47 protein-coding genes and 1 tRNA gene are annotated in these 55,938 nt (G+C 65.7%); 30 read left to right on the top strand and 18 right to left on the bottom strand.

Going from position 1 to position 55,938, the window contains the following annotated elements:
- Positions 1–467 precede the first annotated feature (467 nt).
- Complete coding sequence (gene hisC / locus BM436_RS31965) at positions 468–1,538, top strand: histidinol-phosphate transaminase (RefSeq protein ID WP_093560479.1); 1,071 nt, start codon at positions 468–470, stop codon at positions 1,536–1,538.
- Here the strand turns inward: hisC and BM436_RS31970 are convergent, their stop codons facing one another.
- Positions 1,539–2,315 carry an enoyl-CoA hydratase gene (locus BM436_RS31970; RefSeq protein ID WP_093560554.1) on the bottom strand — a complete coding sequence of 259 codons (777 nt, stop codon included), beginning with the start codon at positions 2,313–2,315 and terminating at the stop codon, positions 1,539–1,541.
- Between the two features lie 76 nt (positions 2,316–2,391).
- On the opposite strand from BM436_RS31970, the gene BM436_RS31975 reads away from it, so the two are divergent.
- Both BM436_RS31975 and BM436_RS31980 read left to right on the top strand, forming a co-directional pair.
- Positions 2,392–3,666: an MFS transporter gene (locus tag BM436_RS31975; protein ID WP_093560480.1), complete on the top strand. Its 1,275-nt coding sequence runs from the start codon at positions 2,392–2,394 to the stop codon at positions 3,664–3,666.
- A 50-nt stretch (positions 3,667–3,716) separates the two neighbouring features.
- Entirely contained in the window at positions 3,717–4,160 is a 444-nt protein-coding gene (locus tag BM436_RS31980; RefSeq protein WP_093560483.1) for a universal stress protein, read from the top strand.
- A 16-nt stretch (positions 4,161–4,176) separates the two neighbouring features.
- Here the strand turns inward: BM436_RS31980 and mltA are convergent, their stop codons facing one another.
- On the bottom strand, positions 4,177–5,433 hold the full coding sequence (mltA, locus tag BM436_RS31985) for a murein transglycosylase A (protein ID WP_229490923.1): 1,257 nt from the start codon (positions 5,431–5,433) through the stop codon (positions 4,177–4,179).
- 24 nt (positions 5,434–5,457) lie between these two features.
- Between mltA and BM436_RS38375 the strand changes: the two genes are divergently transcribed.
- Positions 5,458–5,589 carry a hypothetical protein gene (locus BM436_RS38375; RefSeq protein ID WP_259741450.1) on the top strand — a complete coding sequence of 44 codons (132 nt, stop codon included), beginning with the start codon at positions 5,458–5,460 and terminating at the stop codon, positions 5,587–5,589.
- Between the two features lie 21 nt (positions 5,590–5,610).
- On the opposite strand, the gene apaG is transcribed toward BM436_RS38375, so the two are convergent.
- Entirely contained in the window at positions 5,611–5,985 is a 375-nt protein-coding gene (gene apaG, locus BM436_RS31990) for a Co2+/Mg2+ efflux facilitator ApaG/CorD (RefSeq protein ID WP_093560487.1), read from the bottom strand.
- A 120-nt stretch (positions 5,986–6,105) separates the two neighbouring features.
- Between apaG and rpe the strand changes: the two genes are divergently transcribed.
- From rpe to BM436_RS32030, 8 genes are all read left to right on the top strand, one after another.
- Positions 6,106–6,771 carry a ribulose-phosphate 3-epimerase gene (gene rpe, locus BM436_RS31995; RefSeq protein ID WP_093560489.1) on the top strand — a complete coding sequence of 222 codons (666 nt, stop codon included), beginning with the start codon at positions 6,106–6,108 and terminating at the stop codon, positions 6,769–6,771.
- 2 nt (positions 6,772–6,773) lie between these two features.
- Positions 6,774–7,556 (top strand): phosphoglycolate phosphatase, encoded by a 783-nt coding sequence (gph, locus tag BM436_RS32000; RefSeq protein WP_093560491.1) that lies wholly within the window; start codon positions 6,774–6,776, stop codon positions 7,554–7,556.
- 203 nt (positions 7,557–7,759) lie between these two features.
- Positions 7,760–9,256 carry an anthranilate synthase component I gene (gene trpE, locus BM436_RS32005; RefSeq protein WP_093560492.1) on the top strand — a complete coding sequence of 499 codons (1,497 nt, stop codon included), beginning with the start codon at positions 7,760–7,762 and terminating at the stop codon, positions 9,254–9,256.
- A 1-nt stretch (position 9,257) separates the two neighbouring features.
- Entirely contained in the window at positions 9,258–9,824 is a 567-nt protein-coding gene (locus BM436_RS32010; protein ID WP_093560494.1) for an anthranilate synthase component II, read from the top strand.
- A gap of 85 nt (positions 9,825–9,909) precedes the next feature.
- Positions 9,910–10,968, top strand: coding sequence for an anthranilate phosphoribosyltransferase (gene trpD / locus BM436_RS32015; RefSeq protein ID WP_093560496.1), 1,059 nt, complete (start codon positions 9,910–9,912; stop codon positions 10,966–10,968).
- Positions 10,969–10,978: 10 nt separating this feature from the next.
- Positions 10,979–11,674, top strand: coding sequence for a LysE family translocator (locus BM436_RS32020; protein WP_093560498.1), 696 nt, complete (start codon positions 10,979–10,981; stop codon positions 11,672–11,674).
- Between the two features lie 10 nt (positions 11,675–11,684).
- Entirely contained in the window at positions 11,685–12,485 is an 801-nt protein-coding gene (gene trpC / locus BM436_RS32025; protein WP_093560499.1) for an indole-3-glycerol phosphate synthase TrpC, read from the top strand.
- 26 nt (positions 12,486–12,511) lie between these two features.
- Positions 12,512–13,003, top strand: a complete 492-nt coding sequence (locus BM436_RS32030) for a hypothetical protein (protein WP_093560501.1) — start codon at positions 12,512–12,514, stop codon at positions 13,001–13,003.
- On the opposite strand, the gene BM436_RS32035 is transcribed toward BM436_RS32030, so the two are convergent.
- From BM436_RS32035 to BM436_RS32065, 7 genes are all read right to left on the bottom strand, one after another.
- Positions 12,954–14,129 carry a GGDEF domain-containing protein gene (locus tag BM436_RS32035; RefSeq protein ID WP_093560556.1) on the bottom strand — a complete coding sequence of 392 codons (1,176 nt, stop codon included), beginning with the start codon at positions 14,127–14,129 and terminating at the stop codon, positions 12,954–12,956. The two genes, BM436_RS32030 and BM436_RS32035, sit on opposite strands and share 50 nt — an antisense overlap.
- 29 nt (positions 14,130–14,158) lie before the next feature.
- On the bottom strand, positions 14,159–15,976 hold the full coding sequence (locus BM436_RS32040) for a M61 family metallopeptidase (protein ID WP_093560503.1): 1,818 nt from the start codon (positions 15,974–15,976) through the stop codon (positions 14,159–14,161).
- A 2-nt stretch (positions 15,977–15,978) separates the two neighbouring features.
- The gene (locus BM436_RS32045; protein ID WP_093560505.1) at positions 15,979–16,554 is read right to left on the bottom strand and encodes a nucleotidyltransferase family protein; all 576 of its coding nucleotides are present in this window, start codon (positions 16,552–16,554) and stop codon (positions 15,979–15,981) included.
- Between the two features lie 4 nt (positions 16,555–16,558).
- Entirely contained in the window at positions 16,559–18,775 is a 2,217-nt protein-coding gene (locus BM436_RS32050) for a xanthine dehydrogenase family protein molybdopterin-binding subunit (RefSeq protein ID WP_093560507.1), read from the bottom strand.
- Between the two features lie 9 nt (positions 18,776–18,784).
- The gene (locus BM436_RS32055) at positions 18,785–19,243 is read right to left on the bottom strand and encodes a (2Fe-2S)-binding protein (protein ID WP_093560509.1); all 459 of its coding nucleotides are present in this window, start codon (positions 19,241–19,243) and stop codon (positions 18,785–18,787) included.
- Between the two features lie 86 nt (positions 19,244–19,329).
- Positions 19,330–20,055 (bottom strand): DsbC family protein, encoded by a 726-nt coding sequence (locus tag BM436_RS32060; RefSeq protein ID WP_093560511.1) that lies wholly within the window; start codon positions 20,053–20,055, stop codon positions 19,330–19,332.
- Positions 20,056–20,070: 15 nt separating this feature from the next.
- Entirely contained in the window at positions 20,071–21,297 is a 1,227-nt protein-coding gene (locus tag BM436_RS32065) for an FAD-dependent monooxygenase (protein ID WP_093560513.1), read from the bottom strand.
- 492 nt (positions 21,298–21,789) lie between these two features.
- On the opposite strand from BM436_RS32065, the gene BM436_RS32070 reads away from it, so the two are divergent.
- The 8 genes from BM436_RS32070 to BM436_RS32105 all read left to right on the top strand — a co-directional run bounded on the left by BM436_RS32070 (position 21,790) and on the right by BM436_RS32105 (position 32,066).
- Positions 21,790–22,347 (top strand): PDC sensor domain-containing protein, encoded by a 558-nt coding sequence (locus tag BM436_RS32070; RefSeq protein WP_093560515.1) that lies wholly within the window; start codon positions 21,790–21,792, stop codon positions 22,345–22,347.
- Positions 22,348–22,422: 75 nt separating this feature from the next.
- Complete coding sequence (locus BM436_RS38600) at positions 22,423–24,120, top strand: methyl-accepting chemotaxis protein (RefSeq protein WP_093560558.1); 1,698 nt, start codon at positions 22,423–22,425, stop codon at positions 24,118–24,120.
- Between the two features lie 381 nt (positions 24,121–24,501).
- A complete protein-coding gene (locus tag BM436_RS32080) occupies positions 24,502–26,196 on the top strand; it encodes a methyl-accepting chemotaxis protein (RefSeq protein ID WP_307666806.1) in 1,695 nt (564 codons plus the stop codon).
- A gap of 112 nt (positions 26,197–26,308) precedes the next feature.
- Positions 26,309–26,959 (top strand): adenylyl-sulfate kinase, encoded by a 651-nt coding sequence (cysC, locus tag BM436_RS32085; protein ID WP_093560517.1) that lies wholly within the window; start codon positions 26,309–26,311, stop codon positions 26,957–26,959.
- 36 nt (positions 26,960–26,995) lie between these two features.
- Entirely contained in the window at positions 26,996–28,186 is a 1,191-nt protein-coding gene (gene chrA, locus BM436_RS32090; RefSeq protein WP_093560519.1) for a chromate efflux transporter, read from the top strand.
- Between the two features lie 38 nt (positions 28,187–28,224).
- The gene (locus BM436_RS32095; protein ID WP_093560521.1) at positions 28,225–29,307 is read left to right on the top strand and encodes a sulfotransferase family protein; all 1,083 of its coding nucleotides are present in this window, start codon (positions 28,225–28,227) and stop codon (positions 29,305–29,307) included.
- Between the two features lie 60 nt (positions 29,308–29,367).
- A tRNA-Phe gene (locus tag BM436_RS32100) sits at positions 29,368–29,443 on the top strand.
- A 484-nt stretch (positions 29,444–29,927) separates the two neighbouring features.
- Entirely contained in the window at positions 29,928–32,066 is a 2,139-nt protein-coding gene (locus BM436_RS32105; protein WP_093560525.1) for a methyl-accepting chemotaxis protein, read from the top strand.
- Between the two features lie 131 nt (positions 32,067–32,197).
- On the opposite strand, the gene BM436_RS32110 is transcribed toward BM436_RS32105, so the two are convergent.
- The 5 genes from BM436_RS32110 to BM436_RS32130 all read right to left on the bottom strand — a co-directional run bounded on the left by BM436_RS32110 (position 32,198) and on the right by BM436_RS32130 (position 40,320).
- Complete coding sequence (locus BM436_RS32110) at positions 32,198–32,704, bottom strand: type II toxin-antitoxin system YhaV family toxin (RefSeq protein ID WP_093560527.1); 507 nt, start codon at positions 32,702–32,704, stop codon at positions 32,198–32,200.
- Entirely contained in the window at positions 32,701–33,030 is a 330-nt protein-coding gene (locus BM436_RS32115) for a type II toxin-antitoxin system PrlF family antitoxin (RefSeq protein WP_093560529.1), read from the bottom strand. Before BM436_RS32115 ends, BM436_RS32110 begins: the two co-directional genes overlap by 4 nt.
- 84 nt (positions 33,031–33,114) lie before the next feature.
- On the bottom strand, positions 33,115–38,268 hold the full coding sequence (locus BM436_RS32120) for a RecQ family ATP-dependent DNA helicase (RefSeq protein ID WP_093560530.1): 5,154 nt from the start codon (positions 38,266–38,268) through the stop codon (positions 33,115–33,117).
- A gap of 54 nt (positions 38,269–38,322) precedes the next feature.
- A complete protein-coding gene (locus BM436_RS32125) occupies positions 38,323–39,276 on the bottom strand; it encodes an MYG1 family protein (RefSeq protein WP_093560531.1) in 954 nt (317 codons plus the stop codon).
- A gap of 81 nt (positions 39,277–39,357) precedes the next feature.
- Positions 39,358–40,320, bottom strand: a complete 963-nt coding sequence (locus tag BM436_RS32130; RefSeq protein WP_093560532.1) for a GlxA family transcriptional regulator — start codon at positions 40,318–40,320, stop codon at positions 39,358–39,360.
- Between the two features lie 93 nt (positions 40,321–40,413).
- Between BM436_RS32130 and BM436_RS32135 the strand changes: the two genes are divergently transcribed.
- Positions 40,414–41,112, top strand: coding sequence for a glutathione S-transferase family protein (locus BM436_RS32135; RefSeq protein WP_093560533.1), 699 nt, complete (start codon positions 40,414–40,416; stop codon positions 41,110–41,112).
- A gap of 85 nt (positions 41,113–41,197) precedes the next feature.
- Positions 41,198–42,220 (top strand): alpha/beta fold hydrolase, encoded by a 1,023-nt coding sequence (locus BM436_RS32140; protein WP_218164973.1) that lies wholly within the window; start codon positions 41,198–41,200, stop codon positions 42,218–42,220.
- Between the two features lie 17 nt (positions 42,221–42,237).
- Here the strand turns inward: BM436_RS32140 and BM436_RS32145 are convergent, their stop codons facing one another.
- Genes BM436_RS32145 through BM436_RS32155 form a run of 3 tightly spaced genes read right to left on the bottom strand, consistent with a single transcriptional unit; the run spans position 42,238 to position 45,534 of the window.
- Positions 42,238–43,035: a transglutaminase domain-containing protein gene (locus BM436_RS32145; protein ID WP_093560534.1), complete on the bottom strand. Its 798-nt coding sequence runs from the start codon at positions 43,033–43,035 to the stop codon at positions 42,238–42,240.
- Between the two features lie 56 nt (positions 43,036–43,091).
- Positions 43,092–44,120: an alpha-E domain-containing protein gene (locus tag BM436_RS32150; protein WP_093560535.1), complete on the bottom strand. Its 1,029-nt coding sequence runs from the start codon at positions 44,118–44,120 to the stop codon at positions 43,092–43,094.
- Between the two features lies 1 nt (position 44,121).
- On the bottom strand, positions 44,122–45,534 hold the full coding sequence (locus tag BM436_RS32155; RefSeq protein WP_093560537.1) for a circularly permuted type 2 ATP-grasp protein: 1,413 nt from the start codon (positions 45,532–45,534) through the stop codon (positions 44,122–44,124).
- Positions 45,535–45,672: 138 nt separating this feature from the next.
- Between BM436_RS32155 and BM436_RS32160 the strand changes: the two genes are divergently transcribed.
- From BM436_RS32160 to BM436_RS36600, 8 genes are all read left to right on the top strand, one after another.
- On the top strand, positions 45,673–49,011 hold the full coding sequence (locus BM436_RS32160) for a transglutaminase family protein (protein WP_093560539.1): 3,339 nt from the start codon (positions 45,673–45,675) through the stop codon (positions 49,009–49,011).
- A gap of 44 nt (positions 49,012–49,055) precedes the next feature.
- Positions 49,056–51,647 (top strand): circularly permuted type 2 ATP-grasp protein, encoded by a 2,592-nt coding sequence (locus BM436_RS32165; RefSeq protein WP_093560541.1) that lies wholly within the window; start codon positions 49,056–49,058, stop codon positions 51,645–51,647.
- On the top strand, positions 51,644–52,582 hold the full coding sequence (locus BM436_RS32170) for a transglutaminase family protein (protein ID WP_093560543.1): 939 nt from the start codon (positions 51,644–51,646) through the stop codon (positions 52,580–52,582). The genes BM436_RS32165 and BM436_RS32170 overlap by 4 nt, the downstream gene beginning before the upstream one ends.
- Positions 52,583–53,099: 517 nt before the next feature.
- Positions 53,100–53,573, top strand: coding sequence for a hypothetical protein (locus BM436_RS32175; protein ID WP_143133405.1), 474 nt, complete (start codon positions 53,100–53,102; stop codon positions 53,571–53,573).
- 61 nt (positions 53,574–53,634) lie between these two features.
- Entirely contained in the window at positions 53,635–53,820 is a 186-nt protein-coding gene (locus BM436_RS36595) for a hypothetical protein (protein ID WP_143133406.1), read from the top strand.
- An 855-nt stretch (positions 53,821–54,675) separates the two neighbouring features.
- Positions 54,676–54,921 carry a DUF5071 domain-containing protein gene (locus tag BM436_RS38755; protein ID WP_177307696.1) on the top strand — a complete coding sequence of 82 codons (246 nt, stop codon included), beginning with the start codon at positions 54,676–54,678 and terminating at the stop codon, positions 54,919–54,921.
- Between the two features lie 182 nt (positions 54,922–55,103).
- A complete protein-coding gene (locus tag BM436_RS32190) occupies positions 55,104–55,448 on the top strand; it encodes a low molecular weight protein tyrosine phosphatase family protein (RefSeq protein WP_093560552.1) in 345 nt (114 codons plus the stop codon).
- Positions 55,449–55,547: 99 nt separating this feature from the next.
- A complete protein-coding gene (locus tag BM436_RS36600) occupies positions 55,548–55,763 on the top strand; it encodes a hypothetical protein (RefSeq protein WP_143133407.1) in 216 nt (71 codons plus the stop codon).
- Positions 55,764–55,938: the final 175 nt, after the last annotated feature.

Below are 55,938 nucleotides of genomic sequence, written 5' to 3' on the forward strand. Positions count from 1 at the left end.
ATGTGTAAAGCATGCCGCCAGCGTTCAATCTGAGCCAGGATCAAACTCTTCAGTTCAATCTCTGTTTAAAGTCATTTCTGACTTGGTCGCTCACTCAAAATACTGACGATTCCTTCTTTCGAAGGTCACGTTTAATATATTGTGCGAGCGTTTAATAATTTGAGCTAAGAGGCTTGCGCCTCCGGCATCATCATCAAACGCCCACACTTATCGACTGTTAATTTTTAAAGAACCTGTCTGCATTTTTCGACGAAGCGTTTTGTCCGTCAGCAGAGAAGCGAGATTATGAGGCGTTTGATTTACTTCGTCAAGCCCGTTCTGAATTGCACTGCAATTCATCACTTTTTCACTTCCTTTTCCGCTCTGCGTATGCTCAGCAGCGCGGGGACAGAACTATAGCAAAGCCCCGCCAACCTTGCAAGGCCATTTGTGGCATGCTTGCTGGAATATCTACAACTGGAAAGCACATGAGCAATTTATGGAGTCCCCGCATCCGGGACCTGGCGCCATATGTGCCGGGCGAACAGCCCCGCATCGCCAATCTGGTCAAACTGAATAGCAACGAGAATCCCTACGGCCCCTCGCCAGCGGTATTGGCGGCGATCCAGCGGGAAGCGGGCGACCAGTTGCGCTTGTATCCCGCGCCGGACGCGGCGCAACTGAGGGAGGCGCTCGCCACATACTATAAGGTGGCGGCAAGCGAGGTATTCGTCGGCAATAGCTCGGACGAAGTGCTGGCGCACGCCTTCCAAGCCTTCTTCGCGCAAGAGCGCCCGCTGCTGATGCCGGATCTCACCTACAGTTTTTATCCGGTGTACTGCCGCCTGTTCGGCATTGAATATGAGACGGTCCCACTCGATCACGCCAAAGGCATCCAGGCGTCCGACTACGACCGGCCTTGCGGCGGCGTGGTGTTTGCGAATCCGAATGCGCCCACCGGCCTGCCGCTGGCGATCGCGGAAGTGGAGCGCATCGTGCGCGCCCACCCGGACTGCGTGGTGCTGGTCGACGAGGCCTATGTGGATTTCGGCGGCGAGTCCGCCATTCCGCTGGTGAAGAAGTACCCCAACCTGCTGGTGGTGCACACCTTCTCGAAATCGCGTTCGCTGGCGGGGTTGCGGGTCGGGTATGCGATCGGCCACCCGGATTTGATCTCCGGGCTGATGCGGGTGAAGAACAGTTTCAACGCGTTCCCGCTGGGCCAGCTGGCCATCGCCGGCGCCGTGGCGTCGCTGGAGGACGAGGCTTACTTCCAGGAAAAACGCGCGCTGCTGATCGCCTCGCGCGAAAGGCTGGCGGCGCAGCTGGTGGAGCTGGGCTTCGATGTGACGCCTTCCGCCACCAATTTCCTCTTCGTGCAACACCCGAAAATCGAAGCGGGGGCGCTGGCCGCCGCGCTGCTGGAACGCGCCGTTCTGGTCCGGCACCTGAAGCAGCCGGGCGCGGAACGGCACTTGCGCATCAGCATAGGCTTGCCGGAGGAATGCGAGGCCTTGCACACGGCGCTGCGCGAGATCCTCGGCAGCGCCCCGGACTGATTACAGTCCCTCGAACTTCGCGGGACGTTTTTCCAGGAAGGCGTGCATGCCTTCGCGCTGGGCCGGCGTGCCGAAGGCGGCCTGGAACAGGCGGCGCTCGTAGTTCACGCCCTCGGTCAGCGTGGTTTCGAAGGCGCGGTTGACGGCGTCCTTGATCTGCATGGCCACCGAGCTCGACATCGAGGCGATCTGCGTCGCGGCGTCCAGCGTTTCCTCGATCAGCTTGTCGGCGGGAACCACGCGCGACACCAGGCCGATGCGCTCCGCCTCGGCCGCGTCGATGGTGCGCGCGGTCAGCAGCAGGTCCATGGCCTTGGCCTTGCCGATGGCGCGCGGCAGGCGCTGCGTGCCGCCCGCGCCCGGCGTGACGCCGACCTTGATTTCCGGCTGGCCGAACTTGGCGTTGTCCGCCGCGATCAGGAAGTCGCACATCATGGCCAGTTCACAGCCGCCGCCCAGCGCGTAGCCGGCCACGGCGCCCACCACCGGCTTGCGCACGCGCAGGATGTGCTCCCAATTGCGGGTGATGTAGTTGTCGCGGTAGGTGTCCTGGTAGGTGTAATCGGCCATGGCGGCGATGTCGGCGCCGGCCGCGAACGCTTTTTCGCTGCCGGTCAGCACGATGCAACCAATGGCGGGATCGGCGTCGAACTTGTACAGGGCTTCGCCCAGCTCGTTCATCATGTTGTCGTTCAGGGCGTTCAGCGCCTTGGGACGGTTCAGGCGGATCAGGGCGACTCGGCCATGGGTTTCTACGATCAGGTCTTCGTATTGCACGGACATCTCCTTGGTAGTGAAAAGCGTATCGATTGATTGTAGCGGTTCTCGCAATAGCGCTGCTATTATTCGCTCGATGCGCACCGCCTTACGACGTTATCTCACCGACAAGCTTGACAGCGACCCGCTGTTGCGCAACGCCGACTTCCTGCGCTACTGGTTCAGCAGCGTGCTCAATGGCTTCGGCTCCCATATCAGCACCCTCGCCGTTCCCCTCTGCTCCATCCTGCTGCTGAAAGCGACGCCCGGCCAGATGGGCATCGTCTCCGCGTGCCAGACGCTGCCGGTCGCGCTGCTGGCCCTGCCCGCCGGCGTCTGGCTGGACCGCCGCCGCAAGCTGCCCGTGGTGCTGTGGAGCCAGGCGATCCAGGGACTGACGCTGGCCAGCATCGCGCTGGCCTGGTGGCTGGGCCTGCTGTCGATGCCGTGGATGTACATAGTGGCCTTCGTGTTCGGCGTGTGCGGCGTGGTGGGCGGCGGCGCGGAACAGGTCTTCTTCACCCAGCTGGTGGGCCGCGACCGCATGATGGACGCGCAATCCAAGTTCGTGTTCAGCGACTCCGTGTCGCGCCTGGTGGCACCGGGCGTGGCGGGCGTGCTGATCCAGTGGCTCACGGCGCCGTTCGCCGTGCTGTTCAACGCCTGCGGCTTTTTCGTGTCGGTGTGGAACCTGCGGCGCACGCGCTTCCAGGAGGCGCCGCCGGCGCCGTCGGACAAGCATCCGCTGCGCGACATCAAGGAGGGCCTGGTCTTCATCGCCACCGAACCGCTGCTGCGCACCCTGGCCTGGGGCGCCGCCTGCTGGCATTTGCTGTTCTACGGCTACACCGCGCTGGTGCTGCTAATGGCCACGCGGGAACTGGGCATGACACCGGGCATGCTGGGCGCGGTGCAGATCGTGGGCGGGCTGGGCGTGTTCGCCAGCGCCGTGCTGATCAAGCCGCTGAACCGGCGCTTCGGCGCGGGCAAGACCATGCTGGCCGGCATCTTCGCCACCACGGCCGGCTTTGTGCTGGTGCCCCTGCTGCCGGCGGCGCTGTTCGGCAGCAAGCTGGCCACGGCCGCCGCCTACGCCGGCGCCACCTTCGTGTTCGACTGCGGCGTGATGCTGTTCTTCATGGCGTACTCGGCGCTGCGCGTGACAGTGACGCCGGACGCGCTGATGGGCAGGATGATGTCCACCATGCGCTTCCTCACCGTGGCGATCGCGCCGCTGGGCGCGCTGACGGCCGGCTACGCGGGCGAACACCTGGGATTGCGCGAGGGCATGGGCTGCGTCGGGGCCGGCGCGGTGCTGCTGGCGGCGGCGTTGGCGATGTCGCGCCCGGTCCGTAGCGTGCGCCCCGGCTGATGTCATAGCGTCTACACTGGGCCATCGAATTCCATGCTCAGGAGATGGTCATGTTCAAGAATATCCTCTTCCCGACGGACGGCTCGGAGCTGTCCGTCAAGGCCACCGCCAGCGTCATCGAGCTGGCCAAGCTGCACGGCGCGCGGCTGGTTTCCGTCAGCGTGGTGCAGCCCTTCCCCTTCATGCCCGTGGGCGACAGCGGCATGACGATCACGCCTGAACCGGCCGTGTATGAAACGCAAATGCGGAACATCGCGCAGGACAATGTGAACAAGGTGGCGGCGGCGGCCAGCGCGGCCGGCGTGCCCTTCGAGGGTGTGACCGGCGTGACCGCCAGCCCCTACGAGTCCATCGTGGAGACCGCCGAGAAGCATGGCTGCGACCTCATCGTGATGGCCTCGCATGGGCGCAAGGGCTTGAACAAGCTGTTCCTGGGCAGCGAAACCCAGAAAGTGCTGGCGCACACCAAGCTGCCGGTGCTGGTGCTGCGCTAGCGGCCCCCGCCCGAATTCACCGCGCGGCGGCGGCCGGCGGCATGGACTTCGGCATCAACACCCACACATTGCCCTTCTGCTTCATGCGGCCGGCGTTTTCCGCCGCCTCGGTGCCGAAGCCGAAGAAGAAGTCGACCCGGATCGCGCCCCGGATGGCGCCGCCCGTGTCCTGCGCCATCACCAGCCGCTGCAGCGGCAAGTCGCTGTTGGCGTGGGTGGTGGACAGGTACACCGGCGCGCCCAGCGGCAGCTGGGTGGCGTCCACCGCGATCGAGCGCTGCGGCGTGAGCGGCACGCCCAGCGAGCCTTTCGGGCCCACTTTCGGGTCCGGCAGCTTTTCCTCCCGGAAGAACACATAGGACGGATTGGCGTTGAACAGCTCCGCCTGGCGCGTCGGGTGGCCGGCGATCCAGGCCTTGATGCCCTGCGCCGACGCCTGGTCCGCCGTCAGCTCGCCCTTGTCCACCAGCCAGCGGCCGATGGACTTGTAGGGATGGCCGTTCTGGTCGGCGTAGGCCACGCGCACGGTTTCGAGGCTGTCGGTCAGCTGCACGCGGCCGGAGCCCTGCACCTGCAGGAAGAAGGCCTCCACCGGGTCGTCCACCCACAGCAGCTCCTTGCCGGTGAAATCGGCGCGGTCGATCTCGGCGCGGGTCGAATACGGCACCAGCTTCTTGCCGGACAGCCGGCCGCGCAGGCGCATGCCTTTCAACTCAGGGTAGACGCCGGCCAGGTCGACGGTGATCAGGTCGTCCGGCACCTTGTAGAGGGGAGTCTGGTAGGGGCCGCCCTTCTTGCGGGCGCCGCGCAGCAGCGGCTCGTAGTAGCCGGTGACCAGGCCAGTGTCCGTCCCGTCCGGGGCGATCACCTGGCGCGGCTCGAAGAAACTCTCGAAGAACAGGCGTATCGCCTTGTCGTCGGCGGCGTTGACCTGTTTGGCGATGCCGCAGGCCTCCTTCCACTCGGCGCGCTTGCCCAGCACCGAGCAGGACGACATGAAGGCGGGCCAGGCGGCGCGCAGGTCGTCCTTGTCCCAGCCCGGCAGCGCGGCGAAGGTGGAGGGCACGAACTGGATGGCGGCCGGTTTGGGCGGCTGGGCCGGCTGCTGGGGCTGGACCGGCGGCACCTGCGCCGGCGGCACGGGGGGCTGCGGCTGGGCCGGCGGAACGGGTGGCCGAGGCTGGGCCGGTTGCGGCATCGGCGAGGTGCAGCCGGCGAGGGCCAGCGCGACGGCGCACAGGGAAACGATTACACTACTGCGTGCGAATGACATGAGGGCTTGCGTATGTGGATATTGATGTTAGAGGCGTTTGTGGCGCTGTTCCTGTTGGTGTTCATCGTCTGGTGGACGCTGCCGTCCAAGAAGAAACCGGCCGCGAAACCGCGGCCGGAACAGAAACCAGAGCTGGAACAACCCCGCAAGGAATAAATACAGCCTGGCGTATCGGGCCTAGTGCAGCGTGCGCGGCAGCGACAGCACGAACTCCGGGATTTTCGCCTCGAACTGGTGGCCGTCCTCGGCCACGCAGAAGTATTCGCCCACCATCGAGCCCTGCGGCGTGCTCAGCGCGGTGCCGCTGGTGTACTCGAACTGCTCGCCCGGCTGCAGCAGGGGCTGGTGCCCCACCACGCCCAGGCCGCGCACCTCCTCGATGTGGTTGTTGGCGTCGGTGATCACCCAATGACGCGAAATCAGCTGCGCCGCCACCGTCCCCGTGTTCTTGATCGTGATCGAATAGGTGAACACGAAATTGGTGCGTTCGGGGTCGGACTGCTCCGGCAGGTACTGGGTCCTGACCGAAACAGTGAATTCATAAGAGGCCATTGGGGTTTCCTAACTCAAAATGCTGTCAACATGATCACGTATCTGACATTGCACCGCAAATCCGGCGAGCATGCAAGGGTAAGCGTAAAATAGCGCATCTTTTTTATTGCAGGCCCATCCATGACCACCTTCCGTATCGCCCCCAGCATCCTGTCCGCCGATTTCGCCCGCCTGGGCGAAGAAGTGCGCAACGTCGTCTCCGCCGGCGCCGACATCATCCACTTCGACGTGATGGACAACCACTACGTGCCCAACCTGACCATCGGCCCGCTGGTGTGCCAGGCCATCCGTCCGCACGTGGACGTGCCGATCGACGTGCACCTGATGGTCAAGCCGGTGGACCGCATCATCCCCGACTTCGCCAAGGCCGGCGCCAACATCATCACCTTCCACCCCGAGGCGTCGGACCACATCGACCGCTCGCTGCAGCTGATCCGCGACCACGGCTGCAAGGCCGGCCTGGTGTTCAACCCGGCCACCCCGCTGAGCTACCTGGAACACGTGATGGACAAGATCGACATGATCCTCATCATGTCCGTCAACCCCGGCTTCGGCGGCCAGTCCTTCATTCCGCAGGCGCTGAAGAAGATCGCCGAGGCGCGCCGCCTGATCAACGAATCCGGCCGCGACATCATGCTGGAGGTGGACGGCGGCATCAAGATCGACAACATCGCGGCCGCCGCCAAGGCCGGCGCGGACACCTTCGTCGCCGGTTCGGCCATCTTCGGCCAGCCCGACTACAAGGCCGTGATCGACGCGATGCGCACCCAGCTGGCGGGGCTGTAAGCATGACGGCGGCCACGAACACCCCACTGAGCGGCGTCCGGGCCGCCATCATCGACCTGGACGGCACCATGCTGGACACGGTGCCCGACTTCCACGTCGCCATCAACCGCATGCGCGCCGAACTGCAAAAAAGGGGTCAGGTTCAATTTCCCAGAGAGGCAGCAGAACCGGGGCAAGCGGGAAAAGCGAACCTGACCCCTTTTTCGCCGCTGTCGGCCGAGCGCATCAAGCTCATGGTGGGCAAGGGTTCCGAGAACCTGATCCGCTCCGTGCTGGCCCTCGATTACGATGAGGCCGGCGTGGAACTGCATTTCGAGGCCGCCATGGATGCCTACCAGCGCCATTACCTGGACATCAACGGCGACCACAGCGCCCTGTATCCGGACGTGGCGGCCGGGCTGGAGGCGCTCAAGGCGCACGGCCTGCGCCTGGCCTGCGTGACCAACAAGCCGATCGCCTTCGCCGCGCCGCTGCTGGAGCAAAAGGGACTGGCCGGCTATTTCGAGGTGGTCTACGGCGGCGATTCGCTGGAAAAGAAGAAGCCGCACCCCATGCCGCTGCTGCGGGTGTGCAGCGATTTCGCGCTGCGGCCGGCCCAGGTGGTCGCAATCGGCGATTCCTCCAACGACGCGCAGGCCGCGCGGGCGGCCGGTTGCCCGGTGTTGACGGTGCCTTACGGTTACAATCACGGCGAGTCTATACACGACACGGATTCCGATGGTATAGTTGACACGCTGCTACACGCGGCCCATCTGATTCGCCTGCACAACCCGATCGCAAACTGAAGCAAAAACACAGCATGTTTCTCAACAAAAGACACAATGTCACTCACCAGGGCTCGATTGAGGCCTGGCTATGGCGACGCTGGCAATCCTGGGCTAACTGATCCCGCTTGATTGCTGTCGCTGCACATCTGTAGTCGACAGGTTTTTTGAACCTCACCGCCACAACCCTATCTATAGCTATGCCTGGCGGCATGGAGAGAAGCATGACTGAACTCGAATTCAAATCGTTGGCCACGCAAGGCTACAACCGTATTCCCCTGATCGCGGAAGCCTTCGCCGATCTCGAAACCCCGCTCACCCTGTACCTGAAACTGGCGCAGACGCAGAACGCCGGCAAGAACACCTTCCTGCTGGAGTCCGTCGTGGGCGGCGAGCGTTTCGGCCGCTACTCCTTCATCGGCCTGCCGGCCACCACGGTGCTGCGCAACCACGGCACCCGCACCGAGATCGTCAAGAACGGCGTGGTGATCGAGACGCACGAGGGCAATCCGCTCGAATTCATCGAGGCCTACCAGTCCCGCTTCAAGGTCGCCCTGCGCCCCGGCATGCCGCGCTTTTGCGGCGGCCTGGCCGGCTACTTCGGCTACGACTCGGTGCGCCACATCGAAAAGACGCTGGCCCACACCCAGCCCAAGGACGACCTGAATCTGCCGGAGATCCAGCTGATGGTGACGGAGGAGCTGGCCGTGATCGACAACATCTCGGGCAAGCTGTACCTGATCGTCTACGCCGACACCAGCCAGCCGGAATCGTATTCCAAGGCCCGCCAGCGCCTGAAGGACCTGCGCGCGCTGCTGCGCCGCGGCGTCGACGCGCCGGTGACCTCGGCCTCGGTGCGTACCGAAATCATCCGCGACTTCCCCAAGGAGGAGTACCTGAAGGCGGTGGCCAAGGCCCACGAGTACGTGATGGCCGGCGACCTGATGCAGGTGCAGATCGGCCAGCGCCTGCGCAAGCCCTACGTGGATTCGCCGCTGACGCTGTACCGCGCGCTGCGTTCGCTGAACCCGTCGCCGTATATGTACTTCTACAACTTCGGCGACATGCAGATCGTCGGCGCCTCGCCCGAGATCCTGGTGCGCAACGAGACCGCCGCCGACGGCGAGAAGAAGGTCACGCTGCGCCCCATCGCCGGCACCCGCCCGCGCGGCGCCACGCCGGAGCGCGACGCCGAACTGGCCAAGGAACTGCTGGCCGACCCGAAGGAGATCGCCGAGCACGTGATGCTGATCGACCTGGCGCGCAACGACCTGGGCCGCATCTCCGACATCGGCACGGTGAAGGTCACCGACCGCATGGTCATTGAAAAGTATTCGCACGTGCAGCACATCGTCTCCAACGTGGAGGGCCGCCTGAAGGAAGGCATGTCCAACCTGGACGTGCTGCGCGCCACCTTCCCGGCCGGCACCCTGACCGGCGCGCCGAAGGTGCGCGCGATGGAGGTCATCGACGAGCTGGAGATCTCCAAGCGCGGCATCTACGGGGGCGCCTGCGGCTACCTGTCCTTCGGCGGCGAGATGGACGTGGCGATCGCCATCCGCACCGGCGTGATCAAGGACGGCATGCTGTACGTGCAGGCCGCCGCCGGCATCGTGGCGGACTCGATACCGGAAATGGAATGGCTCGAGACTGAAAACAAGGCGCGCGCCGTGCTGCGCGCGGCCGAACAAGTGCAAGACGGCCTGGATGGGGAGTTCTAAGATGCTGCTGATGATCGACAACTACGACTCCTTCACCTACAACATCGTGCAGTACTTCGGTGAACTGGGCGAGGACGTGCGGACCTTCCGCAACGACGAAATCACCATCGCCGAAATCGAGGCGATGAACCCGGACCGCATCTGCATCTCGCCCGGTCCGAAGGATCCGGCGCAGGCCGGCATCTCGGTCGAGGTGCTCAAGCACTTCGCGGGCAAGAAACCGATACTGGGCGTCTGCCTCGGCCACCAGGCCATCGGCGAGGCCTTCGGCGGCAAAGTGATCCGCGCCAAGCAGGTCATGCACGGCAAAACCTCCGTCATCGCGCATACGGGCGTGGGCGTCTTCAAGGACCTGCCCACCCCCTTCACGGTAATCCGCTACCACTCGCTGGCGATCGAACGCTCCTCCCTGCCTTCCTGCCTGGAAGTGACGGCGTGGACCGACGACGGCGAGATCATGGGCGTGCGCCACAAGGACTACGACATCGAGGGCGTGCAGTTCCACCCCGAGTCCATCCTGTCCGAGCACGGACACGCCCTGCTGAAGAACTTCCTGGAACGCGCCTGAGGGCAGCGGCGCCGCGCCCACGGGGCGCGCGCCCGTCCCGTCGTTCCACGTTGCCGTATAGCGCTATCTGACCCAAGGAATTGCCATGCCCGCCACTCATCCAGTTCATCAAATCACCCACCAGGAAGCCCTGCTGCGCTGCATCGAACACCGTGAGATCTTCCACGACGAGATGCTGCACCTGTTCCGCCAGATCATGTCCGGCGAAATGTCGCCCGTGATGATTTCGGCCCTGATCATGGGCCTGCGCGTGAAGAAGGAAACCATCGGCGAGATCGCCGCCGCCGCCCAGGTGATGCGCGAGTTCTCGACCAAGGTGCCGATGGCCGACACCACCAACCTGCTCGACATCGTCGGCACCGGCGGCGACGGCGCGCACACCTTCAACATCTCCACCACCGCCATGTTCGTGGCGGCGGCGGCCGGCGCGCGCGTGGCCAAGCACGGCGGACGCAGCGTGTCATCCTCGTCCGGCTCAGCCGACGTGATCGAATCGCTGGGCGCCAACATCAACCTGAAGCCCGAGCAGATCGCGCAATCCATCGCGCAGACCGGCATCGGCTTCATGTTCGCGCCCAACCACCACTCGGCCATGAAGCACGTGGCGCCGGTGCGCCGCGAACTGGGCGTGCGCTCCATCTTCAACATCCTGGGACCGCTGACCAATCCGGCCGGCGCGCCCAACATCCTGATGGGCGTGTTCCACGCCGACCTGGTCGGCATCCAGGTGCGCGTGCTGCAGCGCCTGGGCGCGCAGCACGCGGTGGTCGTGTACGGCAAGGACAATATGGACGAGGTGTCGCTGGGCGCCGCCACCATGGTGGGCGAACTGGTGAACGGCGAGATCCGCGAATACGAGATCCATCCCGAGGACTTCGGCCTGTCCATGATCGCCAGCCGCAACCTGAAGGTGGCCGACGCGGCCGAATCGAAGGCCAAGATGTTCGAGGCGCTGCGCGGCGAACCCGGCGCGGCGCACGACATCGTGGCGCTGAACGCCGGCACCGCGCTGTACGCGGCCGGCGTGGCCTCGTCCATCGAGGACGGCCTGGCCAAGGCGCGCGCGGCGATTTCGTCCGGCGCGGCGCTGGCCAAGGTGGAGCAGTTCGTCGAAGCGACGCAGCGGCTCGGCGCCGCCAACTGACGGGGGCCCTGTGTACGGCATACACGACCTGACGCTGTTCATCGTTTCCGGCCTGCTGCTGAACATCATGCCGGGGCCGGACTCGCTGCTGATCATGGCGCGCAGCGCCACCCAGGGCTGGCGCGCCGGCTGCGCGGCGGCGCTGGGCATAGGCGCCGGCACCATGGTGCACGTGACCGCCGCCGCGGTGGGCATCTCCGCCCTGCTGGCCACCTCCGCCGCCGCGTTCAGCGTGGTGAAATGGGTGGGCGCGGCGTACATCATCTACATGGGCGTCGGCATGCTGCGCGCGCGCTTGAAACCAGAGGCGGAACCTGGGGACAGACCCTCCGCGCCACACACCTCCGCAGAGTTCGGGGCTGCCGATCGCGGGTCTGTCCCCGGTTTGAAGCCGCAGGCTTACGGCCGCATCTTCGCGCAAGGCTTCCTGACCAACGTCCTGAACCCCAAGGTCGCCCTGTTTTTCCTGGCCTTCGTGCCGCAATTCATCTCGGCCGATTCCAGCAACAAGGCCGCCGCCTTCTTCATCCTGGGCTGCATCTTCAACGTCAACGGCATGTTGTGGTGCAACGGCCTGGCGCTGTTCACCGCTTTCGCCAGCGCGCGCCTGAAGGTGAAACCGCTGGTGGCGCTGTGGCTGAACCGCGTCACCGGAGGCCTGTTCCTCGCGCTCGGCGCGCGGCTGGCCCTGTCCGAACAACATTGAGAGCATCACCATGTCCGATATCCTGAACCAGATCCTGGCCACCAAGGCCGACGAAGTGGCCGCCGCCAAGAAGCACCGCGGCCTGGCCAGCCTGCGCGCCGAAGTCGAGGGCGACGCCGAACTGCGCCAGAACCTGCGCGGCTTCGAAGCCAGCCTGCGCAAGAGCATCGCCGCCGGCGCGCCCGGCGTGATCGCCGAGGTGAAGAAGGCCTCGCCGTCCAAGGGCGTGATCCGCGCCGACTTCCGCCCGGCCGACATCGCCCACAGCTACGAAACGCATGGCGCGTCCTGCCTGTCCGTGCTGACCGACGTGCACTACTTCCAGGGCAACGAGGAGTACCTGCGGCAGGCGCGCGCCGCCTGCGGCATCCCGGTGCTGCGCAAGGACTTCATGATCGACATGTACCAGATCTACGAGGCGCGCGCGATGGGCGCGGACTGCATCCTGCTGATCGTCTCCGCGTTGGACCACGGCCTGATGGCCGAGATGGAGGCCTGCGCCCACGAGCTGGGCATGGGCGTGCTGATCGAATCGCACGACGGCGACGAACTGGCCGCCGCGCTCAAGCTGAAAAGCAATCTGATCGGCATCAACAACCGCAGCCTGCGCACCTTCGAGACCTCGCTCGACACCACGCTGGGCCTGCTGGACCGCATCCCATCCGGGCGCCTCGTGATCACCGAATCCGGTATTCTCAATGGCGAGGACGTGAAACGCATGCGCGACGCGGATGTGCACGGTTTCCTGGTCGGCGAGGCCTTCATGCGCGCGCCGGACCCGGGAGCCGAACTGCGGCGCCTGTTCGGCTAAATGGTTTTTGCTTGCGGAGGCCCGCCATGGGCGCTTTCCGGTACGTTGCAGCGCTGATTCCCCTGGCCATGCTGCTGGCCTCCTGCCACAAACCTCCGCCGCGCCTGCCGGCGGCGCCGGTGACCATTCCGCGCACCCCGTTGCCCGCCGAGACCGTTCCGGCGCCGCTGCTCCCCGCCATCGACAGCGTGGACGACTACAAGCGGGTGCTGGCTGCGCAGATCATGAGGGCCAACCCGGACGCCGTGTTCAGCGGCGCCATCCCGCCGCTGCTGACCGCCATCGTGGTGCTGGAGCTGAAGGTGGACGGCGACGGCGCCATCCGCACCCTGCGCGTGGCGCGCGCGCGCGACCAGAAGGCGGCCGGCATCGCCGAGGCCATCATGCGCCAGGCCGCGCCCTACCCCAGGCCGGGCAAGCTGATGCGGCAGCACCACAAGACCTTCGACTTCTCCGAGACCTTCCTGTTCAACAAGGATTATCGCTTCCAGCTGCGGACGCTGGCGCCGGTGCAGTAGCGGGCGCGGGCGTCTCCGACACCTCCACGCGGTCGCGGCCGTTGGCCTTGGCGCGGTACAGCGCCGCGTCCGCGCGCGCCAGCAGGCCGTCCAGCGATTCCTCGTCCGAGGCGTGGCTGGCGATGCCGATGCTGACCGTGCAGGCCGGCAGCCTGTGCCCGGGACCGCCCGGCAGCGCGGCGCGGATGCGCTCCGCCGCCTGCACGGCGCTGGGCGGTTCCGCGTCCGACAGCAGCACCACGAATTCCTCGCCGCCGAAGCGCGCCACCGCGTCGATTTCGCGCAGCGCCTGGGCGATGGCGCGCGCCACGTGGATCAGCACCCGGTCGCCCATGAGGTGGCCATGCTTGTCGTTGACCAGCTTGAAGTGGTCCAGGTCGATGATCATCAGGGTCAGCGGCCGCCCGCTGCGGCGCAACAACGCGCGCTGGCGTTCGTACGCCCGCGCGAAGCCGCGCCGGTTCAGCACACCGGTCAGCGGATCGTGCGTGGAGCGGCTTTCGAGCACGGTCTGCAGCCGCCGCGTGGCCATGGTCATGAAGGCCACGGTCAGCATCAGCGCCATGAAGTTGGCCATGGCCAGGTAGAGATTGGCCACGCCGCTGTCCAGCAGCACATCGACGCTGGCGCCGCCGGACAGCAGCGCCAGGCAGCCCCGGCTCAGCACCACCGCCGACTGCAGCGTCAGCAGCGCGCCGAAGAAGCGGGTGGAGAAATGCCGCGCGCCGTGGCGCAGCACCAGCCGCACCTGCGCCGCGTAGAACACGAACGCCAGGAAGGAGAAGGTGGCGACGCGCGCCATGAAGTCCGGCGCCACCAGCAGCCACCAGCCCACGCCCAGCACGCCGGCCAGCCAGGTGCCGTGGAACAAACGCCACGACGGCGGTTGGCCGAAGAATTCCTGCGTGCCTATCATCGACAGGCCTATGCCCCAGAACAGCAGCGCGTTGGTGGCCATCAGCGCCACCTTGGGCGGCAGCGTGTCGCGCAGCATGAAGGCGACCGCCGCGCCCACCACGCACAGCAGGCCCAGGGCCCAGCGGCCCAGGCCCTTCACCTCGTCGCCGAAGCTGTTGTGGCAGGAATACATGACGATGCTCATCGCGCCACTCATCAGCGTGGTCATGAACAGCACCGTCCATGGATCGAGGGGGATCACCGCACGGCGGTGGGACGCAAGGGACCGCTGGATTTCTTGCCGGCCTCGTCCAGCGCCAGCGTCACGCCGGGCACGCGCTCGCCCTGCAGTCGCGCGCGGAAGGTCTGCAGCTCGTCGCGCCGGAAGGCGTGGATCTCGACGCTGGCGCCCACCGCGTAGCGGCCCAGCAGCGCGTCCAGGTTGGCGGGCGTGACGCGCAGGCCGTCGATGGCCACCAGCAGGTCGCCCGCCGACAGGCCGGCCTGGTGCGCGGCGCCGCCCTCGTGCACGCTGGAGAGCTTGCAGTCGGCGCCGTCGCGGCCCAGGTTGACGTCCAGGCTGGGCTTGTTCGATTTGCGCTCCTCGCTGTACTTCACGCCGAACGGCGCCAGCAGCTTGGCCAGCGGCAGGTCCTCGGTGCCGCGCACGTACTTCTCGAAGAAGGGCTTCAGCTTGGCGCCGCTGACCTCGTCCACCAGCGCCTCCACCTCGGCCGGGGTCACGCCGCGGCCGGCGCCGTTGTAGAAGTCGCGGCCATAGCGCTGCCACAGCGCCAGCATCACGTCGTCCAGCGATTTCGCGCCGACGGTCTTGGCGCGTATCGTCAAGTCCAGCGCCAGGCCCACCAGCGAACCCTTGGTGTAGTAGCTGACGATGGCGTTGGGCGCGTTCTCGTCCTGGCGGTAGTACTTGCCCCAGGCGTCGAAGCTGGAATCGGCCACGCTCTGCTTCAGGCGCCCGGCGCCGCGCAGCACGCCGCCCACGGTCTTGCCCAGCATTTTGAAATAGGCCTTCTCGGCGATCACGCCCGCGCGCACCAGCATCAGGTCGTCGTAATAACTGGTGAAGCCCTCGAACAGCCACAGCAGCGGCGTGTAGTTCTCCACCGCCAGGTCGTAGGGCGCGAACGCGGCGGGCTTGATGCGCTTGACGTTCCAGGTGTGGAAGTACTCGTGGCTGCACAGGCCCAGGAACTTCAGGTAGCCCTCGCCGATGTCCGCGCCCTTGGGCGTGGCGGTGGTGGGCAGGTCGGCGCGGGCGCAGATCAGCGCCGTCGAGGCGCGGTGTTCCAGGCCGCCGTAGCCGTCGCCCACCGCCATCGTCATGAAGACGTAGCGGTCCATCGGCGCCTTCTTCGTTTTCGGCTCGAAGAACAGGATCTGGGTTTCGCAGATGGCTTTCAGGTCCGCGCACAGGCGCGCCATGTCCAGATTGGGCACGCGGCCGGTGATGACGACGTCGTGCGGCACGCCGTGCGCCTTGAAGGTGGCGAGCGCGAAATCGCCCATCTCCACCGGGTGGTCTATCAGTTCGTCGTAGTCGGCGGCGATGTAGGTGCCGAAGCCGTAGCGCTTGGCCTTCAGCTCGGGCAGCGCGGTGGCCACGCGCCAGTTCCGCGCGGCGGGGTCGGCGGGACGCTGGATGTCCACCGTGTGCGGCGCGTCCTCCTGGCCGGCCACGCGCAGGAACACACTGGTGCCGTTGAAGAAGGCGTGGGTCTGGTCCATGTGGGCGGCGCGCACCGACAGGTCCCAGGCGTAGACCTCGTATACCACCGTCAGTTCGCCGTCGACCGGCGCGGCCTGCCAGGAGTGCTTGTCCAGCTTCGCCAGCTTGACCGCCTGGCCGCCCGCCTCGGCGCGGATGCGCACGATGTTGCGCGAGAACTCGCGGATCATGTAGCTGCCGGGGATCCAGGCCGGCAGCGCCAGCACCTGGCCCTCCGGCGCGGGATTCTGCACGCTCAGCGTGACCTGGAAGATGTGGCCGGCCAGGTCCTTGGCGGTGATGGCGTAGCTGACGCCGTTCTTTCTGCTTGGTACGGTCTTCTTCATGTTTATCCTTGTCGGTGCAGGTCCTCCGGCGTGTCGATGTCGCGCAGGATGCCGCCATCGTCCACGCCCACTTCCCGCACCGGGAATTGCCTCAATATGCCGCGCGCCCCCTGGTCGCCTTCCAGCGCCAGCAACCGCGACAGGTGCGGGCGGCCGAACCCCACCGGGTTGCCGCGCTTGCCCCGGTACACCGGCGCGGCGATGTCCGCGCCCTCTTCCAGGGCGGATTTCAGTGATTGTATTGTAGATGGCGCCACGTGGGGCATGTCGCCCAACGCGACGATCCAGCCGTCCGCGTCCGCCGCGTGGCGGATGGCGTGCATCAGGGAGGCGGCCATGCCGGTGTCGGCCAGCTCGCAGACGATGGTGTCGCAGCCCAGCGCGCGCAGCTCGGCGGCCACCGCCTCGCCGCCGGGGCGGACCACGGCGACCACGCGCGGCAGGACCGACAGCAGCGTTTGGGCGCTTGCCGCGACCACCGAGGTCTGCGTGAGCGGCTGCAGCAGCTTGTCGCGCGCGCCGGAAGGGTCGAAGCGGCTACCACGTCCGGCGGCCAGCAGGATGCCGGTGATGGCCATGCCCCTAGGCCTTCGCGGTCTTCGCCAGATCGAACGGCAGCGTGCGCAAGCGCTTGCCGGTGAGCTTGAAAATGGCGTTCGCGTACGCGGGCGCCAGCGGCGGCAGGCCGGGTTCGCCCATGCCGCTCGGCTTCTCGACGGACGGCACGATGTGCACCTCCACCGCCGGCATGTCCGGCATGCGCGCCACCGTGTAGTCGCCGAAGTTCCGCTGCTCCACCACGCCGTCCTTCAGCGTGATGGCCGCGCCGGGCAGCGTCGTGCCCAGCGCCATCAGCGCGGCGCCCTGCACCTGCGCCTCGATGGTCAGGGGATTGACCGCTGTGTTGCAATGCACCGCCGCCGTCACCGTGTGCAGCCTGGGCGCGCCGTTCTTCACGGACGCCGTCACCACGTAGGCGACCACGGTGCTGAACGACTCGTGCATCGCCACGCCCCAGGCGTGCCCTTTCGGCAGCGCCTTCTTGCCGTAGCCGGACTTGGCCACGGCCAGGTCCAGCGCGGCCAGCTCACGCGTGTGCTTGGGATCGATCAGCTTGCGGCGGTAGGCCACCGGGTCCATGCGCGCGGCATGCGCCGCCTCGTCGATCAGCGTCTCCATCACGAAGGCGGTGTGGGTGGAGCCCACCGAGCGCCACCACAGCACGGGCACGTTCTGCTTCGTGTTGTGGACGGAAAGGTTCAGCGGCACGTCGTAGGGCGCGCCCATGCCTTCGACCATGGTCGAGTCCACGCCGTCCTTCATCATCATCGACTCGAACGGCGTGCCGGTGAGGATGGACTGGCCGACGATGGTGTGGTTCCAGGCAACGATGTCGCCCTTGGCGTCCAGCCCCAGCTCCGCGCGGTGCACATGCGAGGGACGGTAGTAGCCGCCCTTGATGTCGTCCTCGCGGCTCCAGATCACCTTCAGCGGGCCGGATTTGCCGGCCGCCTTGTAGGCCAGCGCCACGTTGGCCGCCTCCACCAGGTAGTCCGCCGTCGGCACGGCGCGGCGGCCGAAGCCGCCGCCGGCCGTCTGCGTGTGCAGCGTCACCTGTTCCGGCTTGAAGCCGGTGGCGCGGGCCAGGGCCATCACGTCCAGCGTCTGGAATTGCGAACCCGCCCAGACGGTGCAGCCGTCCGCCTTCAGGTCGATCACGCAGTTCAGCGGCTCCATGGGCGCGTGCGCCAGGTAGGGGAATTCGTAGACGGCGGTGATCCTCTTCGCCGCGCCCGCCAGTTTGGAGGTGTCGGCCTTCTTCGCCGGCGTGCCGGGCTTTTGCGCCAGCGCCCTGTACTCCGCCATCTGTTTGGCGGTATCGACCTTCTCGACGCCACTGGCGTCCCAATCCAGCGCCAGCGCCTCGCGACCCTGCTTGGCGGGCCAGTAGCCGTCCGCGATCACCACCACGCCGCGGCCGCCGCCGTCGGTCGCCACTTCCAGCACGTCGATCACGCCTGGGATGGCCTTGGCCTTGGCCTTGGCCGCGTCCACTTTGGCGATCTTCGCGCCGAACACCGGAGGCCTCGCCACCACCGCCACCTTGGTCCCGGCGGGCTTGAAGTCCATGCCGAATTGCTGCGTGCCGTTGGACTTGGCGCGCGCATCCAGGCGCCTGGTCGGCTTGCCGATGATGGTGAAATCCTTGGCGTCCTTGAGCGCGACGGTGGCCGGCACCGGCTGTTTCATCGCCGCGTCGGCGAAGGAGCCGTAGGTGGCCTTCTGGCCGGCGGGGCCGAGCAGCATGCCCTTCGAGGTCTTGACCTGGTCCGCGCCCACCTTCCACTCGGCGGCGGCCGCCGCGATCAGCATCGCGCGCGCCTTGGCGCCGATTTCGCGGTACTGGATGTAGGAGTGCTTCATCGTGATGGAGCCGCCGGTCATCTGGATGCCGAAGTTCGGGTCCTTGTACTGGTCGCCGGCCGGCGCCAGCTCGCCGCGCATCTGCGACCAGTCCGCGTCCAGCTCCTCGGCGATCAGCATCGGCAGCGCGGTCTGCACGCCCTGGCCGAACTCCAGCCGGTTCACCTGCACGGTGACGGTGTTGTCCGGCGCGATGCGCATGAAGGCGTTGGGTTCGAACACCGGCTTGGCCGGCTGCTGCGCGTGCGCGAAGCGGTTGCCGCCGACGACGACGAAGCCCAGCACCAGGCCGCCGCCTGCCACCGCGCCGGCCTTCATGAAGGAACGCCGCGACATGCCCGGCTTCGCGTCCTGATTGATCCATTCGATACGCATGATGTCCCCTTAGGCGATGGTTTTGGCCGCGTCCTTGATGGCGGCGCGGATGCGTTGATAGGTGCCGCAGCGGCAGATGTTGCCGCTCATGGCGCCATCGATATCGGCGTCGGTCGGTTTCTTGTTGGTGCGCAGCAGCGCGGTGGCGCTCATCACCTGGCCGCTCTGGCAATAGCCGCATTGCGGCACGTCGTGCTTGACCCACGCGTCCTGCACCGCCTTGCCCACCTTGTCCGTTTCCATCGCCTCGATGGTGGTGATCTTCTGGCCCACGGCCGCCGAGATCGGCGTGACGCAGGAGCGGATCGCCGCCCCGCCCAGGTGCACCGTGCAGGCTCCGCACAGCGCCGCGCCGCAGCCGAACTTGGTGCCCGTCATGTTGAGGTTGTCGCGCAAGGCCCACAGGATGGGCGTGGACGGATCGGCATCGACCTGCATGTCGCGTCCATTGATGTTCAAGGTGATCATTGTTTTTTTCTCCCTGGTTTTGGTGGCACTGCGGGCGAGGCGAGGCAAGGCCCGGCGAGGCCGGGCCGGTGGCCATCCGCCTCCGCTTACTGCTTGACGGCGGCGAGCTTGGTTTCCAGCGTCTTGATGTCGATGGCGCCCGGGATGCGGCTGCCGTCGGCGAAGAAGATGTTGGGCGTGCCGTTGATCTTGAGCTTCTGGCCCAGCGCCAGCACCTTGTCGTTCGGCGTGACGCAGGCGGCGGGCGCCGCGGGGGCCGGCTTGGCGGAGATCATCCAGTCGTCCCATGCCTTGTTGCGGTCCGGCGCGCACCAGACGTTCTTGGACTTGGTGAACGAATCCGGCGACAGGATGTTGTACATGAAGGTGTAGATGGTGACGTTGTCCACTTCCTTCAGCGCCTGCTGGCGGAAGCGCTTGCAGTAGCCGCAGTTCGGGTCCTCGAACACCGCCATCACGCGCTTGCCGTTGCCCTTCACGGTCTTCAGCGCCATTTCCAGCGGCAGGTCGGAGAAGTTGATCTTGTTCAGCTCGTCGATGCGTTCCTGGGTCAGGTCCTGGGAGGTCTTCAGGTTGAACACATGGCCCACGAACAGGTAGCTGCCGGTCTTGTCGGTGTAGCGGATTTCATCGCCGATGCGCACCTCGTACAGGCCGGCGTAGGGGGTCTCTTTGACGGAGTCCACCTTCACGTTGTCGCCCAGGCGGGGCTCGATGGCTTTCTTGATACTGGCCTCGGTGGAGTTCTGGGCGCCGACACAGGCGGTCATCATGACGGACGCGAACAATAATGCGGTCTTGCTGTATTTCATAGGTGGAGGCTCCGGTTACTGCTTTCCAAGTGCGTGGGAAATCAGCCGGCGCTTCAAGCCCGGCAATTTGTCCAGCAAGTTTAATCCCAAATTGCGCGCCATGCGCACAGGCTCAAAGTCCGTTCCAAACAGGCGTTCCAGGCCATCGGTCGCCAACTGCATCAACAACACATCTTCCTTGCGCGCGCGGGCGTAGCGGCCCAGCACGCGCTCGTCGCCCATGCCGCGGTGCGGCTCGCGCTCGTTCACCGCGCGCACCAGCTCCGCCACATCGGCGAAGCCCAGGTTCATGCCGTGGCCGGCCAGCGGATGCACCACGTGCGCCGCGTCGCCCACCAGCGCCACGCGCCGCGCCACCATCGAATGGGGCCGCATCAAGCGCAGCGGGATGGCGCGCACCGTTTCCGGCAGCACCGGCGTGAGCTTGCCCAGCTTCTCCTGCGCGTACACGGCCAGCCGGTCCGCCAGCTCCCGCCCGGACTTGGCCAGCAGCGACTCGGCCAGCATGTCCGGTGCCGACCACACCAGCGACACCATCTCGCCCGGCAGCGGCAGCAGCGCGACCACGCCCTCCTCGCCCGTGAACCATTGATGCGCCGCGCCATGGTGCGGCAGTTCGCAATGGAAGTTGGCGACGATGGCGCGCTGGCCGTAGGCGCGGTAATCGAGGCCGATGTCGCACTGGCCGCGCACCCACGAATCGGCGCCGTCCGCGCCCACGATCAGCTGCGACTGGATGCGCGAGCCGTCCTCCAGCTGGATTTCCGCCTGCTCGGCGCCGCACGCCAGCGCGGCCGCGCGGCCGGTGACGGTGGTGACATTGCTGGCGAAGCGCAGCGCCGCGTCCAGCGCCTGGTTCAGGTTGCGGTCCTCGACGATCCAGGCCAGCGTGCCGGTGTGGGCGCCGAAGGCGTCGAAACCGAGGCCGCCCGCATGCGCGCCGTCGCCATGCACCTGCATCGCGTCCACCGGCGCCACGCGCGCGGCGTCCAGCGCGCCCCAGACCTTCAGGGACGACAGCAGCTTGTTCGCGGTGTGGTTGAGCGCATAGACGCGCACGTCCCAGCTGGCGTCGGCCTGCGGCTGGGCGGAAGGTGGAGGGGATGGAGGGCACAGCAACGTGACGCTCTGCCCGGCCTGGGCGAATCCGAGCGCCGCCGTCTTGGCCACCGCGCCATTGCCGACGATGCAGATGTCGGATTCGACGGCGCGCTGCCTGGAGGGGGAGGATGGACTAATCATCCGGCCATTATAGCGGCGGCGCCGCGCCCCGTGAGCCTGCGCCGCGGCAGGGGGCCGGGCGGCGGCATCCACCCGCCATTACTTTCACGTAAATAGTGATGAATTACCAATAAAACATCGCGCCATCCGGCTTTGGCGCGACGCGCCGGCGCGCGTCCCGGCGGATCGCCGCCGCCCGCCCGCGGGCCGCCAGTTCATAGCGGAGAGCGGCGTTTTGGCGCGATTCGGGCGGCGATTCGCACCGGATTTTTCCCACTCCCCGGCCGGTGCCGCCCCCTCCTTTCGCACCGCCGCGCATGGCGGATGGGCCTTGTAAGATAGTTCCTACACCGAAGTCTTTTTCCACCATATAATTTCACGTTGGAAACATTGTCGGAGCTATCCCAAAGCGGGGTCGGCGCGCCGTCGCGGCCACACCGGCAAACGAAAACGTTTTCACCACCACAGCGCCAAGCAAGTTAGCCGTTCACTACTAAAAGGACCTTAACAACCATGGTACACATCGCACAAAAATCCGTCCTCGCCACCGCACTCGCCGCATGCATGGCGTTCGCCAGCTGCTCCGCCGCCGCCGCGGAAGCCTTCTCGGCCCCGTTGCAGGCCAAGGTCGAGAAGTACAAGAAAAAGCTGGTTGAGTGGGCCGCCGACCCGGCCATCGTGGCCGCCGTCAAGGAAGCCAACAGCAAGTCCAATCCGACCGGCATGACCAACAGCAAATGGGTCGAAGTCGAGGAAAAGAGCCCGGCCGCGACCGCCTTCAGCACCAGCAAGGCCGGCGCCCTGGTGAAGAAATGGGAAGAGGACCAGAACATCAACAAGCTGGTGGTGCGCGATGAAAAAGGCAACCTGGTCGCGGCCAGCACCAAGCCGCTGCTGTTCAACAATGCCGTGCGTCCCGTGTACATCCAGGCGATCAAGGGCGAGACTTGGGCCGCCACCGCCATCGCCCCCGACCCGACCACCCAGATCAAGAGCGTGCAAGCTTCGGCCCCCGTGTTCGATGGCAAAAAGGTGATCGGCGTGATCCACGCCGGCATCACCAGCGAATAAGCGGTTTCCGCGCCCCGCGGCCGCGCGCCGTTCCCGTACACTCATCAGGAGAAACTCTTGAAATTCCTTGAAAACATGAAGGTCGGTCCGCGGCTGGCGGTCGGCTTTGGCATCGTGCTGGTGCTCATGCTGGCGTTGACCGGCGTGGCGATCAGCCGCATGGCCTTCATCCGCGCCAGTCTCGACCAGATCGTCGAACAGGACGCGGCCAAACTGCGCCTGGTCAATTCGATGCGCGACCTGGTGCGCTACCAGTCGGTGACCGTGCGCGACGTGGTCATGCAAGAAGATTTCGCTTTCAAGAAGAAGGAACTGCTGCTGGCCAAGCAGTCCAAGGAAACGTATCGCAAGGCCGCCGAGCAGCTGACCGCGCTGTTCGTCGACCCGCAGGGCAAGGCGGCCATGGCCGCCATCGCGGAGCGCGACGCCAAGGTGAGGCTGGCCATCGACCAGGCGGTCGAGCTGTCGCTGAGCGGCGCGCAGCAAGAGGCGGCCGACACCATCCGCGACAAGGTGAGGCCGGCGCAGATCGAGCTGGTCGGCGCGCTGGAGGCCCTGCTGGAGCGGGTCGAGACCGGCTCGCGGGAATCGGCCGCGCGGGCCGGCCAAACCTACGACAGCGCCGTGCTGCTGATGACGATCTTCGGCGGCCTGGCCGTGCTGGTCGGTGTCGCGGCCGCGCTGCTGATCACCCGCAGCCTGTTGACGCAGTTGGGCGGCGAGCCGGTCTACGCCGCGCGGATCGCCGACCGCATCGCCGCCGGCGACCTGGCGGTGCAGGTCGAGCTCAAGCCGCACGACCAGGGCAGCCTGCTGTTCTCGATGCGCGGCATGCGCGACGGCCTGGCCGACCTGGTCGGCCAGGTGCGGCTCAGCACCGAAACCATCGCCACCGCGTCCGGGCAGATCGCCTCCGGCAACCTGGACCTGTCCTCGCGCACCGAGGAGCAGGCCGGCACGCTGGGCGAGACGGCCTCGTCGATGGGCGCGCTGCACTCGACCGTCCAGCAAAACGCCGCCAACGCGCACCGCGCCAACGGGCTGGCGGTCTCCGCCTCCGACGTGGCGAAGAAGGGCGGCGCCGTGGTGGCGCAGGTGGTCAGCACGATGGGCTCGATCAACGATTCGGCCAGGAAGATCGTCGACATCATCGGCGTGATCGACGGCATCGCCTTCCAGACCAACATCCTGGCCTTGAACGCGGCGGTGGAGGCGGCGCGCGCCGGCGAGCAGGGCCGCGGCTTCGCCGTGGTGGCCTCGGAGGTGCGCAACCTGGCGCAGCGCTCGGCGGCGGCGGCCAAGGAAATCAAGACGCTGATCGGCGACTCGGTGGAGAAGGTCGACATCGGCGCCAAGCTGGTGGACCAGGCCGGCGCCACCATGGAGGAGATCGTCGAGAGCGTCAAGCGGGTCACCGACATCATCAGTGAAATCGCGGCCGCCAACGAGGCGCAAACCTCGGGCATCGGCCAGATCAACCAGGCCGTCAGCCAGATGGACGAGGCGACCCAGCAAAACGCGGCCCTGGTGGAAGAGGCCGCCGCCGCGGCCGACAGCCTGCGCGAACAGGCGGACCACCTGACGCAAGTCGTCAACGTGTTCAAGCTGGACGACGCCCACACCGCGGCGGCCTCCGCCCCGCCGCGCGCCTCGGCGTCGGTGCGGACGCTGGCCAGGCCGGCGCGTCCCGCCGCCGGGCCGGCCATCGCCCCGCCGGCGCGCCGGCCGGCCGCCGCGCGCACCGGCACGGACGACGACTGGGAAGAGTTCTAACCCCCTGCCCCACCCAGGCGGCCGGCGCGAGCCGGCCGCCACGTTTTACCCCATCCCCTCCCCGCCACGGCGGCGGTCAATATCCCCCATTCAGATCAGTTTTTAAAAAATTAATACCAGTCCAGCGGCGGCGGTGGTTTTAATTAAAAAAATATTAATACATGTTTCCATTTGCAAATCCCTCGGCGGAGCAAATAATTAATAGCGACATGCAAGTATCCCCGATTAAAAAAATTGATGGATGTCATAGACAAAATTTTTTTATTTATATGAGAGATTCATATATATAATAATTTCCAAGTAGTAACTAGCACGCGGCGTGAATGGCATCTATCTATTCTCCGTTGTCATTCATTGTGATTCGGTTGCAATAAGGAAGACATGAATATCATCGAAATGAAAGTCGCAACGCGACTGGGCCTGGGATTCGCGCTGGTTTCCGCCCTGTTGGCACTGATGACGGCGCTGGGCATCCGCGAGATGGCGGAATTGAAGCAGAGCGTGGACCACATCACCAAGGTCAACGCGGTGGAAGGCCGGCTGGCCGGCGCCATGTATCAAAGCATCACCGAACGCGCGCTGGCCATGCGCAACCTGATCCTGATCGAGGACCCGCGGGACGCGCAGATCGAGGTCAAACGCATCGCCGACCAGCAGAAAAACTACGCGGAGGCCGAGGAAAAGCTGGGTCGCATGTTCGCCGGCCCGTCCGGCGCCAGCGCCGAGGAGCAAGCCCTGCTGGCGCAGGTGCGCGAGCAGGCCGCCCTGGCCGCGCCGCTGACCGCCAAGGCATTGGAACTGATCCAGGCCGGCCAGAAAGCCGAGGCCTACACCGCGCTGCGCTCCGAGTTCCGGCCCGTGCAAAAGAAATGGTGGGACCTGCTGCGCGCACTGATCGAGCTGGAGGACAAGCAAAACGCCGCGGCCACGGACGCGGCCGACGCCACCTACAGCGACGCGCGCGCGCTGATGCTGACGCTGGGCGGCCTGGCCTTGCTGGCCAGCGCCGTCGCCGCCGTGCTGATCACGCGCGGCCTGGTCAGGCAGCTCGGCGGCGAACCGGCCTATGCCGTCAACATCGCCAACCGCATCGCCGCCGGCGACCTGACCGTGGCCATCGCCACCCGCGCCGGCGACCAGGACAGCCTGCTGTTCGCGATGAAGCGGATGCGCGACAGCCTGGCCGCCATCGTCGGCCAGGTGCACGCGGCCACCGACACCATCACCTCGGCCTCCGGGCAGATCGCGCACGGCAACCTCGACCTGTCCACCCGCACCGAGCAGCAAGCCAGCGCGCTCGAGGAGACCGCCTCGTCGATGGAGGAGCTGACCTCCACCGTGAAGCAGACCGCCGGCAGCGCCCGCCAGGCCAACCAGTTGGCGCAGTCGGCCTCCGAGGTGGCGGTCAAGGGCGGCGCCATGGTGAGCCAGGTGGTCGACACCATGGATTCGATCAACACCTCGTCGCGCAAGATCGTCGACATCATCGGCGTGATCGACGGCATCGCCTTCCAGACCAACATCCTGGCCTTGAACGCCGCGGTGGAGGCGGCCCGCGCCGGCGAGCAGGGCCGCGGCTTCGCGGTGGTCGCCTCCGAGGTGCGCACGCTGGCGCAACGCTCGGCCGCCGCCGCCAAGGAAATCAAGGGCTTGATCGACGCGTCGGTCGAGCAGGTCGACGTCGGCGCCAGGCTGGTCGGGCTGGCCGGCGCGACCATGCGGGAAATCGTCGACAGCGTGCACCGCGTGACCGACATCATGGCCAGCATCTCGGCGGCCGCCGACGAGCAGACCGCCGGCATCGAGCAGGTCAACCAGGCCATCGTCCAGATGGACGGCGGCACGCAGCAGAACGCCGCGCTGGTGGAGGAGGCAGCGGCGGCGGCGGCGGCGCTGCAAGACCAGGCCACCCAGCTGGCCGCCGCCGTCAGCGTGTTCCAGCTGCAGGCGGGCGCGCGCGGCCGGGACAACGTGGTGCCGCTGACGGCGCGCCCGGCCCGGGCCGCCCCGCCCAGGCTGGTCCGGCCGGACCGGCGGCGCGCCGCCGCCGGCGGCGACGACTGGGAGACGTTCTAAGCAGAGAGGCGCCGTGGTGTGCCGGAGCGCGCGTCGCGGGCGCCCGGAGGATGCTGTTCCGACTTGTTGCGCCGCCAACCCACCGGGGGGCGGGATTCGCCAGGAGAATGACATGAGCTACCCGAAGAAAAACCCCGCACCGTCCCGCCGCCGCGGCGACGCCCCTTCCAACATCTACTGGCATCCGGCCCAGGCCAAGCAGGAAATCCGCCACGCCTGCTTCGGCGCCCGCCCCGCCACGGTCTGGCTCACCGGCCTGAGCGGCGCGGGCAAATCGACCATCGCCTACGAACTGGAGCAGCTGCTGCTGCGGGAGCGCCACCCCTGCTACGTGCTGGATGGCGACAACCTGCGGCACCACCTGAACCGCGACCTCGGCTTTTCCGCCGCCGACCGCAGCGAGAACATCCGCCGCGCCGCCGAGGTGGCGCACCTGATGAACGAGGCCGGCCTGATCGTCATCACCGCCTTCATCTCGCCGCTGCGCCAGGACCGCGACATCGCGCGCGAGATCGTGCTGCCCGAACGCTTCGTCGAGGTGCACGTCAGCACGGCGCTGGCGCTGTGCGAGGAGCGCGACCCCAAGGGGCTGTACGCGCGCGCGCGCCAGGGCCAGATCCCGGAATTCACCGGCATTTCGGCGCCGTACGAGGCGCCGCTGTCGCCCACCCTCACGCTGGACACCGGCGCCGCCAGCCTGGCGCACAGCACCCGCAGGGTGTACCAGCACCTGGCGCGCCACTTCTTCGTGGAGCAGCCATGAGCGGCGCCGCCGGCCAGCCCCGCGACGGCGGCGCGCATGCGGGCTGAGCGCGCCGCCGCCCCCACGCTGGCCGACCTGGCCTGGACCTTCGTGCGCATCGCCAGCACCAGCTTCGGCGGCTACATGGCGATGATCTCGGTGATCCAGCAGGTGGTGGTGGAGCGCCGCAAGCTGCTGGCCAGCCAGGACGTGCTGGACGGCGTGGCGCTGGCCTCCGCGCTGCCCGGGCCAATCGCGCTGAACGTCGCCGCCTATGTCGGCTACCGCCTGCGCGGCGCGCGCGGCGCCGCCGTCTGCCTGGCGGCGGCCGTGCTGCCGGCCTTCGCGCTGATGGTCGCGTTCAGCGCCGCCTACGCGCGCTGGGGCCAGGCGCCGGAGGTCGGGCGCGTCTTCATGGGACTGCTGCCGGCGGTGGCCGCCGTCATGGTGTCGGCGGCCTGGCAACTGGGCGCCAAGGCGCTGCCCGGCCGGCGCGAGGCGGCGCTGGCGGCCGGCGCCGCCGTCACGCTGCTGTGCACCAACGCCTGGTACGCCACGCTGCTGCTGATCGCGGCCAGCGCCCTGCTGGGGCGCTACTGGCTGCCCGCCGGGCCCGCCGCGGCCGCCGGCGCGACCACCGAACCGGCGCGCGAGGCCGCGCCGGCGGCCGTGAAATTGCCGCTGCTGTTCTGCCCGCCGCAACTGCTGGAAGCCTGCCTGGCGCCGCCGGCCCAGCTGCTGCTGCAGCTGTTCCTCACCTTCGCCGGCATGAGCCTGTTGCTGTTCGGCGGCTCCTACGTGTTCGTGCCGCTGCTGCAGCACGCCGCCGTCGACGCCCACGGCTGGGTCAGCCGGCGCGAGTTCGCCGACGCGGTCGCGCTGGCGCAGCTCATGCCGGGGCCGGCCGTCGTCAGCGTCGCCTTCGTCGGCTACAAGGTGGCCGGCGTGGCCGGCGCCGCGGCCGCCACCGCCGGCATGCTGCTGCCGCCGGCCGTGCTGCTGGTGCTGTGCGCCGGCCTGCTGGAGCGCGTCAAGTCCTCGGCCGCCCTGGGCGCCGCGCTGCGCGGCGTGCGCGCCGGCGTGGTCGGCATGGTCGCGGCGGCGGCGGTGTACATCGGCCGCGCCGCGCCGGCCGGCGCCGCCTCGCTCCTCATTTTCGCGCTGGCCCTGGCCTGCCTGCGGCGCTACCGCAGCGACCCGATCTGGGTGGTGCCGCCCGCCGGCCTGCTCGGTCTGCTCGTGTACTGATTTCGTCGTCCCCCCCACCAACCTAGTAGGAGGCTGCCATGCATCACACTGCACCATCGCCCGCCGCACCGTCTTCCCGCCCACGTCCGGTTCTGATGATACCGCTGCGCCGGTGCGGCAGCCACGCCCTACGATTGCGCCTCAATTTCAATCCCGAGTTCTATTCGCCCTACCCGCTGCACATCGTCGACTTCATGCCGATGGTGCCGCTGTACGGCGACCTGTCCGACGACCGCGCCTATTTCAGCCTGGTGGTCGACGTCATCGGCCTGCAGTCGGCCAGCATGGTCAAGTGGAAGGACATGGTGTTCGACCCGTGCGAGATCTTCCAGGCCATCTGCCACGAGCCGCGCAGCGTGCACCGCATCGTGTGGGAACTGCTGCTGCGCGCCGGCGAACAGCACCAGGCCCGCGTCGTGATGGACAAGTCGCTCGACAGCGTGCACTACGCCGGCGAACTGATGGACCTGTTCCCCGACATGCTGTTCCTGAACGTGGTGCGCGACCCGCGCGCCCAGGTCGCCTCGATGAACCGCGCCATCATCCACGATTTCGACACCGCGCTCAACGCGCGCACCTGGGCCGAGGCGCACCGGGACGGCTGCGCGCTGGCCGAGCGCCATCCGGACCGGGTGCTGACCATCCGCTACGAGGACTTCCTGAACAGCCAGGAGCGCACCCTGCGCCAGGTCTGCGCCTTCTTCGGCATCGCCTACCTGCCCGAAATGCTGGACGTCGGCCGTTCGCAGGAGGCCCAGCAACTCTCCCAGTTGTCGGCGTTGTGGTCGTCGAACGCCTTCGCCCCGGTCAGCGCCAACAAGGACAAGTTCAAGCAGCAGCTGAGCATGGAGGAGATCGAGGTGATCGAGACCGTGACGCGGGAATACATGCAGCGCTACGGCTACGAATTCATGACCGGGGCCAGCGCCGTCATCGACGCCGGCCGTCTGCAGGTGGCCAGGCAGCACTCGGACGAGCAGCGCCAGCAGTCCTGGCGCGAGCTGGAGCAAAACAACCACCGCGACTACACGCTGCGCCGCTTCCGCGCCGAGTTCCTGGGACGCACGCGCCAGCGGCTGGAGGGCGCGATGGCCTGGGGACGGGGGCCGGCGGCGGTTTAGCGGGAAAATCCCGGCCGGGCCTTGCAAAACCGGCGCCGGCCGTCTATAATGGCGCCTCTTGGCCTGGTAGCTCAGTTGGTAGAGCAGAGGATTGAAAATCCTTGTGTCGGTGGTTCGATTCCGCCCCGGGCCACCAAGAATTCTTTAGAGACAACGCCAACCCATGTGGTTGGCGTTGTCGTTTCCGCAGCGGGAAGCCTTCGTGCCCGCTCTATTGCCCCATCTGTCGACGCCGACTGGATTGCGCAGTCGCCGATGCGCATGCCCCTACCCAATTGGGAATATGGCATAAATCGTTTACACCATTAACTCGACATGCGCTTAGCCACCGCCCGGGGTCGATTTTCAATCGGCGGGTGGGCAATTTTCGGCCGGCGTGACAAACGCCAAACCAAACAGCAACACGCCAGCGAAATTTCCGACGCCGCAGGGATTTCTCTTACAAAAATACAGTATATTTGCTGGTGAATATGCGCTTCAACGCACCCGGCCTGTATCCCGCAGCCTGCCGCGGCGCCGAAGACGCCTCAGTGCGCGGCGCGCGAAAACGCCATGAGTACCGATTCTTAACGCGGTCGCGGCCCCCTGCGCGCCCTTCACATGTTCGCAAAGGAAGTCTCATGATTCAGGTCAAGACATCCCGGCAGTTGGCACTTGAACAGGCCGCATTCGCCGAAGCCATCGAGAGCAACCTTACACGCATAGTCACTGCGGCGGCGGCCGGAGATTTTTCGCGGCGGGTCGACACCGGCGCCTTGCCGCCAGCCGTGAGCAAGACAGGGGCAGCGGTCAATCGCTTGCTGGACAACCTGCAGGCGATCCGCGCCGACTTGGACCGGATGCGCGCGGAGCACGACAAGGGCGACATCGACGCGACGCTCGGTGCGCAAAAATTCGACGGTGAATTCCGCATGATTGCGCAAGACGTCAACGCGATGGTCGCCTCCCACATCGCCACAAAAAAGATGGCCATGGACGTGGTCAAGGAATTCGGCCGTGGTAATTTCGACGCCCCGATGGACAAGCTGCCCGGTAAAAAAGCGTTCATCAACGACACGATCGAGCAGGTGCGTGGCAACCTCAAGGGCTTGATTGCCGAGATGAACAGGATGTCGGCGGAGCATGACAAGGGCGACATCGATGCGACGATCGACGCGCAGCGGTTCGAAGGTGATTTCCGCACCATGGCGCAAGGCATCAACGCGATGGTCGCCGCTCACATTGCCGTCAAAAAGACGGCCATGGGCGTGGTCAAGGAGTTCGGCCGAGGCAATTTCGACGCCCCATTGGACAAGCTGCCGGGAAAGAAGGCGTTCATCAACGATACGATCGAGCAGGTGCGCGGCAACCTCAAGGGCATGATTGCCGAGATGAACAAAATGTCCTCGGAGCACGACAAGGGTGACATCGACGTCATGATCGATGCCCATCAGTTCGAAGGCGATTTCCGCACCATGGCGCAAGGCATCAACAACATGGTGGCCGGCCATATCGCCGTGAAGAAAAAAGCCATGGCTTGTGTGAAGTCCTTCGGCGAGGGCGACTTCAGCGCGCCGCTGGAAACCTTCCCCGGCAAGAAGGCGTTTATCAATCACACCGTCGAGCAGGTACGCGCTAACCTGATGGCCTTGATCGACGACACGGGCAAACTGGCGAAAGCGGCGCAAGCCGGCCAGCTCGACACGCGCGCGGACGCGAGCAGGCATACCGGCGACTTCAAACGCATCGTCGAAGGCGTGAACAACGCCCTCGACGCTATCGTCATCCCGCTGCGTGAGGTGCAGCAGGTGCTGGGAGGAATGGAGAATGGCGATTTAACGAAGGCCATCCGCGGCGACTACCTGGGCGCGTTTGCCGAACTGAAGAACGCCGTCAACAACATGGCCGGCAAGCTGGCGGAGGTCGTCAACGAGGTCTCCAGCGGAGCCGAAGCGCTTGCCAATGCCTCGGAAGAAGTCAGCGCCACCGCGCAGGCGCTGTCGCAGGCAGCCAGCGAACAGGCCGCCGGCGTCGAACAGACCAGCGCCTCGATCGAGCAGATCACAGCCTCGATTTCGCAAAATACCGATAACGCCAAGATCACCGACGGCATTGCGGCCAAGGCCGCGCAAGAGGCGACCCAGGGCGGAACAGCGGTCAAGGAGACCGTTTCGGCGATGAACCAGATCGCCAGGAAGATCAACATCATCGACGACATCGCTTACCAGACCAACCTGCTGGCCCTGAATGCGGCTATCGAAGCGGCGCGGGCCGGCGAGCATGGCAAGGGCTTCGCGGTGGTGGCGGCCGAGGTGCGCAAGCTGGCCGAACGCAGCCAGGTGGCGGCACAGGAGATTGGCGAAGTGGCGATCAACAGCGTGAAACTGGCCGAAACGGCCGGCAAGCTGCTGGATGAAATGGTGCCGAACATCAAGCGCACGTCGGACCTGGTGCAGGAAATCACGGCGGCGTCGGAAGAGCAGTCGACCGGCGCCGGCCAGATCAATGCGGCGGTGGGCCAGTTGAGCCAAGCCACGCAGCAAAATGCGTCGAGTTCGGAAGAGCTGGCGGCCACCGCTGAAGAAATGAGCGAACAGGCCGAACAGTTGATGCGGACGATGTCGTTCTTCAAGCTCGCCGCGGCGAAACAGCCCAGATCCATGGCGTCGGCGCATAAAGCGCTGGTGACGGGCAGGGAAGCCAGCGGCAAGGCTGGCGTTCGCAAGTTCGCGTCCACGCTGCATCTGTCGCCGGATAACGCGCAATTCACGCGATTCTAGCCGGTGGCGGACTTACCCGGCAGCTGATCGAGCGCTTGCAGCGCCAGCGACGCCCGGATGCCCTCGTACGACTTGGCGGCGGCCTGAACAGATGACCCCATGACAACACCGCTCACCATAGAAGCCAAGCCTTAAGGTGTATTGCCCGCGGCGAACCGCTGCAAGCGCTGCCCCTCGGCGCGAGCCTCGGCCAACAACTGGCTCCAGTCGTCCGGCGGATGGCCGCTTTCCAGCATCTTGCGGAAGATCCGGTAGGCATCGTCGCCGCTCTCGTAGGCGCGCTTGGTGTCCTCGTCGTTGACCCACGCGAACACGATCACCTTGCTCGGCGCGTGGTAGCGGAAGAAGAGCCGGTACTGCTGGAAGAACCTTGCCCGGAACCAGTGTTTGTGATCGTCGCCCAAGGTGCCGCCTTGGCGGTACTCCGGCCGGGCGGGGTCTTGAGGAATGACGTCGAACGCCAACTTGGTGATTGCCGCCAGTCGCTTGCTGGCGTTCTTCTTCACGTACCCGACCGGGTCCTTTTGCTTGAAGGCCTCGACCTGCTGTGCCAGCGCTTCAATCTGTGCGAGGAACAGCGGGTGGGCAAAGACTGTCCAGCCGTGAATGACCAGGGGCGCGGTCTTGCCCGCGCTCATTCATCATCTGCCGACAAGGCGGCATCAAGATCGACCTCGATGCCACCGACCAGCGACTGGAGCCGTCGGACAAGGCCCGCATCCACTGCCTGCAGGCGCTCGGGATGGCTGGCAATGTCGCGGGCCAGAAAAGCCAGGAACTGGCCGAGCACCGGGTCGTCACCTTCGGAGGCTTCGGCGCGGGTCAGCACCACCTCGCCGCTGGGGCGGATGCTGTAGTGGATCTTGTCGCGCTTGCCGAGCCGAAGGGCACGGCGCACGGTTTCCGGCACTGTGGTCTGGTAGCGGTCGGTCAATGTGGATTCGACGTCGAGGGTGGCAGGCATGGCGCTCTCCGGTCAAAGGGGTGGAAATCTTGCATGGTAATGCAATCGCCTTGTCGAGTCAATGCAACTGCATTACCTACCCGGTCAACGCTTGAAAATCAGCTCCGGCATTACCACCTCCCAGCTATCTCCGCGGCAGCGGCCCTGATATTCGGGCGAGTTGTCGCACTTGCGCCAGAACAGCACCGCGCGTACCCGCGCCGTCACGCAACGCATGCCGGCCGGCGGCTGGAAGTGTTTGGACAGGCGTCCGACGGTCGTGCCAGCCGCGTCATCGAGCCTTATTCCCCGCTCATCTTCGACATAGTGTAGTTGGTCTCCGACATGCAGGCCGGCAATCGCGCGATGCACAGCACTGTGAGCGTCCTTCCAGCCAGCAAAACTCAGCATGAGATCGCTCGGGCCGGGCAGGCAAAATCGGTACTCCAGGGGGCCGGGGGCCGGCAGCCATGAAATCGGCGACCGGCGAACCAGGCACGCATGCTCGCCCAGCGCATCGATCATGGGATTGCCCACGTCCATGCGTGCCAGCGTCAGCGTCGCCTTGGCGCGCGTCATGGCGACGTAGTACAGCCGCCGCACCGCATCCCGTTCTTCGCCCTGCCCGCTGCGCCAGTCGCCGTCGAGCACAAAGACATGGTCGAATTCCAATCCTTTGGCGCGATGTGCGGTCATGAGCAAGATGCCGGTCTGCTGACGACGGCTGGCCCGCCCCCATTCGGCCAGCCACTCTCGAAAGCAGGCCAGCGTCACCTCGCCGTCCCGGGTATCCTCGGCAAACGCGTCAACGGCCTCGCCCAGCACGGGCCACCAACCCGAACCATCCCGCCCCGCCAACCAAGTCCGCAGGTCGTCGGCCTTGAGCAAACGCGTGCCGCAAGCCGCGCTGCGCTCGTCAAGGTAAGCCAGGAGCGCCTGGGTTTCGCGCAGGCGCCAAAGGGACGGAGCCTCCTCGTCGGCCATACTTACCGGTATGCCCGCGGCTTCCAGGGCGGCACGCACGGGATCGAGATACTTCCATTGGCGCGCGATCAATGCCGTCTTGGCGGGATCGAGACCGAGCGCCATCATGCGCCGCAACTCCGTGAAGATGGCCAGCGCCTGCTGTTGCGCGTCCCTCCCGGCCGGGAGGACCTGCACACGCCCCTGGACCACCGGGTCGATTTGTTGCCAGGCACCGCCGGGAGCCGCGTTGGCGCGAGCGGCGTTGACGCGCACCGCCTGGGTTTTCATGCGCTCGGCCGCGCGCGCGATGACGAGGTTGGCCGCCGCGACGATGTGCGGTGTGCTGCGATAGTTTTCGATCAGCAATTCCTCCCGAGCCTTGTAATCCTCGGTATAGCGACGGATGAACTCGATCGACGCGCCCGCGAAGGCATAGATATTCTGGTCGTCGTCACCCACCGCGAACAGACTCAGGCGGCCGTCCTCGTCGCTGCGCTTACGCCCCGCCAACGCGGCAATCAAGGCGTATTGTCCGGGACCGATGTCCTGGTACTCGTCCACCAGGATCCAGCGAAAGCCGGCCAACAACCGGTCGCGCTGGAGGTCGGCATCTTCCGATGGCAGCCCGTGTCCTTCCAGCAGGGCGGTCGCCTCGGCCAGCACGGCATCGAAGTCGGCGTCCTCGCCGCCGCGATGGACAAAGCTGGCGCCAACCAGCCGCATCGCCAGTGCGTGACAGGTCAGCACGGTGACGCCACGCGCGTCCTCGCCAATGAGTTCAGCCAGCCGCTTGCGGATCTCCAGCGCCGCGTGACGGTTGTATGCCAGTGCCAGCACCGCGTGCGGATTCTCCCGGCGCATGCGGATCAGGTAGGCGATACGATGGACCAGCACCCGGGTCTTGCCGGAGCCCGGACCCGCAAGCACCAGTACGTTGGCGCTTTCGCGATCGTCGGCGACGATGTTGCGCTGATGGGGGCGTGCCAGTGTTTCGACGATGGCATCCCAGGACTGCGGCGTGGTCTGGCGGGTGAGCTCGGTTTCCCGTCCCGGCAGCCAGCGCTGGCAAAACTCATTGCGCGAAAAACTGAAATAGTCCAGGGCCAGCTGAAGGGCGTCGGCCATCTTACTGACGCCGCGCTCGGCATACTCGGCCATGATGTGGATTTGCCGGGTCAGCTCTTCGTAATGCAGGGCGAGCGGCTGATAATTGCTTTTTTCGAATTGCAGTTTCCAGTTGCCCTCCAAGTGCAAGGTCATGGCGGAACGGAAGATGGTCAAGCCCTTGTTCAGCCGCAGCACTTCCTGCTCGTGCAACCACAGCAGGGCACGTTCGACCAGCTTGCGCATGTCCTTGGTTTCGGCGGCAAGCAGTGCGTCGCCGGCCACGCTGGCAGCGAGTTTGCCGACCGTGGTTTCCGCCAGCTGGTCAACCCCACGCGCGCCTTGCGCCAGCGTGGACAGCCAATGGTCCAGCAATTTTTCCGCGGCGCCGCGGCGCCGCTCGGCAAGGCGCTCCATGACCTGCCAGGAGCGATTGAGGGTGACCTCCAACATTTCGGGATCGCCCCCGCGCCTTATCTTCAGGCTGCCCTTGCCGTCATCGCCGTCGCGCCCATCGCCCGCCAGCCCGGCAATGACCTGGCGCACGCGTTGCGGTAGCGCGGTATGGCCTTGATCCTTCAGGCGTTGCGTCAGCAAGCGCAAGTGTAGCGGCGAAGTGTCGCCAACACCGAAGTCGGGCGCCGCCTCCTTCAACGCGGCGATCACGGCCGACTCCAGCGCGCAGGCATCGCGCAAGCGCTTTTTCGACGAGTTTTCCACCGCCACGTGGACGAATGCCGTCATCGCCATATCGTTGCTGGCGATGCCCAGGCGGTCGAACAGGAACAGGGTCTCGCGCAGCAGCTTGGCATCGAAGCCGGTGGCAGCCATCAGCTCGTCGGTGGACAGTCCTTCATCGGCCTCGGCGGCCAGCAGGTATTGGACCAGCCGCAGGCATTGGCGCCGATAGGCCACATCGGGTTCCGCCAGCAGGCGCTCGGCCTCCGCCAGGCTTCTCACGCGCAGCGACGACGGGAATATCTGCACGGCGTTTTCCTCGCGCCGCACCAGCCCGGCCTCCTCCAGCCAGGCGATGGCCGTGCGTACGCGGGTGTCATCGGTATTGCCGTCGCGCTTGAACTTGCCGTCCTCGTCCTCTTCCAGAATCTCGGCCGAGGTGGCGACCAACGCCTGGTCGCGCTCCTTCTTGCGCTGCAACTGGCGCAGGGCGCGCAGCACGCTCTGAATGTCGCGCCGCGACAGGCGCGACGCCGCGGACATGCCGTGCTGGCGTTCGACGTCGTCGGCGGTGTACAGCAAGACGCTGCGCGCCTGCTTGCGGTCGCGTCCGGCCCGGCCGGCCTCTTGCAGGTAATTTTCCAGCGAACCCGGGATGTCGGCATGCACGACCAGGCGGACATCCGGCTTGTCGATGCCCATGCCGAACGCGTTGGTCGCCGCAATCACGCGCAGCGTCCCCCCGATGAAGGCGTTTTGCGTTTCCTTCTTGCGTTCCGGCTGCAGTTTCGCGTGGTACGGCGCGGCGGCCAGCCCTTTATCGCGCAGGAACGCCGCCACTTCTTCCACCTGCTTGCGCGTGGCGCAGTAGACGATGGCGCCACCGGCCAAGCCGGCGGGCAGCTCCCGTTCGATCAACTCGGCGACACGACCGAATTTTTCCGCCGGCGTGGTTTCGATCACGTCGAAGGCCAGGTTTTCGCGTTTCGACCCACCGTCGAATACGCGCAGCTCGATACCCAGCCGCTCGCGGAAGTGCCCCACGATGTCGGCCACGACTTCGGGCTTGGCCGTGGCGGTCAGGCACTGGATCAGCGGCACCTCCCTGCCGGGGCTGGCGTCGGCACTTTCGCGGATGAAGCGCGCGACATACCGGTAATCCGGGCGAAAATCCTGCCCCCATTTCGACAGGCAATGCGCCTCATCGAAAATCCAGGCGCCGATATCGCGCTGCGCCAGCACTTTGCGCACGCTTTTATTGCGCAGCTGTTCGGGCGCGATGAGCAAGATGCCGACCTCCCCCAAGCGCACCCGGTCAAGCACATCCGCGCGCTCGGGCATGGACAGCAAGCCGTTGATGGCCGCACAGCTGCCGATGCCGCGTTCGCGCAGCCCTTTGACCTGGTCTTCCATCAACGCCACCAGCGGCGAAATGACGATCGACAGGGCGCCGGTACGCACGAAGCGCGACAGCGCCGGCACCTGGTAGCACAGCGATTTTCCGGTACCGGTGGGTAAGATGCCGAGCGCGTGTTCGCCCCGCATCGCCGCCTCCACGATCACGCGCTGCAGGGGCAAGCCACTGGCGCTATCGACCGGTTCAGGGCGAAACGCGTAATCTTTGCCATACCATTGCCGCAGCTGCAGCAGGGGGTCGTGTTCGCGCAGGCACCAGCGGCACGCGGGACTGCCGCAGGGTGTGTCGCGCAGTTGCCGGATCAGCCGTCCCGCCTCGGGAAACTGATGCCGCACCCACGGTGGCATCACCGAATCGCCGCCCGCCACGGAGATCCAGGCGAGCGCATAGGCCAACGGCCACGCGCATAGCCGCGCACGTTCGACAATGTTCCGGCTCGCCTGCGCGCACGCGGCATCGTGAAGCAAGCGCGTCAGGGCAGCCTCGGCATCGGACGCGTCGGGTCGCGCCGCGCCGCGCACCTCGGCAAAGAAGTGATCGAGCCCGCTCACGCCGCGCTGCTCCGTCGTCAGCCAATGCCACGCCAGCAAGAGGTCGGGCGTATTCCCGGCCATCGCCTTCAGGCTGGTGAACTGATCGGCGAACACCCGCAGGGCGAGTTCGGCATCGAGCAGGGGATCATTCCGGCAGTTGCCGAGCAAGCTTCCATCCTGATAGTGCTTGACGAGGTGGTGGTAAGGATTGCGCGGGAACGCCAGGGGGTTGAGGCGCAGGGTGTCGATCGCGTCCTTGCCCAGCAGCCGCAGATTGGGCTGGGCGGCGCGCAACTGGGGCAGGTCGAATGCGATCAGGTTGTGCCCCAACACATAGCTGGCGCTGTCGGCGAGCCTGTCGAGGGCGTGCAATGCATCGGGCAGCGTGCCTGGCGGATAAGCCACCGGCCCTATGCCACGGCCATGGACGCCAGCGAGCCGATGGATGCGCCCGCTGTCGCGACCGACTTCCAGGTCGATCGAAACGATGCAGGCGGTGATGTCCCCGGGGCCATTGGATGGCCGAGCGGTAGTGTCGGGGTTCGGTGTAGCGAGGAACATATCCGAACTATGTCCTGTTAAGTTGCTTAACGCAACAGTTCGCGGCGTCCACGCTCACGCGCCCTGCCGCTCGATCGCTTGCAACGCCAGCGACGCCATCGTCCGGATGCCCTCGTACGACTTGGCTGCGGCGATGAAGCGGCCGTTGTGGCAAAAGCCGGCATCCGCGACGCCGGTGACCGCGGCCAGTTGCGCGTCCCGCAGGCCCGCCCACGCCGCCGGCAAATCGGCCCGCGCGGTGAAACTGTCGGGGCTGACCGGCACCGTGTGGATCATGTAACGCTGCTCGGCGATATTGTGGCTGATCACAAACAGCACCTTCGGCATTTCCTTGCGCACCACCTGGGTCCAAGGAATCGCGCCGTTTTTCAGGAACAGCACGCGGCCCTCTTCCAGCAGTTCGCCCTGCCGGACCTGCTCGACCGACAGCAAGGCGCCGACCCGGTACTTGACGGCGTTGGCCATGATGTCCGTCAGCAGCTCGACGGCGCGGAGAAACTGGCTGAGCCGGAACGCGGCGTCGGCTTCGCCATAGCCCAGCCTTTGTTCGTCCAGCCAGTTGGGATTGAATCCGGACACCACGGCCGACAAGCCGTATCCGCCCGGCGCGTTCTTGGCGGCGCCCACATCGGACAAGTCCAGGTATTGGACGATATCGGCATCGATCGCGTAGGCCATCTCGACCGCCTTCGCTTCCGACAGCCGATGGCCCGTGTGCGCCTCCGCCAGGGCGATGACGCAGCGCGCCCCGTACTCCCGCCACACCAGGCCCGCGCTGGCGTAGGGCACGCCGCTCTGCCGTGCGCCGGCGAACCCTTTCTGATGGTGGTCGAAGCGCCCGCTGGGGGCGTCCCAGATGCCGCCGACGTCGACCGCGAAATCGGCCGCCTCCACTTGCGCCGGGTCGCGCGTGCGCACGACTTCCGCCTGGGGAAACAATATTTTCAGGGCCGCGACGGCCCACGCGTCGTCCGCATGAAACTTGCCGCTGTGGGTGACTATCACCATAAGAATCCGATCTCCTTTGCAGCGGCCCGCGTTTGAAAACACGCCGGCCGGCAGGTTGTTGTGCCATCGGCCAAAGCCGGGTCAGCGCAAGGTACTCGGCGTCACGCCGAACTCGCGTTTGATCAATTTACGCAACGCGGTGCTGTCCTGATATCCGACCCGCGCCGCGACCGCCTCGATCGAGAGCGCCGTCGTTTCCAGTAAATGCGCCGCGTGCGACAAACGCCGCCGTTGAATGAATTTGATCGGCGACACGCCGGTCGCCGCCTCGATGCGCCGCGCCAGCGTCTTGGGCGACAGCGCCAGTTCGGACGACAGCGCGGTCACCGTCATCGGCCGCGCCAGATGCGCGTCGATCCAGCGCTCCGCCGCGACCACCGTCTGGTCCACGTGCTCCAGGCGATCCCGCATCATATAGCGCGCCTGCGAAGAGCGCTGGTCGATCAGCAAATAACGCGAACACAAATGCGCCACCGACTCCCCCAACACGTCCGACACGATGGCCAGCATCAAATCCAGCTGCGACAGGGCCGCGCCCGCGGTCAGGCACGGTCCGTCGCGCACCAGTATGCGCGCCTCGTCGAGCGTCACGTCCGGATAGCGCGCGCGAAACGCCGGGGCCAGCCACCATGCCGTGGTGGCCTTGCGCCCGTTCAGCAAACCGGCTTGCGCCAGCAGAAACGCCGCGCTGCACGACGCCGCGATCTTCGCCTTGCCCGCTCCCTCGGCGGCCAGCCAGGACATGGCCCGCCTGGTGTCGCCGCGCGCGAAACATTCGCCGAGCTCCCGATCCGAACGATAACCCAGGCCCGGAACGATGATCCAGTCCGATTCCGCCTGTTTTGCCGCCTTGATCTGGAGGTCGGCCTTCAGCCGCAATCCGGCGCCGGTTGTAACGCAAGCCTTGGCGGCGATGGTCCGGACCCGCACCTGCGGCGCGCCGCCGCGCGCCGCGATGGACTGGGCCGCGCGCAAGGTATCCAGCGTGATCGACAAGCTGCTGTCGAACATGCCATCCAACACCAGGACCGTGACTGTTTTCATTTGTCCATTTTGACATAAAAAATGTCAAATTTGATCCTTCACCGGCACGTCGCGAAACGCCAAACTGCCCACTCCCAAACACCAGAGAAAACCATGCCAATTCAACACCTCAAGCTGTACCACTACCCGGCCAGCCGAAGCGCGCGCAGCAAATGGATGTTGCATGAGGTCGTCGGCGACGCCTTCGAAGTCGAGAAAGTGGACCTTTACGGCGCCGTCCAGTATTCCGCCGAGTTCCTGCGCCTGAACCCCAACCATTGCGTGCCCGTGCTCGAGGTCACATGGGACAACGGCGCGTCGCGGCATATGCTCGAAAGCGCCGCCATGGTCGCCTTTCTCGCGGACGCGTTCCCCGAAGCCGGGCTGGCGCCCTCCCCCGGGGCATCGCCGGAGCGGGCCGACTACCTGCAAATGCTGCACTTCGGCTCCACCTGGATGGACATGATGCTGTGGCAAATCCGCGCCCACGAGCATGTCTTGCCGGAGCCGGAGCGCGACCCGCGCACGGTGGCGAGATACCGCAAGAAGTTCCGCGAGGAGGTTGAACCCCAACTTGCGGCGCGGCTGGAGCGGGCGCCGTTCATCTGCGGACCGGAATTCACGGCGGCGGACTGCATCGTGGGCCATACCGTTTTCTGGGCGCGCGGCTATGGCTTGTGCCGCGACGAGATATTCCAGCGATACGTGTCACACCTCTCGCAGCGGCCGGCGTTTGGCGCCGCGTTCTCGGACGTGCGCGACTTCGTACTCGACGCCACCCAACACCCCCTCTCCGCGCGCTTTACCGGATGACCATCGTAGTGAACATACTTTGACATAATCGAGATACATTTCCTCCCCATACTTCCGCTCAACACAAACCACCGCGGAGGAAATCTTGGACGAGAAAATCAATCAACAACGCCGTTTCCTGATGGGCGGCGTGCTGGCGACGGCGGGCCTGTCGGCACTGGGCTTCGGCACCGCCTCATTCGCCGCGACCTTGCCGGCCAGCGCCGGCCGTTCGATAGGAACGCTGCGCCAAGTGCGCACGGCGGACCTGGAAATCGGCTACGCCGAACTGGGCCCCGCCACCGGCCAGCCGGTCATCCTGCTTCACGGCTGGCCCTACGACATCCACGCCTTCGAGGAAGTGGCGCCGCTGCTGGCGGGCGCCGGCCACCGCGTGCTCATGCCCTACCTGCGCGGCTACGGCACCACGCGCTTCCTGTCCAAGGACGCCTTCCGCAACGCCCAGCAGACGGCCGTGGCGCTCGACATCATCGCCCTGATGGACGCGTTGAACATCAAGAGCGCGATCCTGGGCGCCTTCGACTGGGGCGCCCGCACGGCCTGCATCATCGCCGCCCTGTTCCCGGAGCGCTGCAAGGGCCTGGTCTCGGTGAGCGGCTACCTGATAGGCACGCCGGCCGGCAACAGGAAGCCGCTGCCTCCGCAGGCGGAATACGATTGGTGGTACCAGTATTACTTCACCACCGAGCGTGGCCGCCTGGGCTACGAGGCGAACCGCCGCGACTTCAACCGCCTGATCTGGAAAACCGCGTCGCCGAAATGGGCCTTCGACGAGGCCACCTATGCGCGCAGCGCGGCGTCCTTCGACAATCCGGACCACGTCGACATCGTCATCCACAACTACCGCTGGCGCCTGGGACTGGCCGACGGCGAGCGCAAATACGACGCGCTGGAGGCGCGCCTGGCGGATGCGCCCGCGATCACGGTGCCGTCGATCACCCTGGAGGGCGACGCCAACGGCGCACCGCACGCGCCGCCGGCGGCCTACGCCAAGCGATTCACCGGCAAGTACGTGCACCGGACGCTGACCGGCGGCATCGGCCACAACCTGCCGCAGGAAGCGCCGCGCGAGTTCGCGCAAGCCATCCTCGACGTGGCCGCGTTCTGACTCTTATGGGGCCCCGCTCAAGCCGGCGCCGCCTCCAGCAGCTCCACCTCCACCCGCATTTCGTTCGACGTCAACGCCGGCCCGAACTGGGTGAAAATCGCCACGTTGGCGGCGTCGTGTCCATACGCGACCACCACGCGCCCGGCGCGCGGGCCGTCCTGGGTGGCGTCGAAGGTGTACCAGCGGCCGCCCACATGCGCCTCGAACCAGGCGTGCATGTCCATGGGCGACAGCCCATGCAGGTAGCCCGCCACCATTCGGGCCGGAATGCTCAAGGCGCGGCACAGGGCGATGCCCAGGTGCGCCAGGTCGCGGCACACGCCCTCGCGCCGCTGGTTGACCTCGGTGGCGGCCATGTGGTCGTGGATCGACGCCGAATTGAAGCGCACCTCGCGCCGGATCCAGTCGGTGATACAGGCGACCTGGTCGTATCCCGGCGCCGCGCCGGCCACGATCTCCCTGGCCATGTCGACGAAGCGGTCGGATTCGCAGTAGCGGCTGGGCAGGAGGTAGGTCAGCACCGAGTCGGGCAGATTGCGCACCTCGTCGAACGGCGCGCCGGGCGCGACGTCGAGGGTGTCGGCGGTCATCACATCGGCCGAGGTGCGGATAGAAAACTCGCCGGGCGGCGCGATCAGGCGCTGGCACAGGTTGCCGTAGGCGTCGGTGAATTCAACCACCGGCACGCTGGGCGTCAAGATGTACGTTTCGCGCGCCACCCATTGCTGCGCGCCGCTGCGCGGACGCAGCATCAGGATGAACGGCGTCGGACCGCCGGCGGTGAACCTCAGGTTGCAACTGGTGCGTAGCCACATGGCGGGGCGCTTTCTGATTGGGTTGACGCACCATTACGGTACGCTGGTCGGCGCCGTCAATTCTTGTGGTGCAGCGCGTCATATGTTGGTGCGTAATTCACCGGACGCCTGCGCGCCAGCGGCACGTCGCTCACGGCAAGTGGCGCCGCCGGCAGCAGGAAATCGCCGCTGATGCTGTTGCCCAGTTCCTTGACCGAGGCGAGGAAGGTGGTCAGGAAGCCGTGCAAGCCCTCTTCCAGGATGTCGTCGATGACGGCGAACCGCAGCGTGGCGTGCAGCTTGCTGGCCAGGCGCTCGGTGTCCTGCGACAGGTCGTTGCGGATATCCTGCAGATTGGCGACGACGACCGCCATGCAGGCCACCAGCGAGCGCGGCATTTTCGCCTGCAGGATCAACAGCGCGGCCACCCGTTCCGGGGTGATGGCGTCGCGGTAGACCTTGCGGTAGGTTTCGAAGGCGGACACGGAGCGCAACAGCGCCGCCAGGTAGTAGAACTCGCCCTGCACCCCGGCCTTGATGGCGTCGGAGGCCAGGAACTTGAACTTCACGTCGAGAATGCGCGCCGTGTTGTCGGCCCGCTCGAGGAAGGTGCCGAGGCGGATGAAGTTGAAGGCCTCGTCCTGGAACATGGTGCCGAGCGTGACCCCGCGCGACAGGTGGGAGCGGTGCTTGACCCATTCGAGGAACTGGCCGGGGTGGTGTTCGAACATGCGGCTCTTGAGGTGCTGCTGCAGCTCCAGCCAGGTGGTGTTCTCGGTTTCCCACACTTCGGTGGTGAGGGTCCCGCGCACGGCGCGCGCGTTCTCGCGCGCCGCCGTCAGGCAGGCGGCGATCGACGATGGATTGTCCGGATCGCGCACCATGAAGTCGATCACCTCCTTTTGCGTCGGCCCGTCGTATTTGGCGTCGAACGCCTGTTCGAGTTCGGATACGCCCAGCATGGCGCGCCAGCCCTGCTGGGCGGCGAGCGCAGATTGCGGCATCAGCGAGTATTGGACGCGGACATCGAGCATGCGGGCGGTGTTCTCCGCCCGTTCGGTGTAGCGGGCCATCCAGAACAAATGATCTGCGGTGCGGCTCAACATGTCAGTTCTCCAGTATCCAGGTGTCTTTGGTTCCGCCGCCCTGCGACGAATTGACCACCAGCGAACCCTCCCGCAGCGCGACCCGCGTCAGTCCGCCCGGCACCATCGACACCGTCTTGCCCGACAGGACAAACGGGCGCAGGTCGATATGGCGCGGCGCGACGCCGGCCTCGACATAGGTCGGGCAGGCCGACAAGGCCAGCGTGGGCTGGGCGATGTAGCCGGACGGATTGGCCAGCAGGCGCAGGCGGAAGGCCTCGATCTCGGCCCTGGTCGAGGCCGGCCCGACCAGCATGCCGTAGCCGCCGGCGCCGTGCACCTCCTTGACCACCAGCTCGGGCAGGTGCGCCAGCGTGTAGGCGAGGTCCTCCTTCCTCCTGCACTGGTAGGTCGGCACGTTGTTCAGGATGGGCTTCTCGCCCAGGTAGAACTCGATCATGTCCGGCACGAAGGGGTAGATCGATTTGTCGTCGGCCACGCCGGTGCCGATCGCGTTCGCCAGGCCCACCCGGCCGGCCCGCACCACGTCCAGCAGGCCTGGCACGCCCAGCGTGGACTCGGCGCGGAAGGCGCGCGGATCGAGATAGTCGTCGTCGATGCGGCGGTAGATCACGTCGACCCGCTTGGGGCCGCGCGTGGTGCGCATGTAGACGGTGTCGTCGGCCACGTACAGGTCCTGCCCATGCGCCAGCGCCACGCCCATTTGCTGGGCCAGGAAGGCGTGCTCGAAGTAGGCCGAGTTGTGCATGCCGGGCGTCAGCACGACCACGGTGGGATCGTCGATGCCTTGCGGCGCCACTGTGCGCAGATTGTCGAGCAACAGGTCGGGATAGTGATCGACCGGCGCCACCCGGTTGCGCACGAACAGCTCGGGGAACAGCCGCATCATCATCTTGCGGTTTTCCAGCATGTAGGAGACGCCGGACGGCACCCGCAAATTGTCTTCGAGCACGTAGAACTCGCCCTCGCCGGCCCGCACGATATCCACCCCGGCGATGTGCGCGTAGATGGCGGCGGGCACATCGACGCCTTGCATGGCCGGCCGGTACTGCGCGTTGTTCAGCACTTGTTCGCGCGGAATGATCCCCGCCATCAGGATGTCCTGGCCGTGGTAGACGTCGTGCAGGAAGCGGTTCAGCGCGGCGACGCGCTGGACCAGCCCCGCTTGCAGCCGGGCCCACTCGGCGGCGTGGATCACGCGCGGGATGATGTCGAACGGGATCACGCGCTCCTTGCCCGCGTTGTCGCCATACACCGCGAAGGTGATCCCGACACGCTGGAAGATCAGTTCGGCCTCGGCCCTTTTCCGGTCGAGCAATTCGGACGGCTGCCGCGCCATCCAATCCGCGAACTGGTGATAGTGCGGCCGTACGGTTTCCGAGGTGGAATACATTTCGTCGTAAAAGTTGGGCATCGATTCCTCCTGTTGTCAAAAGTACTAACAAGAACCGTGCCAGCCGGGTCCTGCGAACGGGACGCGGCGGAGTTTTATTTCAGGTATGAATCATGCTTAAGGTAAAGCCATCGCGCCCACTTCGAAAGGCACCATCGCATGGCTATCCGCATCGCACTGCATCACAAGACCAGTTACCGTTACGACCGTCCGGTCAGCCTGTCGCCCCATGAAGTGCGGTTGCGGCCGGCGCCGCACGCGCGCACCCCCATCCTGTCGTACTCCCTGAGCGTGCAGCCGCACGACCATTTCATCAACTGGCAGCAGGACCCCTACGGCAATTACATCGGCCGCTTCGTGTTCCAGGAAAAGGCGGACACGCTCGACTTCACGGTCGACCTGGTCGCCGACATGACGGTCATCAATCCCTTCGATTTCTTCGTCGAGAAGTACGCCGAGACCTTCCCCTTCGCCTACCCGGCGCAACTGACGGCGGAACTGGGCGCCTATTTGCAGGCCGAGCCGCCCGGCCCGCTGTTGATCGAATGGGTGGCGGCGGCGCGCCGCGAGCTGCTGGCGCGGCCCCTGAACACCAACGACTTCCTGGTGGCCGTCAACCAGCGCCTGCAGGGCGACATCGCCTACCTGCTGCGGATGGAGCCCGGCGTCCAGACGCCCGAGGAAACGCTGCAAAAGCGCTCCGGCTCGTGCCGCGACAGCGGCTGGCTGCTGGTGCAGATCCTGCGCGCGATGGGACTGGCGGCGCGCTTCGTGTCCGGCTACCTGATCCAGCTGCGCGCCGACCAGGAGGCGCTCGACGGCCCCAGCGGCGCGGCCGAGGACTTCACCGACCTGCACGCGTGGACCGAGGTCTACATCCCCGGCGCCGGCTGGATCGGGCTGGACCCGACCTCGGGCATGCTCGCCAGCGAGGGCCATATCCCGCTCGCCTGCACGGCGATGCCGTCGTCGGCGGCGCCGGTGTCGGGCTACACCGACAAGGCCGAGGTCACCTTCTTCCACGAAATGACGGTGACCCGCATCCACGAGGACCCGCGGGTGACCAAGCCCTACTCGGAGGACGACTGGCAGAAGATCGACCGGCTCGGCCAGCAGGTGGACGCCGACCTGAAGCGCCAGGACGTGCGCCTGACCCAGGGCGGCGAGCCGACCTTCGTCTCGATCGACGACATGGACGGCGCCGAGTGGAACACCCTGGCGCATGGCGACAAGAAGCGCGAGCTGGCGGGCAACCTGATGCTGCGGCTGAAGAACCACTTCGCGCCGGGCGGCATGCTGCATTACGGCCAAGGCAAGTGGTATCCGGGCGAGCCGCTGCCGCGCTGGGCGCTGAACATCTACTGGCGCATCGACGGCCAGCCGATGTGGCTCGACGCCACCCTGTTCTCGGACGAGCACGTCGACGACGGCTACGGGAGCGAGGAGGCCGGCCGCTTCGCCGCCGAACTGGTCAAGTCGCTCGGCCTGCCGCCGGAAAGCGCCATCCCGGCCTACGAGGACGTGCTGCAGCAGGCCCAGCGCGAGCAGGCGCTGCCGCGCAACCTGGACCCGCTGCAAGCCGACCTGAAGGCGCCGGAGGAGCGGCGCCGGCTGGCGCGCCTGCTCGAGCGCGGCCTCGGCGAGGTGGCCGGCTACGTGCTGCCGCTCAAGCCCAGGGACTACGACCCGGCCGTCACGCTCGGCACCACCTGGCGCACCTCGGCCTGGCCGATCCGGCGCGAGAACCTGTACCTGCTGGAGGGCGATTCGCCGATCGGCCTGCGGTTGCCGCTGGCCACGCTGCCATGGGTGCTGCCGGAGGAGCGCGATCCCGACTTCGACGCCGATCCGTTCGCGCCGCGCGGCGCCCTGCCGGCCGAGCATCGAGAGAAAAAGGAAAAACGGCCCGTGCTGGGCCTGGCCGCAAGCAAGTCGGCGGAGCGCTTCAAACCGCAGGAGCCGGCCCCGCGCGACGTGATCCACACCGCGCTGTGCGTCGAGGTGCGCGCCGGCCGCCTGCACATCTTCATGCCGCCGATCAAGCGCATCGAGGATTACCTGGCGCTGGTCACGGCGGTCGAACGCACCGCGGCCAAGCTGAAGATGAAGCTGTGGATCGAAGGCTATCCGCCGCCGCGCGACCCGCGCATCAAGCTGCTCAGCGTCACGCCCGACCCAGGCGTCATCGAGGTCAACATCCATCCGGCGGCCAGCTGGAACGAGCTGGTCTACAACATGTCCACCCTGTACCAGGAGGCGCGCCTGACCCGCCTGGGGACCGAGAAATTCATGCTCGACGGCCGCCACACCGGCACCGGCGGCGGCAACCACGCCACCCTGGGCGGCGCCACCGCCGAGGACAGCCCGATGCTGCGCCGTCCGGACCTGCTGAAGAGCCTGATCACCTACTGGCAAAACCATCCGGCCCTGTCCTACCTGTTCTCGGGCACCTTCATCGGGCCGACCAGCCAGGCGCCGCGGGTGGACGAGGCGCGCGACGACAACCTGTACGAGCTGGCGATCGCCTTCCAGCAAATGGACCGGGTGCTGCCGACCCTGCACGAGGGCGACAAGCCGTGGATGGTCGACCGCCTGCTGCGCAACATGCTGGTGGACCTGACCGGCAACACGCACCGCTCCGAGTTCTCCATCGACAAGCTGTATTCGCCGGACGGCCCCACCGGCCGCCTCGGCCTGGTCGAATTCCGCGCCTTCGAGATGCCGCCGCACGAGCGCATGAGCCTGCTGCAAATGCTGCTGCTGCGCGCCCTGGTCGCGCGCTTCTGGCGCCAGCCCTACCAGGCCAAGCTGGTGCACTGGGGCACCGCGCTGCACGACCGCTGGATGCTGCCGCACTTCGTCGCCCAGGACATCCGCGACGTCGCCAGGGACCTGCGCGCCGCCGGCTACGCGTTCGAGGAGCATTGGTTCGAGCCCTTCATCGAGTTCCGCTTCCCGCGCTTCGGCACCGTGGTCTACGAGGGCGTCGAAATGGAGCTGCGCCAGGCGATCGAGCCGTGGAACGTGCTGGGCGAGGAAGTCGGCGCCGGCGGCACCGCGCGCTATGTCGATTCGTCGGTCGAACGCATGCAGCTGCTGGTGCGCGGGCTGACCGACGGGCGCCACGTGGTGGCCTGCAATGGCCGCATGCTGCCGCTGCATCCCACCGGCGTTCCCGGCGAATACGTGGCCGGGGTGCGCTTCCGCGCCTGGAGCCCGTGGTCCGCCCTGCATCCAAGCATCAAGGTGCAGGCGCCGCTGACGTTCGACCTGGTCGACACCTGGAGCGGGCGCGCGATCGGCGGCTGCACCTACCATGTGACGCATCCGGGCGGGCGCAGCGAGGTGGGCGCGCCGGTCAACGCCAACGCCGCCGAGGCGCGCCGTTTCGCGCGCTTCTGGCCGCATGGCCACACCCCGGGCCCGATGACGGTGTTCAAGGAAGACCGCAACCCGAGTTTCCCGATGACATTGGATTTGCGCTGGCAGGCAGATTGAACTATCGTTCTGTCCCTGACGAACGTAAAAGCAGCCGCGCGCCCATGGCCAATCAACTACTTGCCAACTATCCCGCCGCACCGGATGGTTTCGATGAAATGCTCGACGCGGCCAGGGCGCCGCGCGCGCACTGGCGCGCCATGCTTGCCAACCTGGAGCACGAAGCGCCCGACATGATGCGGCAGCGCCTGGAAATGGTGCAGCGCCAGGTGCGTGAAAACGGCGTGACCTACAACGTCACGGCCGACGCCGACGGCAAGCAACGGCCGTGGGACCTGAACGTGCTGCCGCTGATCCTGCCGCACGAGGAGTGGAGCGGCATCGAGGCGGCGGTGATCCAGCGCGCCACCTTGCTCAACAAGATACTCGGCGACGTCTACGGCAAGCAGGAGATGCTGCGCGAGGGCTTGTTGCCGCCGGCGCTGATCCATGGCCACGCCGGTTTCCTGCGCCCCTGCCACGACGTGCGGCACCACGACGGCATCGCCCTGCATTTCTACGCGGTCGACCTGGCGCGCGCGCCGGATGGGCGATGGTGGGCGATGGCCGACCGCACCCAGGCGCCGTCGGGCGCCGGCTACGCGCTGGAGAACCGCGCCATCATCGCGCCCACCTTCCCCGACCTGCTGCGCGAACTGAAGGTGCAGCCGCTGGGCGGATTCTTCCGCACCATGCGCGACAGCCTGGTGCACTGGGGGCGCCAGTGCGCCGCCACGGGCGACACCCCGGCGCCGCTGCGCGACGGCGAAATGCCGCTGATCGTGCTGCTGACCCCGGGTCCGCGCACCGCCAGTTACTATGAGCAAGCCTACCTGGCGCGCCACCTCGGCTTGCCGCTGGTGGAGGGCGGCGACCTCACCGTGCGCGACGGCGTGGTGTTCCTGAAGACCCTGTCGGGCCTGCAGCGGGTGCACGTGGTGATGCGCCGGGTCGACGATGAATCGTGCGATCCGCTCGAACTGCGCAGCTCGATGCTGGGCGTGGCGGGGCTGACCGAGGCCGCCAGGCGCGGCAACGTGCTGGTCGCCAACAGCCTTGGGTCCAGCCTGCTCGAATCGGGCGCCCTGCTCGGCTTCCTGCCGGCGCTGTCCAGGCGGCTGCTGGGCGAGCCGCTGAAGATGCCGTCGGTGGCCACCTGGTGGTGCGGCGAGGCGGCCGCGCTGGAAGCGGTGATCGGCAAGCTGGACCGGCTGGTCATCAAGCCCAGTTTTTCCCAGCTGCCGCAATTCGCGGTGTTCGGCCAGGACCTGGACGGCGACGCGCGCGCCGCCCTGATCGCCAGCCTGCGCGCCAATCCCAACAACTACATCGCCCAGGAACTGGTGCGGCTGTCGCAAGCGCCCGTGTGGAAGGCCGGCCCGGCGGCCGGCCTGCAGCCGCGCGCCATCGGCTTGCGGGTGTTCGCCTGCGCCACCCCGCAAGGCTACGTGGTGATGCCGGGCGGCCTGACCCGGGTGGCCACCGGGCCGGACGCACGCGTGCTGACGATGCAAATGGGCGGCGCCAGCAAGGACACCTGGGTCCAGGCGCGCGCCAAGGCGGACGCGCACCGCCTGCAAAAGCGCAGCGCCCGCAGCGAGGACCTGGTGCGCGAAGACACCAATTTGTCCAGCCGCGTGGCGGAAAACCTGCTGTGGTTCGGGCGCCACGCCGAACGCTGCGACAATATCGGGCGCCTGCTGCGGGTGGTCCTCAACATCCTGTTCAATGTGCGCTTCGACCAGCGCGGCGCGGAATGGCCGGCCGTCGAGGCGCTGTGCATCTGGTTCCAGTTGATTCCGGCGGAGAAAAAGGCGGCGCCGCCGCGCCAGAGCCAGGCTCAAAGCCTGATGGGCCAAACCCAGACCCAGAACCCGGCCGGCCCCACGCCCGCCGCCATCTTCACCGATGCCGAGATCGAGTCGGCCTTGCTGCTGGCGGTGGTCTCGCCCGACGTGCCCGGCCTGGCCAGGCAGCAGCAGCAATTGCACCGCATCGCCGGCCAGCTGCACGAGCGCTTCTCGGTGGACAACTGGCGCGCGCTGAACCGGATGGTGCAGCCGCCGGCCATCCCCGGCGAGCGGCCCTCGCAATCGGAGGTCATGACCATCCTCGACGACGCCGCCGCCTCGCTGATGACGCTGGCCGGCTTCGCGCTCGATGGCATGACGCGCGACCTCGGCTGGCGTTTCATGTCGATCGGGCGCCGTCTGGAACGGCTGCAATTCCAGAGCGTCGTGCTGCAGCGCGCGCTCGCGATGGACGAGGACGGCAACCTGGACTGGCTGCTCGAACTGTCCGACAGCATCGTCACCTACCGCGCGCGCTACCGGGCCCAGCCCGAATGGCTGCCGGTGCTCGACCTGCTGCTGTGCGACGCCACCAACCCGCGCTCGATCCTGTTCCAGATCAACGGCATCCTGGGCGCCCTCCACAAGATCGCGCAAAGCTACGGCGCGTGCGGCGAGGACCAGCTCGCGCCGCTGCAAGCGGAATTGATCGCGCTGCGGCCGGGCGCCGACCTGAACTACGGCAATACCAGGCTGAGCGACCTGCTGAACCGCATCCAGCTCGCCAGCGCGGCCCTGTCCGAGCAGATCAGCGTGCAATTTTTCAGCTACACCGACAATGGCCAGCAAAGGAGCCGCGACGCATGATCGACACACCAGCGGCCACCGGCGTGTGCGCGCGCTACCGCGTGGTCCATGAAACGCGCTACCGGTATCAAAGCATGGTCACCCTGTCGCAGCAATACCTGCACATGACGCCGCGCTCGTTCGCCCACCAGCAAACCGAATCGCACCAGATCTGGCTGGACCCGGTCGTCAACGACAGCCGCGACGGCATCGACTACTTCGGCAACAGCACCCGGCACGTCGCCCTCACCGTGCCGCACAACAGCCTGCTGGTGCACGCCGAGTCGACGGTCGCGCTCAGCGCGCGGCCCGGCCTGACGCAGATCGCCGGGACGCTGCCATGGGAAGGCGTGCGCGACATGATGGGACGGGAGAAAAGCGCCGCCACGCTGGAAGCCTGCCGCTACCTGTACGCGTCGCCGCACGTCACCAGCTTCCCGGAACTGGAGGCGTACGCGCGCGCCAGCTATACGCCGGGCCGGCCGCAACTCGACGCGGCGCTGGAGTTGACCCACCGGATCTTCGACGATTTTGAATTCGACGGCAGGGCGACCGACATCTCGACGCCGCTCGAACAGGTGCTGCGCGGCCGGCGCGGCGTCTGCCAGGATTTCGCCCAGTTGATGATCGGTTGCCTGCGCAGCATCGGCCTGCCGGCGCGCTACGTGAGCGGCTACATCCTGACGCACCCGCCCGAGGGCAAGCCGCGCCTGATCGGCGCGGACGCCTCGCACGCCTGGGTGTCGGTGTTCTGCCCGGCGCTGGGCTGGGTGGATTTCGATCCGACCAACCACTGCCTGGTGCAGCACGAACACATCACGCTGGGCTGGGGCCGCGACTTCAGCGACGTCACGCCGATGCGCGGCATCGTGCTCGGCGGCGGCAAGCACGATCTCGACGTGCAGGTGACGGTCACGCCGCTACCGTTGGTGAGCGAGGGATGGCGGCCGGGCTGAGCGGCGGTTCCCCCATTCGCGCGGAGCGTTGGGATTCTGGGCCGCATGGGTTCCCTGATGCGCATGCCGCTGCCGTCGAGGCGGACCAATACGTTCCGTACCTCATCCGCGGTTGGCAAGGTGGGGTTGGTCTTGAATTTCGGGTGTGTTACAGTGAGGTAACTCTTTGATAATAAATAAAGACGCTAGCCTTCTGTGCGGAATCTCCAGACTTGGTCCGGAGAGTCGGCGGTGGTTGGGGCGTCTACCTCACTTTGGGTCTAAAGATGAGAACTTCAATGAAACGCCTACCTCATGCCTTGTCAGTTTTTGTTGGGGGTGTTGTTGGCATTGTTTTATACACAGGATTTCTGAGTGCGGCTCAGGAAGTAGACTGGTATCGCGCAATATCCGTTGGTACCGTCTGTGGTCTGGTCGCGGCCGCCTGGCCACGAAAGAAGTAACGAAGCATGTTCGTCGCCCAACCAACTGTTCCAGCCGACGCCTTCGGCGCGCCTGAACCGACACGTTGGACGTCATGACAGTACCGCTCAAGATCACCTACGAGCTCGTAGGAACAGGATGGTCCACGTGCCTTGTAGAAGTGGGCGAACAACGTGCTGAACTCAGTGCGTCCTACTTATCTGACGCGCTGGGCAACCTCGTTCTTTTTGCTCTTGCCGCCGGGTCTGGATTTCACTCCGCATCTTTCGGATTCGACGAGGAGCCCGGCGAATACCGTTGGGTCGCTGAGACTATCGATGCGAACCTTTTGCGGGTCAGGATTCTTGAGTTTCCCGATCTATGGGGGCACAAGCCGAATACAGAAGGCAAGGTACTTCTGGAGTTCCAAATCATGCCGCGACTACTGGCAGAGGCAGTTTTCGCGACTGCCCACGAAGTACTTCAGAAGTACGGTTCTAAGGGCTATGCAGAGAAGTGGGCTGAACATTCGTTTCCCGAGCAGGAGCTGGCGTTATTGAAGACTGCGATCGAGGGCTGGCAGCAATGACGCCCAACCTGTTGCTGCAGCGGACGGCCACGCCGCCCGCTGAGCGCGAACGTTGAGCATCATGAACAACCTATTTGCCGAGCTTTCGGTGAACTTCAATCCAACTATTACGCACGAAGAAGCTTACGAATACGGGCAGACGTACGGTGCCTACTTTTTCATATTTTCCGTGGCGCTGATTGTGTATCTTGCTGTCACGAACAGACTCCCCGGCGCCCGCCAACGTACTTCAAGCCAACATGCATAACAGCACGCTCAACCTCGCTCCCTCCGGTCGCTGGACGCTACGCGATAAAGCCACGCAGCGCGCCGGTGGTAAATCTTGCCCTACGACTTCGAAAATGTCTTGGCCTGTGGTATCTTTCTAGCAATGGTTTCGTTGGCGTTTTGCCCCAGGCACGCGAGTTTCGCGGCTCCCGCTCCTTTCCTCTACCGTGGCGGTATTTCGTGTCTGGTCTCGGTTCGCTCTTGGCGCCGCACCTGGCCTTGATAGCCTTGGCGTTCGGGCTTCGGTTCACTTCTGGACAGCGGTGGTTCCGTGCCAACCCAGCATTCGAGCGGACTTGCCGGAAACTACGCGGTCCAAGTTTTAATTTCCGGGCGGCCAGTCGCTCACTTTGCACGTAGGCGCTTAAAGAATGCATCTGGTCGCTCCAACCATTCGCTACCTGTCGAACCTCCCCAATGGAAGGGTCGTGCTTTGGTGCTACTTGATCTGGTGGGCCACCACTGTGCTTCACCACTTCGATCCGTCACCTAGCATTTGGCTAAATTCTGTTGGTATCTGTGCAGTCATCGGTATTGCTCTAATTCTTAGTGTTGGCGGTCTGAGGGCAGCCACAAGAGATCGCTGGCAAACCTTCCGCCTTTTCGCCATGCCATTCTGCGTATCCAGCTTTTCGTCTCTAATCAAGGGCAAGGGCTTCATTCTTGTCTTTCCGCCCTCAGCCACAGAGCTGGCCACTTCTGCGGGGCTATGTGTTGCCTTCATAGCCTTAGTCATCGGCCTTAGAAAGGCGCGTCATGCAACAAGCGCCTAACATCTCAGTCAACACGGACGCGCTAAGGCGCGCCGGTTACTTCAAACGTTATGCCCGATACGATGACGCCCACCGATAAATTCGATATGAGTACTGCTGAAGCCATCGTAACTTCAGGAGATACTGCCGACCCGGTCCTATTGGAATGGGTACAAGATCTGAATTGGCCAGTCGCACGGGTTCTTGCTCCATTCTTGGCAAGCGCTGGTTGTGTTGTGGCGCCGGGAATTCGTCTGGTTCTTGAATCCAGCGACGACATCTGGAAATTGAGCCTTGTTAGTGGCGTCGTTTCGAACTCGAGGAATTGATTGTACTACTTCAGCCGGAACTCAAACGCATAGCTGATGCACCAACGTCAGGCGAACAAGCTGAAGGGCTCGATCAAATCGTTACAGAACTATTGGATCGGCATGACCCATTCGCATAACAATTCATTCCACCGGACCCGCGCGAAAACCGCGCGGTCCGGTGAATTCTCACGTTGGACCACATGAAAAAGGTACTTTTCATTTGCAGTCAGAATAGGCTTAGAAGCCCTACGGCAGAACAAGTGTTTTCGGCGTGGAAGGGGCTTGAAGTTAGTTCTGCCGGTACAAACCACGATGCCGAGAATCCTGTGACTTCGGAGGCATTGGAGTGGGCAGACATCATCATCGTCATGGAACGTGCGCACAGGAATAAAATTCAGAAAAAATTCCGCTCGGCGCTGAATGGAAAGCGGATTGTGTGCCTTGAGATTCCGGACGAATATGAGTACATGGATCCTGGTCTTGTTCGGCTTCTCGAAGCCAAGGTCCCCAAGTTCCTTCCGGCAGGGGCATTCAATGGTATCTAAACTGTCCAACCTTTCATTCCACCGGACCCGCGCAAAACCCGCGCGGTCCGGTGAACTCGCACGTTGGGCATAGGAATGGCAAGCTGCGACTCGATCAAGATGACGAACACTTCTGGGCGCGAACTGTTGCTGGTGATAGAGCCGTGGGCCTTGGAGTTTTCTCTTCCTGCGGGATCTAAGTGTGAAGTGGTTTCTGTCGGCGGCACCGCTCCATCCGTTATCGAATTGGAAGTTCTGAATGACCGAATTATTTTTTATGTCGAGACTCCAGGCGCGGTTTATGAATACTGGCAAGACGGGGTGTTAGTTGATTAAGAGTTTGCGCCACTTTTTGCCCAACCCGGCAGTCACTGGACTGCCTCCAAGCTGAGCGTTCCGGCAGCCAGTTACTTTTCACGTTAGCCATGATGTCCGATGCAGAGATCAAATTTGAGAATTTTCAGGCGTTGGCATTTGTCCAGTCCGCGCTTGGTTCGTTGTCGTCGAACGT

Origin of the sequence: Pseudoduganella namucuonensis (genome assembly GCF_900116645.1) — a bacterium.
GTDB lineage: Bacteria > Pseudomonadota > Gammaproteobacteria > Burkholderiales > Burkholderiaceae_D > Rugamonas > Rugamonas namucuonensis.

Coding starts and splice junctions, on each gene's coding strand:
- hisC (WP_093560479.1), top strand. CDS start 468: ATGAGCAATTTATGGAGTCCCCGCATCCGGGACCTGGCGCCATATGTG.
- BM436_RS31975 (WP_093560480.1), top strand. CDS start 2,392: ATGCGCACCGCCTTACGACGTTATCTCACCGACAAGCTTGACAGCGAC.
- BM436_RS31980 (WP_093560483.1), top strand. CDS start 3,717: ATGTTCAAGAATATCCTCTTCCCGACGGACGGCTCGGAGCTGTCCGTC.
- mltA (WP_229490923.1), bottom strand. CDS start 5,433: ATGTCATTCGCACGCAGTAGTGTAATCGTTTCCCTGTGCGCCGTCGCG.
- BM436_RS38375 (WP_259741450.1), top strand. CDS start 5,458: ATGTTAGAGGCGTTTGTGGCGCTGTTCCTGTTGGTGTTCATCGTCTGG.
- apaG (WP_093560487.1), bottom strand. CDS start 5,985: ATGGCCTCTTATGAATTCACTGTTTCGGTCAGGACCCAGTACCTGCCG.
- rpe (WP_093560489.1), top strand. CDS start 6,106: ATGACCACCTTCCGTATCGCCCCCAGCATCCTGTCCGCCGATTTCGCC.
- gph (WP_093560491.1), top strand. CDS start 6,774: ATGACGGCGGCCACGAACACCCCACTGAGCGGCGTCCGGGCCGCCATC.
- trpE (WP_093560492.1), top strand. CDS start 7,760: ATGACTGAACTCGAATTCAAATCGTTGGCCACGCAAGGCTACAACCGT.
- BM436_RS32010 (WP_093560494.1), top strand. CDS start 9,258: ATGCTGCTGATGATCGACAACTACGACTCCTTCACCTACAACATCGTG.
- trpD (WP_093560496.1), top strand. CDS start 9,910: ATGCCCGCCACTCATCCAGTTCATCAAATCACCCACCAGGAAGCCCTG.
- trpC (WP_093560499.1), top strand. CDS start 11,685: ATGTCCGATATCCTGAACCAGATCCTGGCCACCAAGGCCGACGAAGTG.
- BM436_RS32030 (WP_093560501.1), top strand. CDS start 12,512: ATGGGCGCTTTCCGGTACGTTGCAGCGCTGATTCCCCTGGCCATGCTG.
- BM436_RS32035 (WP_093560556.1), bottom strand. CDS start 14,129: ATGACCACGCTGATGAGTGGCGCGATGAGCATCGTCATGTATTCCTGC.
- BM436_RS32040 (WP_093560503.1), bottom strand. CDS start 15,976: ATGAAGAAGACCGTACCAAGCAGAAAGAACGGCGTCAGCTACGCCATC.
- BM436_RS32045 (WP_093560505.1), bottom strand. CDS start 16,554: ATGGCCATCACCGGCATCCTGCTGGCCGCCGGACGTGGTAGCCGCTTC.
- BM436_RS32050 (WP_093560507.1), bottom strand. CDS start 18,775: ATGCGTATCGAATGGATCAATCAGGACGCGAAGCCGGGCATGTCGCGG.
- BM436_RS32055 (WP_093560509.1), bottom strand. CDS start 19,243: ATGATCACCTTGAACATCAATGGACGCGACATGCAGGTCGATGCCGAT.
- BM436_RS32060 (WP_093560511.1), bottom strand. CDS start 20,055: ATGAAATACAGCAAGACCGCATTATTGTTCGCGTCCGTCATGATGACC.
- BM436_RS32065 (WP_093560513.1), bottom strand. CDS start 21,297: ATGATTAGTCCATCCTCCCCCTCCAGGCAGCGCGCCGTCGAATCCGAC.
- BM436_RS32070 (WP_093560515.1), top strand. CDS start 21,790: ATGGTACACATCGCACAAAAATCCGTCCTCGCCACCGCACTCGCCGCA.
- BM436_RS38600 (WP_093560558.1), top strand. CDS start 22,423: ATGAAGGTCGGTCCGCGGCTGGCGGTCGGCTTTGGCATCGTGCTGGTG.
- BM436_RS32080 (WP_307666806.1), top strand. CDS start 24,502: ATGAATATCATCGAAATGAAAGTCGCAACGCGACTGGGCCTGGGATTC.
- cysC (WP_093560517.1), top strand. CDS start 26,309: ATGAGCTACCCGAAGAAAAACCCCGCACCGTCCCGCCGCCGCGGCGAC.
- chrA (WP_093560519.1), top strand. CDS start 26,996: ATGCGGGCTGAGCGCGCCGCCGCCCCCACGCTGGCCGACCTGGCCTGG.
- BM436_RS32095 (WP_093560521.1), top strand. CDS start 28,225: ATGCATCACACTGCACCATCGCCCGCCGCACCGTCTTCCCGCCCACGT.
- BM436_RS32105 (WP_093560525.1), top strand. CDS start 29,928: ATGATTCAGGTCAAGACATCCCGGCAGTTGGCACTTGAACAGGCCGCA.
- BM436_RS32110 (WP_093560527.1), bottom strand. CDS start 32,704: ATGAGCGCGGGCAAGACCGCGCCCCTGGTCATTCACGGCTGGACAGTC.
- BM436_RS32115 (WP_093560529.1), bottom strand. CDS start 33,030: ATGCCTGCCACCCTCGACGTCGAATCCACATTGACCGACCGCTACCAG.
- BM436_RS32120 (WP_093560530.1), bottom strand. CDS start 38,268: ATGTTCCTCGCTACACCGAACCCCGACACTACCGCTCGGCCATCCAAT.
- BM436_RS32125 (WP_093560531.1), bottom strand. CDS start 39,276: ATGGTGATAGTCACCCACAGCGGCAAGTTTCATGCGGACGACGCGTGG.
- BM436_RS32130 (WP_093560532.1), bottom strand. CDS start 40,320: ATGAAAACAGTCACGGTCCTGGTGTTGGATGGCATGTTCGACAGCAGC.
- BM436_RS32135 (WP_093560533.1), top strand. CDS start 40,414: ATGCCAATTCAACACCTCAAGCTGTACCACTACCCGGCCAGCCGAAGC.
- BM436_RS32145 (WP_093560534.1), bottom strand. CDS start 43,035: ATGTGGCTACGCACCAGTTGCAACCTGAGGTTCACCGCCGGCGGTCCG.
- BM436_RS32150 (WP_093560535.1), bottom strand. CDS start 44,120: ATGTTGAGCCGCACCGCAGATCATTTGTTCTGGATGGCCCGCTACACC.
- BM436_RS32155 (WP_093560537.1), bottom strand. CDS start 45,534: ATGCCCAACTTTTACGACGAAATGTATTCCACCTCGGAAACCGTACGG.
- BM436_RS32160 (WP_093560539.1), top strand. CDS start 45,673: ATGGCTATCCGCATCGCACTGCATCACAAGACCAGTTACCGTTACGAC.
- BM436_RS32165 (WP_093560541.1), top strand. CDS start 49,056: ATGGCCAATCAACTACTTGCCAACTATCCCGCCGCACCGGATGGTTTC.
- BM436_RS32170 (WP_093560543.1), top strand. CDS start 51,644: ATGATCGACACACCAGCGGCCACCGGCGTGTGCGCGCGCTACCGCGTG.
- BM436_RS32175 (WP_143133405.1), top strand. CDS start 53,100: ATGACAGTACCGCTCAAGATCACCTACGAGCTCGTAGGAACAGGATGG.
- BM436_RS36595 (WP_143133406.1), top strand. CDS start 53,635: ATGAACAACCTATTTGCCGAGCTTTCGGTGAACTTCAATCCAACTATT.
- BM436_RS38755 (WP_177307696.1), top strand. CDS start 54,676: ATGACGCCCACCGATAAATTCGATATGAGTACTGCTGAAGCCATCGTA.
- BM436_RS32190 (WP_093560552.1), top strand. CDS start 55,104: ATGAAAAAGGTACTTTTCATTTGCAGTCAGAATAGGCTTAGAAGCCCT.
- BM436_RS36600 (WP_143133407.1), top strand. CDS start 55,548: ATGACGAACACTTCTGGGCGCGAACTGTTGCTGGTGATAGAGCCGTGG.